Raw genomic sequence first — 57,671 nt, forward strand, 5'->3', positions numbered from 1 at the left:
CGACCTCGGCCCACTCGGTGTCGGTGAGGTAGCGGTCGCCGGGTGCGGTGCGGACGGGGCAGTGCCAGACGTGCTGGGGTGGTTTCTTGCCGTCCAGCTCGCGGGTGCGCAGGTCGACGTGGGTGTCGAGGCGCTTGGCGAGCTGGGTGTAGGTGGCTGCCGGGTCGCGGCCGGGGTCGGGGGCGCCGGCCTTGTCCCAGGCGGCGATGTGAGGGTTGGTGTGTTCGTCGCGGCGGCCGGGGCCGAAGAGGTAGGCGATCAGTCCGCGGGTGTCGGAGCCGGTGGAGACGTCAGGAACTATGCGCGGTGCCTTCCGTCAGGAGCTGGTCGATCAGTCGGTAGCTGCTCTCGGCTGCTTGCTCGACGCGGTCCAGCACCGCCTCGGCGCGCTCGGGCACGGTTCCTCGGTGGATGGCTGCGGTGATCTGGTTGAGGTTGCCGCCGATGCGGTTCAGCGCGACCGTGTGTGCCTCGACGGCCTCGATCAGCGGGCGGAGAGGATCGTCCTCCGGGCTGCCGACCAGCCCCGCCTTGCCCAGGGCGACGGCGAGGGCGGCGTCACCGACGCCCTCCTCGCGCATCTCGCCGCACGCCCCTCCAAGGAGTGGCTGTTCGCGATGGAGGAGGGGGAGCCGCTCAACTACCGGCGCTGGAAGACCGAGTGGAACTGCGCCCGCAGGGCGCTCCAGGCGGAGGAGAGCAAGGCGGCCAAGCGCGGGGGCCGCAAGGCCGTCGAGCTGCCGCACATGGTCACCCATGACCTGCGGCACTTCTACGCCTCCGCGCTCATCGCCGGCGGCGCGAGCGTCAAGCAGGTGCAGCTCGTCCTCGGGCACGCGTCCGCCGTCATCACGCTGCGGATCTACGCGCACCTCTGGCCCGGGGAAGAAGACCGCACCCGGGCCGTCATGGACGCCGTGCTCGGCGGCCTGCGGACCGGGTGCGGACTGGTAGGCAGTCAAACTCGCGAAAGTGCAGGTCAGACGGCCTAGAGGGAGATCAAGCCTTCTTGGTCTCCCAGAAGATCTTGTCGATCTGGGCGATGTAGTCCAGGGCCTTCTGGCCCGTCGCCGGGTCCGTGGAGGCCTTGGCGGCGGAGAGGGCCTTGACGGCCTCGTTGACGAGCGTGTGCAGCTCGGGGTAGCTCTCGAAGTGCGGCGGCTTGAAGTAGTCGCTCCAGAGCACGTCCAGGTGGTGCTTGGCCAGCTCGGCGCGCTGCTCCTTGATCACCGTGGCACGGATCTGGAAGTGCAGGTCGTCGTTGGCGGCCATCTTCTCCTGGATGGCCTTCACCGACTCCGCCTCGATGCGGGCCTGGGCGGGGTCGTACACACCGCAGGGCAGGTCGCAGTGGGCGCTGACCTTGACCTTGGGGGCAAACAGGCGGGAAAGCATGGAGCGTTCCTTCCTCGTGATCGTCTTCTCAGGTGGGACATTACTCCCTGAGGGACGGGTTTTCCCGAGTGCCCCCCAGGGCTTAGGACAAAAGTCCGGGGTCAGACTGAGACTGTGGGGATACGGACCGGGGAGGTGCCGGGGATGCCGGAGCTGTCGCAGGACACCGAGCGGGGCCGAGCGCTGCCGCCCTTCGGCCTTGCCGAGGTCACGGGCCCCTCCATGGTGCCCACGCTCCACCACGGGGACCGCCTGCTGCTGCGGTACGGCGTTCCCGTCCGGCCGGGACAGATCGTCGTCCTGCGCCACCCCTTCCAGCAGGACCTGCTGGTCGTCAAGCGTGCGGTCGAGCGGCGCGAGGGCGGCTGGTGGGTGCTCGGCGACAACCCGTACGCGGGCGGGGACAGCACCGACTACGGGGTCGTGCCCGAGGAGCTGATCCTCGGGCGGGCCTGGCTGCGCTACCGGCCGCCCGCCGGCCGGCGCTCGCCGCTGGCGGTCGTGCGCTGGGCGTTCTCCGCGGCCAGACCGCTGTTCTCGGACCGGTCGGCGGCCAGGCGCTTCCGGGCGCGGTAGGCGGCGACGTTCGCGCGGGTGGCGCAGCGGTCGGAGCAGTAGCGGCGGGAGCGGTTGGTGGAGGTGTCCAGGTAGGCGTTCCGGCAGGGGGCGGCCTGGCACAGGCCCAGCCGGTCGACGCCGTACTCGGTGAGATGGAACGCCAGTCCCATCGCGGCGATGGCCGCGTAGCCCGCGGTCGCGTTCGACGGGTGATCGGCCAGGTGCATGTGCCACAGCGGGCGGCCGTCGTCGTCGCGGAAGTCGTGGCCGGAGATCTGCGGGCTGACCGGGAACTCCAGCAGCAGGGAGTTCAGCAGGTCCACGGCCAGCGTCTCGTCCCCCTCGTCCGCCGCCTCGAACACCGAGCGCAGCCGGGCGCGGACCGAGCGGAAACGCGTGACATCGGCGTCGGTGGCGCGGCGGGCCGCCGACGCGTTCACGTCGAAGAGGTCGCGTACGGCCTCCACCGAGGTCAGGGAGTCCTTGCCCTGGCCCGGCTCCTCGCTGTTGACGAGGCGTACGGCGTAGTCCGAGTAACGGGCCAGTTCCACTTGTAGTCCTTACTGGGGCGCTCTATGGTCGTGTCTGCGGTCGGGTAATGGCCGGACGCACTTCCAGGGTATTACGCGTGCGCGGAAGGGGATGGGGAATCGTGACCACCATAGGTACGGGCACGGACTGGGCCGCCTGGCAGGAGAGCTGGGACCGGCAGCAGGAGTGGTACATGCCCGACCGCGAGGAGCGGTTCCGCGTCATGCTCGACATGGTGGAGGCGTTCGCCGGCAGCGCCCCGCGCGTGCTCGACCTCGCCTGCGGTACGGGCACGATCACCGCGCGGCTGCTGGCGCGGTTCCCGGAGGCGACCAGCACCGGGGTCGACCTCGACCCGGCGCTGCTCGCCATCGCGCGCGGTACGTTCGCGGGCGACGACCGGGTGACCTTCGTCGAGGCCGACCTCAAGCACGCCGACTGGCCGGCGGCGCTGCCGTACGACGCCTACGACGCCGTGCTCACCGCCACCGCCCTGCACTGGCTGCACACCGAGCCGCTCACCGTGCTGTACGGGCAGCTCGCGGGGCTGGTACGGGAGGGCGGGGTGTTCATGAACGCCGATCACATGGCCGACGAGTCCACGCCCCGGATCAACGCCGCCGAACGTGCCCAGCGGCACGCGCGGATGGACCGGGCCAAGCGGGACGGGGCCCTCGACTGGGCCGAGTGGTGGCAGCTCGCCGCCCAGGACCCGGTCCTCGCCGGCCCCACCGCCCGCCGCTTCGAGATCTACGGCGAACACGCCGACGGCGACACCCCGTCCGCCGCCTGGCACGCCTCCGCCCTCCGCGAGCAGGGCTTCGGCGAGGCCCGGCCGGTGTGGTGCTCGCCCTCGGACTCCCTGGTGCTCGCGCTGAAGTGACGCAACGAAGAGGGGCGGTACGGGATGACCCGTACCACCCCTCGGTGTGTCCGTGACGGCTACAGCACCTTCGACAGGAACGACTGGGTGCGTTCGTGCTGCGGGTTGGTGAGGACGTCCCGGGGGTGGCCGGACTCGACGACCACGCCGCCGTCCATGAAGACCAGGCTGTCGCCGACCTCGCGGGCGAAGCCCATCTCGTGGGTGACGACGACCATCGTCATGCCGGACTCGGCGAGGTCGCGCATGACGTCGAGGACGTCACCGACCAGCTCCGGGTCGAGCGCCGACGTGGGCTCGTCGAAGAGCATCAGCTTGGGCTCCATGGCGAGGGCCCGGGCGATCGCCACGCGCTGCTGCTGGCCGCCGGAGAGCTGGGAGGGGTAGTTGCCCGCCTTGTCGCCGAGGCCCACCCGCTCCAAGAGCTGCATCGCCTGCTCCTGCGCCGCCCGCCTGGAGACGCCCTTGACCTGCACGGGCGCCTCGGCGACGTTCTCCGCGGCCGTCATGTGCGGGAAGAGGTTGAAGCGCTGGAAGACCATGCCGATGTCCCGGCGCTTCAGCGCGACCTCGCTGTCCCGCAGCTCGTACAGCTTGTCGCCCTTCTGGCGGTAGCCGACCAGCTCGCCGTCGACGTACAGGCGCCCGGCGTTGACCTTCTCCAGGTGGTTGATGCACCTCAGGAAGGTCGACTTGCCGGAGCCGGAGGGGCCGATGAGGCAGAACACCTCGCCCGGCTTCACCTCCAGGTCGATGCCCTTGAGGACCTCCACCGCGCCGAAGGACTTGTGCACGCCCTCGGACTTCACCATCGGCACGACCGCCTTCGGCGGGGTGTCGCTCTTGCTCAGCTTGTCGCTCATGCCGCGCCTCCCTTCGGACGGCCCAGGGAGAACATGTTCGCCTTCACCTTCTGCCAGGGAGTGTCCGGCAGTTGTCGGCTGGAGCCGCGGGCGTAGTAGCGCTCGATGTAGTACTGGCCGACGCTCAGGATGGAGGTCATGATCAGGTACCACGCGGCGGCGAGGAAGTACATCTCCACCGGAGCGCCCGAGTTCTGTCCGATGTCCTGGGCATAGCGGAAGAGTTCGGGATACTGGACGGCCGCCACGAGCGAGGTCGTCTTCAGCATGTTGATCACTTCGTTGCCCGTGGGCGGCACGATCACGCGCATCGCCTGCGGGATCACGACCCGGCGCAGCGTCTTGGCGTGGCTCATGCCCAGCGCGTGGGACGCCTCGGTCTGGCCCTCGTCCACCGCGAGCAGGCCGGCGCGGCAGATCTCCGCCATGTACGCGGCCTCGTTGAGGCCGAGGCCGAGCAGCGCCGTCAGCAGCGGCGTCATGAAGTCCGACCAGTAGTTCTTGTAGATCGGACCCAGGTTGATGTACTCGAAGACGAGTCCCAGGTTGAACCACAGGAACAGCTGCACCAGCACGGGGGTGCCGCGGAAGAACCAGATGTAGAACCAGGCGATCGACGAGGTCACCGGGTTCTTCGACAGCCGCATCACCGCGAGGACGATGCCGCCCACGATGCCGATCACCATCGACAGGACCGTCAGCAGCAGGGTCTTGCCGACGCCGGTCAGGATGCGGTCGTCGAAGAAGTAGTCCGGGATCGCATGCCAGTTGATCTTGCCCTGGCTGAAGGCGTACACGATCGCCGCGAGCAGCGCGATGGCGATGACGGCGGACACGTAGCGCCCGTAGTGCTTGACCGGGATGGCCTTGATGGCCTCCGGCGCGGCCGGGGGAGCGCCCTTGCCCCCGGCCGTCTTCTCGATGTCAGTCACAGGTATTGCCTCTCGGTGGCCGCTGAGGTTCCGCGGATCACTTGCCGCCGTTGATCGCGGCTTCCTTGACGGCGCCGTCCTGCGCGCCCCACTTCTGGAGGATCTTCGCGTACTCGCCGTTCTTGATGATCGCGTTCAGCGCGGCCTTGAGGGCGTCACGCAGCTGCGTGTCCTTCTTGGCGACCGCGATGCCGTACGGGGCCGCCTCGACCTGGTCGCCCACGACCTCGAAGTCCTTGCCGCCGCCGGAGGTCTTCACCGCGTAGGCGGCGACCGGGAAGTCGGAGGAGGCGGCGTCCACACCACCGGAGCGCAGCCGGGTCTGGGACTGCTGGTCGTCGTCGAACGGCTCGATGCCGATCTTCTTGCCGGCCGGACACTTCTTGGTCTCCTGCTTGGCCAGGTCCTCGGAGACCGTGCCGCGCTGGACGGCGAGCTTCTTGCCGCACAGGTCCGACCAGTCGGTGATGCCCTTGGTCTCGCCCTTGCGCGTGTAGATGGAGACGCCCGCCGTCAGGTAGTCGACGAAGTCGACGCCCTCGCCGACCTTCTTGCCCGTGTCGGGGTCGACGCCCTCCTGGCGGTTCTTGTTGTCGGTCATCGCGGACATGGCCATGTTGAACCGGCCCGAGCGCAGACCGGTGAGCAGTCCGTCGAACGTGCCGTCCTCGAAGCTGAACTTCACACCGAGCTGGTCGCCGAGGGCGGTGGCGAGGTCCGGGTCGATGCCGACGACCTTGCCGGAGGAGTCCTTGAACTCGACCGGCGCGTAGTGGATGTCGGAACCGACCTTGATCTCGCCCTTGTTCCGGATGTCGGAGGGGAGCAGATCGGCGAGGGGCGCGGTGGAGGAGGCGCTGCCGGAGTCCTTGCCCTTGGTCTGGTCACCGCAGCCGGTGAGGAGCAGGGTGCCCGCGACCGCGATCGCACCGGCCGCTGCGATCCGGGACCGTGCGGTCGTACGACGGGTGGAGCTTGCGGTCATCGTGGTTCCTCCGGCGGATGGGAAGAGAAGACGTACCGATGGGGTCGACGAGAACACACACCTTCGGGTGCCGCGACCTCGTGGGTTTACGGCATCCTGCCATTCGGACTACGCCATTCAGGGGCGTCACAATGTCAAAATCGGATAACGGGTGACCGAGAACCGGATCAGGTCGGTACATCCGCGCTCCATTCGCACCGGATGATCTGCGGAAATACGGTGTTCACACCGGAAGATCCGCAGGGGGTCTCACGATCCGGACGGCCGGTGTGCGGCGATTGAGGGGATTCGCCGGGCGGTTGAGGTTCCTCTGAGGTGCGGCCGCGGGCCCTCTGTGCGAGGGGTGTGCGGAGGCGGCGGAGGGCCGGGCGGCATTCCGGGGCGACATGTGACCTTGCGCCTAATGGACTCGTGGTCCGCCCGTCCGTCCGGTATGAAGGTTCTTTACACCCCTCATCCGGGGCTCAGGGCGCGTGTGCGGCGCGCCCGTCGCGTATGTGCTCGTACGTATCCGTCAATCGAGCCGTGCGCGGTGCCCGCCCACTCCTCACCCGGAGTGGTCGACCCTCAACCATGCATACCTAAGGGGTAAGACAAAGTGGCAGCGGAGATCGTCAATCCTCGCAGCGACAGCGGTGCCGGACCGGAGGGCGGGGCCGAGCCCCTGGACTCCTTCGACCCCGCGTTCGCGCTGCACCGCGGCGGCAAGATGGCCGTGCGGGCCACCGTGCCGATCCGGGACACGGAAGACCTTTCCCTCGCGTACACCCCCGGCGTCGCGCGCGTGTGCACCGCGATCGCGGAAACGCCGGAGCTGGTCAACGACTACACCTGGAAGTCCTCGGTCGTCGCCGTCGTCACCGACGGCACGGCCGTGCTCGGTCTCGGGGACATCGGTCCCGAGGCGTCCCTCCCCGTGATGGAGGGCAAGGCGATCCTGTTCAAGCAGTTCGGCGGGGTCGACGCGGTGCCGATCGCCCTCGACTGCACCGGAGTCGACGAGATCGTGGAGACCGTCGTCCGGCTCGCCCCCTCCTTCGGCGGGGTGAACCTGGAGGACATCTCCGCGCCGCGCTGCTTCGAGATCGAGCGGCGCCTGCAGGAGCGGCTGGACATCCCGGTCTTCCACGACGACCAGCACGGCACCGCCGTCGTCACGCTGGCGGCGCTGCGCAACGCGGCCCGGCTCAGCGGGCGCGAGATCGGGCAGCTCCGCGTCGTCATCTCCGGGGCCGGGGCGGCCGGGGTCGCCATCGCCCGGATGCTGATCGAGGCCGGCATCGGGGACGTGGCGGTCGCCGACCGCAAGGGCGTCGTCTCCGCCGACCGGACCGACCTGACCGACGTCAAGCGGGAGTTGGCCTCCTTCACCAACAAGGCCAAGCTCACCGGCACGCTGGAGGACGCGCTGGCCGGCGCCGACGTGTTCATCGGCGTCTCCGGCGGCACGGTCTCCGAGGAGGCGGTCGCCTCGATGGCGAAGGGCGCCTTCGTGTTCGCCATGGCCAACCCGAACCCCGAGGTGCACCCCGAGGTCGCGCACAAGTACGCGGCCGTCGTCGCCACCGGGCGCTCGGACTTCCCGAACCAGATCAACAACGTGCTCGCCTTCCCGGGCATCTTCGCCGGTGCGCTCCAGGTGCGGGCCTCCCGGATCACCGAGGGCATGAAGATCGCCGCAGCCGAGGCGCTCGCCGCCGTCGTCGGCGACGACCTCTCCGCCGACTACGTGATCCCCTCCCCGTTCGACGAGCGGGTCGCCCCCGCGGTCACGGCCGCCGTCGCTGCCGCGGCCCGCGCGGAGGGTGTCGCCCGGCGCTGACGCCCGCGCGCGAGCGTCCGCCGGTAACGGCCCCGCCCCTCGTGGGGCGGGGCCGTTACCGCGTCCCGAGGGCTCGCTCTGCCGGACCGGGTGGGTCGCCGCGCGCAAGAGGGTGTGTGTCACACCGTCGGGCGGTTCCTTCGGGGCGGGGCGGAATCTATCGTCGACGGCATGTTCGCCGCCTATGCCGCCCGGATCGACCGTGATCAGCCGCTCTCGGGCCTGGAGTTGGGGGAGCGCCCGGCCCCCGAGGCCCGGCCGGGCTGGAGCACCGTCGACGTCCGTGCCGCCTCCCTCAACCATCACGACCTCTGGTCCCTGCGGGGCGTCGGGCTCCCCGAGGACCGGCTGCCGATGATCCTCGGCTGTGATGCCGCCGGGATCGACGAGGACGGCAACGAGGTCGTCCTGCACTCCGTCATCGGCCAGAGCGGCTACGGGGTCGGCCCCCGCGAGCCCCGCTCCATCCTCACCGAGCGCTATCAGGGCACCTTCGCCGAGCAGGTCGCCGTCCCCACCTGGAACGTGCTGCCCAAGCCGAAGGAGCTCTCCTTCGCCGAGGCCGCCTGCCTGCCCACCGCCTGGCTGACCGCGTACCGGATGCTGTTCACCAACGCCGGGGTGCGGCCCGGTGACTCGGTGCTGGTCCAGGGCGCCGGCGGGGGCGTCGCCACGGCCGCCATCGTGCTCGGCCGGGCCGCCGGGCTGCGGGTCTTCGCCACCAGCCGGGACGAGGCCAAGCGGAAGCGGGCACTGGAGCTCGGCGCCGTCGAGGCCGTGGAGCCGGGGGCGCGGCTGCCGCAGCGGGTGGACGCCGTCATCGAGACCGTGGGCGCCGCGACCTGGTCGCACTCCATCAAGTCCCTGCGTCCCGGCGGCACCGTCGTGATCTCCGGCGCCACCAGCGGCGACCGCCCCTCGCACGCCGAGCTGACCCGGATCTTCTTCCTCGAACTCAAGGTCGTGGGTTCCACCATGGGCACCAAGGACGAGCTGGAGGACCTGCTCGCCTTCTGCGCCACGACCGGGGTGCGCCCCGTCATCGACGAGATCCTCCCGCTGGACCGTGCCCGCGAGGGCTTCGAACGGCTGGAGTCCGGCGAGCACTTCGGGAAGATCGTGCTGAGCAACTCCTGAACTCCGCGAAAGAACGGGCGGGTCCGGACGCCGGGCCCGCCTTTTCGCGTACCACCTTGTCAACTTGGGTTGACATCACGCGTCGTGTCAACCTAGGTTGACATCATGACGGATGCAACGGATCTCGCCCAGCGGGCCGGTGACCGCGATCCGCGAGTCGGGCTGCGGGCCGTGGCCGCGCTGCGCAGGCTGCTGGAGCAGCTGGAGGCGGTGCAGGTGCGCGGGGCGCGCAATCAGGGCTGGTCGTGGCAGGAGATCGCCGCCGAGCTGGGTGTCAGCAGGCAGGCCGTGCACAAGAAGTACGGGAGGCAGTGATGTTCGAACGCTTCACCAAGGACGCCCGTGAGGTCGTCCAGGGCGCGGTCGCCCACGCGGAACGAGCGGGCGTACGGTCCGTCGGCGCCGAACATCTGCTGCTCGCCCTCCTCGACCGCGAGGGCAGCCGGGCCTCCTTCGCCTTCGCCGCGCTCGGCCTCGCCGAACGCAGGGACTCCTTGCGCGAGGCGCTGGCCGAGGCGCGGCGCCGGGCGGGCCTGACCCGCGCGGACGCGGACGCCCTCGCCGGACTCGGGATCGACCTCTCGGAGATCGTCTCCAGGACCGAGGAGGCGCACGGCGCCGGCGCCCTGTCCGGAGACCGCCGCGACACGGGCGGCCGGCCGGGCCGGCGGACCTTCGAGCGGGACGCCAAGGACGTGCTGGAGGGGGCGCTGCGCGCCGCCGTCGGCCGCCGTGACCGGCGCATCGGCGACGAGCACCTCCTGCTCGCCCTCACCGTGCGCCCCGGAGTCCCCGCCGAGGTGCTCGCCGACCACGGCGTGACGCAGGAGTCGCTGCGACGGGTCCTGTACGGCGAGGGGACCGCGCAGGCGGGCTGACCGGAGCCCTCTGCCGACGGGCTCAGACCTTCGGGCCGTCGAGTATCGCGCCGATATGGGCCGCCGCCGTCGACAGATGGCGGCGGACGTCCTGGAGCTGGGTCTCGGTGACGCCGTGGTCGCGGGCCGCGTCCCGGACGCCGTCCCGGAAGCGGTCCAGCAGTCGGTCCAGGTCGCGGGCGGGGTCGCCGGTGAGCGGCTCATGGGTCCAGGCCGGCTGGTACTCCATCGGGAAGTCCGGCGGGGTCTCGGAGTAGTCCGGGCCGGGCTTGGCCTTGGCACTCCCGGTGCCCGCCGTGCCGGTCCGCCGGGCGTCCTCCTTGCCGAAGTCGCCGAAGTTGCCGAACTCCCGCGCCAGTTCGGCCAGACCCTCGCGGACGCCGGTCGGCCAGTCGCCACGGGTGAAGTGGTCCTGCACCCGCTCCTGGACCCGGCCCGCGAGACGGCGCATCTCCTCCTGGGCCCGGGCGTTGGCCCGCGACTGAGCCTCCTGGGCCTGGCGCCGGGCCTGCTGGGCCTCCTCGCGTGCGCGGCGGCTCTCGTCCTTGGCGCGCCGGGCCTGCTCCTTCCACTCCTGCTTGGCGCGGCGCATCTCCTCCTTGGCGGTCCGCCACGCCTCGGAGTCGCTCCGGGTGCCCGGTTCGTCAGAGGGGCCGGTGGCGCCCGCCCTGCCCGCGCGGGTACGGGAGGCGGCCGCGCGCATCTCGCGCCGGAGGTCGCCCGCGGCGCCCCGGACGTCTGCCTTGATCTCGGCGGCGAGCTCCGCGACGGACTCGCCGATCTCCATTTCCAGGTCGGCCAGTTCACCGCTGCGCTCGGCCAGCTCGGCGCGGCCCGCGGCGGTGATCGAGTAGACCTTGCGGCCGCCCTCGGTGGTGTGGGTGACCAGGCCCTCGGCCTCCAGCTTCGCCAGGCGCGGGTAGACCGTGCCGGCCGAGGGGGCGTACAGGCCCTGGAAGCGCTCTTCGAGGAGCCGGATCACCTCGTAGCCGTGGCGCGGGGCCTCGTCGAGCAGCTTGAGGAGGTACAGGCGGAGGCGGCCGTGGGCGAAGACGGGGGGCATGTCAGAGCACCTTCTTGTCGGTCGTGCCGTCCGCGGGGGAGGTGGAGGAGGGTACGGGGCCGGATTCCCCGGCGGTGTCCTCGTCCTCCTCGGCCGGGCGGCGCAGCAGGGCGATCGAGCCGGAGACGGTGGTGGCCCGCAGCTTGCCGCTGCCCGACCCGAGGCGGCCGGTGATCTTGTGGGCGCCCCACTGGCCCTGGACACGCAGGCCGTCGAAGGCGTTGGAGATCGAGCCGCTCGCGGTGTTCGCCTCCACGTCGGTGTCGCCGGGGTGCGGGAGCCGTATGGCGATCTCGCCGGAGACGCTGGTCAGCCGAACGTCGGTGGGGCCCTCCGGGTCCAGGTCGATGATCATGGAGCCGCTGACCGAGTCGGCGCGGACGGAGGGACCCGCGCCCTCGACCACCGTCAGGTCGCCGGAGACCGACTTGAACCGCAGGTCCCCGCTGACGGCCTGGGCCTCCACGCTGCCCGAGACGGTGTCCGCCCGCACCGGGCCGGAGACGCCGACCAGGGTGGTGTCGCCGGTGACACCCTTGACGACGGACGGCCCCCGCACCCCGGAGACGACCGCGGCGGCGCCCACCACGCCCACCTCGACGCGGGTGCCGGCGGGGACGGCGAGGGTGACCACCGCGCTGCGGCGCCAGCCCTCGCGGTCCAGCCACTTCAGGAAGCCCTTCCAGGGCAGGTCCTCGTACGCCACCGTCAGGGTGCCGTGCCGGTGCGTGACGATCAGGGGCGGGCCCTCGATGTCCGAGATCTCCAGCCGGGCGGAACTCTCCTCGGTGCCCACGACGTTCACCGTGCCGTTGACCACGCGGACGTTCAGCTCGGTCACGGGGGCGTCGAAGCTCAGCTTCTGGGGTTCGGCGACGGTCCACTCGGACACGGGTCCTCCTCGGGCGTGACGCGGACAGTGGGGCGGCAAGCAGGCGGAGCGGGGCGACACGTGACAGGCGGGCACGCCCGGCCATCGCGCCATATCGCGTCTCCTGTCATTCACGATATATCGTGGTCGGCGGAAGTCAAGACACCTTTTCGGGGGACAGGGGCCAGCCTCGTCCGGGCATGGCTGTGCGGACCCTGCCCCCATGGGCGGGCCCGCAGGCGAAGTGGGCGAGGGCGGCCGGTGCCTCCGGGTGAGTGCCCCGAGCGGCTACTCGTCGTCCTCGTCGTCCAGCCGCGCCAGCCACGTGGCCAGGCGTTCCACCGGCACCTCGAAGTCGGGGTTCAGGTCGACGAACGTACGCAGTTGCTCGGCGAGCCACTCGAAGGTGACCTCTTCCTCGCCGCGCCGCTTCTCCAGTTCTTCGATGCCTCGGTCGGTGAAGTACATGGATGACGCTCCGTCGGTCTGTGCAGGGGTAGGGCCGGTCCCGGGCGGGAAGAACCCTCATTCGCGGAGGTGACCGCGAGGGGAGAGGGTGCCGCCTGTTCCGGCTGGGGAGCCGGAAGAGGACAGGAAAAGCATAGGCAGCCGCCGGGCGAGGTGGGCAGCCGGTGCCGAGGGGTGCCGGTCGGGGCCGGTGACGGGGGACGAGCGGGGAGAGGACGGGGGTCCGATGAACGGGGACTCGACGCGGGTGGCGCGGATCGAGCTGCCGGACGGTACGCCGGTGTGGGCGCGGATCTCGGGCGCGGAGGAGCTGTCGTACACCGACACCGGTTTCCACGAGCGGGTGGAGGCCAGTGTGGAGAGCCTGCACTCGCTCATCACCGGGGTCGCGCGCTCGCTCTCCGGCCCGCTGAGCGCGGTACGGCCCGACGAGGTCAGCGTGGAGTTCGGCATCGAGCTGACCGCGAAGGCCGGCAAGGTCGTCGGCCTCCTCGCGGACGGGGAGGCGAAGGCGGCGCTGACGGTCACCCTGACGTGGAACGGGGGGCCGCCCGAGCCGGGGACGGGTCCGGTGCCGGCTGGACGCGGGCCGGAGGCCGGCCCCCAGCAAGGCGGGACCGGTCCGGGCGCCGGACCCGGGCCGAGCGGACCGGCACCGGGAGCCGGACCGGCGCCCACCGCGCCGGGAGCGGGGTCCGGCCCTCTCGCACGGGCGCCGCTCCCCGGTTCGCAGCCGGCCTCGGCGCCGGACGCGGAGTCCGCGGGGGGCGGCCCCCTGACGGAGGCACGAGTCGCCGGCCCCACTCTCACTCCCGCCCCCGAACCCTCCCCGGCCCCCCGGCCCGGAGCGTTGTTCGGCGTGTGGGGGCATCCGGGATGAGCACGGGGTACGGCGGGGGCGCACCGGAGGGGGACGGTGCTGCGGAGCTTGCGCTGCGTGACCTCGTTCTGGGGGCCACCGTGCGCATTCATCGCGCGGGGTCCGGGTATGCCCCAGGCGAACCCGTCAGCTTCCTCGGCAGTGGTTTCTTCGTCGCGCCGAACTGGGTTCTGACCTGCGCACACGTGGTTCACGCCGGGGAGGGGGGCGAGGTCACCGTGGTGTACCGGAACAGCCCCTACGACGACCCGCGCCCGGTGCCCGGACGGGTGGCCGCGATGCTCCCGGAGCAGACCGGGCGCCCGGTGCCGGGGAGCTGGCCCGCGCCCGACCTCGCCCTGGTCCGGCTGCGCGAACCGGTCGGCCACACCTGTGTGTACGTGTCCGAGCGCCCCAACCCGCACTTCGGCGGCACCAAGGTGTTCTACGCGGGCTGGACCGCCCCGCGGGGCAGGCTCCAGATCCTGGACGGCTCGCTCACCGTGCAGGGCACCATCAGCGCCTGGTCGCCCGAGGAGCAGGTCCGGCTCGGGCAGAACGACCTGCCCTCCGGCGTCTCCGGCGGGCCCGTGGTCGACCCCGTACGCGGCGAGGTCGTCGGCGTGCTCAAGTCCCGCGCCGACCACGGGGGCGGGGGCACCTCCATCGGTGTCGAGCGGCTGCGCACCCTGCGGCTTCCCGCCGACGGCGAGGACGTCTACCAGTCCGTCTTCCACGCCCACGACCGCTACCACCGAGACCGCCAGCAGAGCGCCGACTCGCCCGACCCCACCTGGGCCGACATCCAGGGCGAACTCGGCGCCCGCCCCGGCCGCACCCTCACCCCGCAGCAGCGGAGCGAGCTGCTCGGACTGCTCGCCGACCTGCCCCCGCCGGTCAGCACCCGCGGCCTGCTCGACGTGCTCCGCGCGCTGCCCGACTTCCGCGTCCCGTCGCTCCTGCCCGCCCCGCGCGGCTGGCGGGACGGGCTCGGGCTGCTCTACGAACACGCCCGGCAGGACGGCGCGCTGAAGCTGGTCCTCGACTACGCGATGGGCGTCCTCGCCGCCGAACGGCCGCCCGCGCCCAGCGCCCTGGCCGCCGAACGCGCCCTGTGGGAGTGGGTGCGGCACACGGCGACCGGCCTGGACAGCGGCTACCGGCACGCCCTGGCCCAGCGGCGCACCGAGCTGCTCGGCCGGGCCCAACTCGACCTTCAGCGGGTCGCGTCCAGTGGCGGCGGCCGGGACGCGGCCGTGCTGGAGCCGGTGCGCCCGCCGCTCACCGCGCCACCCGAGCCCTCCGTACTGCTGGTGGTGCTGCGCCGGGGCTGGGAGCCGGACCACTGCGACTGGTCGGTCTCGGTCGGCGGTGGCCCCGACCAGGAGCCGGCCCGGCTGTACGAGGGCGAACGCGCCCCGCTGGCCGGGCTGGCCGGCCACGTGACCGCGCCCCTCGCCGAGGCGTTCCGGCAGTGCGACGAGCCCGGCCGGCCCGCCACCCTGTACGCCGCCCTGCCGCATCTGCACCTCAGCCTGCCGGTGGACGACTGGCGTCTCACCCCGGACGGCCCCCCGCTCGGCGCCGAACGCCCCGTCCTGGTGCGCTGCTCGGACCGCGACCAGCTCCCCGACGAGACCCCGGCCTGGGAGGCGTACGAGGACCCGGACACCGAGCGCCGGGACCGCTGGCGACGGCTGCGTCCGCGACCGGCGCACGCCGAGGTGCTGGACTGCGACGACGGCGTGCGCAGGCCCGTACCGGACACGGCGGCGCTGCGCGGGCTCGGGCCGCAGACCGTGCCGGTGCTGTGCCGTCCCGGCGACCCTCGGTCGGCCGACGGGCCGGCCGCGCTCGGCCGGGTGCTGCGGGCCGGGTTCGGGGTGGTGCTGTGGCGGCGGCGGCCGGACGGCGTGTGCGGCGAGTTCCACCGGGGCGTGAAGACGGCCGTGGACGACGGCGAGGGCGCCCTCGCCCTGCCCGGCGTGCTGCACGCCCTGCGCGAGCAGGTGCACGCCGGGCTCACCGAGTCGTACTGGGCGCACGGCACGACCCTGCTGTACGACGACCCGCACCGCCCCCTGCCCGGCACCGGCGACCTGCTGGAGGCCCCGTGATCCGGGGCGCCGGCTCCTTTCTGATCCCCTTACCAGGCGTCCGGCGGATCGATACCGTGAGGGACGTCCCACGGCTGCCCCCGGCGACGAGCGACGAGGACCGGACATGACGGAATCCAGCGAGTGGCTCATCTACCGAGGCGCCGGGGAACCCCACGACGGCATGAGCCGGCTGCCCCCGCCCCCGCCCTGGCGCGACTTCTCCGCACGCGGTGCCGAGACCGCCCAGGAGGCGGACGGTGACGGCTCCCGCGACCGCAGGCTCGGCGCGCACCGGCACCTGGCCGAGCTGCACCGGCCCGGCGCCGAGGAGCTGGAGATGATCAACGCGGCGCTGTACCTGCGCCGCCCGCTCCTGGTCACCGGCAGCCCCGGCGCGGGCAAGAGCACACTCGCGCACTCGGTGGCGTACGAGCTGGGGCTGGGCGAGGTGCTGCGCTGGTCCATCGTGAGCCGTTCGGCCCTCCAGGACGGGCTCTACCACTACGACGCCATCGCCCGCCTCCAGGACGTGCAGATCGCGGCCCAGGGCGGGTACGGCAGCGCGGCCGGCAGCCCCGGTTCCGTCGAGGCCATCGGCGGCTACATCCGGCTCGGCCCGCTCGGCACCGCCCTGCTGCCCTCCGACACCCCGCGCGTGCTGCTCATCGACGAACTCGACAAGAGCGACATCGACCTGCCCAACGACCTGCTGAACGTCCTGGAGGAGGGCGAGTTCGAGATACCCGAGCTGCGCCGCCTGGCGGACCGGCTGCCCGACGGGGAGGCCGAGGTGCTTACCGCCGACGGCACCAAGGTCCGGGTGCGCGACGGCCGGGTGCGCTGCACGTCCTTCCCCTTCGTGGTGCTCACCAGCAACGGCGAACGGGACTTCCCCGCCCCGCTGATGCGCCGCTGCATCCACCTGGAGCTGGGCCGCCCCGACCACAACCGGCTCGCCACGTTCGTCCGCGCCCACCTCGGGGACGAGGCCGCGCGGGCCGGTGACGATCTCATCGCCCGCTTCCTGGAGCGCTCGCGCAGTGAACTGCTCGCCACCGACCAGCTGCTGAACGCCCTCTACCTCACCGACGCGGCCGCCCCGCCGAGCCGGGAGCGCCTGGCCGACCTGCTCATCCAGCGACTCGACCGCCCGAGGTGAGGAGCCGATGCCCGACGCACCGGCACGACACGGCCCCGACGCCCCCGACCCGCTCGCCGCACTCGTGCTCCAGTTGCGGGAAGCCGGCCTCGAACCGGACGTGGAGGGGCTGAGCGACGCCCTGTGGCTGGCCCGGTGGACGGGCGAGCGCGAGCCGGCCGGCGCGAGCGGGCGGGCCCGTGAGGTCCCCCCGCCCCCGCCCGTGTCCCCGCCCAAGCCCCAACTCCCGCCCGCGCCGAAGGAACCCGAGGTCCTGACCCCCGGCCCGGACCGGAGCGTCCCCCTCTACCCGGCGCCCCGCGACGGCCAGATTCGTGTCGGGCCCGGCACCCGGCTGACCGCACTCCCGGTCGGCGTCCCCGCCGCCCCCGCACTGCCTTCCCCCCTCGAACTCCAGCGCGCGCTGCGGCCCTTGCAGGCGTACCACAGTGCCGCGCCCCCGCTCCGCCGCGAGCTGGACGAGACCGCGACCGCCGAACTCAGCGCCCAGGCGGGAGGGTTGATCCTCCCCGTGTACCGCGAGGTGCGGCGCGGGGACGCCCGGCTGCAACTCGTGCTGGACGCCGCGCCCTCGATGCGGGTGTGGGACCGCCTCTTCGCCGAACTGGCAGAGATCTTCGCTCAGTTGGGCGCCTTCGGCGACATCCGGATCGCCCACCTGCACACCGGTCCCGACGGCGAGGCCACGGTCAGCGCCAGCGCCGATCCGCGCGGGGCTCCGCAGCACACCGTGGACCGGCTCAGCGACCCCACCGGGCGCCGGATCACCCTGCTGGTCAGCGACTGCGCGGGTCCGCTGTGGCGGTCCGGGGGCGCGCACCGGCTGCTGCACCGGCTGGCCCGGCTCGCCCCCGTCGCCGTGCTCCAGCCGCTCCCGCAGCGCCTGTGGAGCCGTACCCGGCTGCCGGTCACGTACGGCGAACTGACCCGAGGCGACACCCCCGGCGGTACCGCGCTGCGCGTCCGTACCCCCGACGGCGCGCCCCTCGTACCGCCGCCCGGCGTGCTGCCCGTACCGGTGCTGCCGCCCGAACCCGTGGCGCTCGGGGCGTGGGCGCGGCTGCTCGCCGGAGCCGGTGCCGGGCCGGTGTCCGGCGCGGTCGGCTGGGTGCGGGCCGACCAGCCGCCCGCACCGCAGGCGCGCGGCGGACGCCGGCCGACGCCCGTCGAGCGGGTCAGCCGGTTCCGCTCCGCCGCCTCACCGGCCGCCGGCCGCCTCGCCGTCTACCTCGCCGCCGCCCCGCTCTGCCTGCCGGTGATGCGGCTGGTGCAGCGCACCATGCTGCCCGGCTCGGGCCCCGCCGAACTCGCCGAGGTGCTGCTCGGCGGCCTTGTCCGGCGGGCGGGGGAGGACCACGGGCCGGACGCCGGGCAGTGGTACGAGATGGAGCCGGAGGTGCGGGAGGCGCTGCTGTCCACGCTCGGCCGGGACGAGGCCCTGCTCGTCCTCAAGCACTGCTCCGAGTACATCGAGCAGCGCTTCGGCAAGGGCGGCGCCAACTTCCCGGCCCTCGCCCTCGCCCAGCTCGGCGGCACCGGCCACCCGGCGCGCGGGGAGGAGGACCCGGGGGGCCGCCTGTTCGGCGCGTACCCCGGTGACAACGGCGACGCCACCCTCGTCCCCCAGCCCTTCGCCGAGGTCGCCGCGCGGGTGCTGGAGCGCTTCATGCCGCTGCCGGAGCAGTTCCGGCTCTACGGCACCCGCCCCGGCACCGCCGCCGGCCCCCGGCCCCCGCACCCGGCGGTGGTCCGGGCCCGCACGCTCCTGGCCCGCTTCGACGCCGACGGCATGGTGCAGGACGTGATCGACGCCGTACAGCTGCTGCGCGGTGCCACCGAGAACGAGCGCCCCGCCGGGGCGGACCCGGGACTGTGGGCCGAGTACGCGTACGCCGCGCTGCGGCTGTGGGAGGTGCAGGGGGGCTCGGCGCTGCTGGCCGAGGCGGAGGCCGCCGCCGAGCGGGCCGTGGCCCACCCGCACGCGCAGCGGGAGCGGGCCGCGCTGGCCCGGGTGCTGCGGGCGGCCGCCACCGACCGCAGACGGCGCGGCGACCGGCCCGCCGCGCTGGACCTGCTGCGCCGTGCCGACCGGGAGTACGCCGTCGCCTGCGCCGCCCCCGACCTGGAGCCCGCGCAGGCGCTCCGGCTCACGCTGGAGCGGGTCGGCGCGCTGGAGGCGCAGTGGCGGCTCGGCGGGGACAGCGCGCTGCTCCAGGGCGCGGTCGGCATGCTGGAGGCGTTCGCCGACGTCTGGCCCGACCGCGGGCACCGCCCGCCCGAACTGCCCCTGGCCCACGGCAGACTCCTGCTCCGCCTGGCCGACGCCACCCACGACCCGGTACAGGCGCGGGGTTACGCGGCCCAGGCGGCCGGCTCGCTCCGCGACGCGCTGGCGGCCGGCGAGGGTGATGGCCGTGAACTCGTGCTGATCCGGCTGGATCTGGCCGACGCCCTCCTCCGCTCCGGCGGTGACCTCACCGAGGCCCGGGAACACGTCGACGCCGCGCTCGCCACGACCACCGGACGAGCCCTGCGCGCCCGACTCCACGTCAGGGCGGGCCGGATCGGGGTCGCCCGGTACGCCGAGACGGGCGATCCCCGTGAACTCCGCGACGCGGCGGAGGCGTTCGCACGGGCCGCCGCCGACACCTCCAGGGAGGCCGCCGACTACCCCGACGTCCTCGCCGAGTGGGGCGAGGTGCTGCTGCGCCGGGCCGACGCCGAGAGCGGAGAGCGGGCCTGGGAGGCCCTCGCCCACGCGATCCGCGTCCTGCGGGACTGCCGACGCGAGACCCACACCGGCAGCCCGCACACCGCGCACCGCCTGCTCATGCTGGGCCGCGCCCTGATCCGGCGCTACCGGCTGCGCGGCGACCGGGTGGACCTGCGCGAGGCGGAGCACCTCTTCGGGCTGGCGGCGGCCGAGGCGGACGATCCGCTGCTGGCCGCGCGCTGCTCGCTGGAGCTGGGACAGGCGCAGTACGAGGCGTACCGGAGCCTGGCCCGGCCGACCCGGCTGGACGACGCGGTGGACGCCTTCCGGGCGGCGGCCGAGTCGGCGCGGGAGGCGGAGGCGGCGGCCGAGTCGGACCGCGACCGCCGGATCGCCGTCGAACTGGGCGCGCAGGCGCACCACTGGCGGGGTATGTCCTATGAGGCGGCCACCCGGCCGCGCGCGGCCCGCGAGGCGTACCGCGCGGCCCGCGCCGAGTGGGCGCGGCTGCCCGAGGACAGCCTCGGCACCGGCGCCCCGACCGCCGAGGACACCGCCGGCCGGCTCGCCGGACTCGGCTGACCGGCACCGAGACACACCGAGGCACACCACGGGAGGCAGCGATGACGAGCGCGGGGGACGAGACACCCGTACCGGAGCACGGCGAGCCACTGCCGGACCTCCTCACACTCGACCTGGAGGAACTGCGCACCCTGGACCACCCCGTACTGCGCGAGGTCCTGGACACCCTCACCGAACGGGCGGGAAGACCCGCCGAGATGCTCTGGGGCTTCAACAACTGCCTCTGATCCGCTCGCTCCTGGTCACCCGACGGCGGAAACCGGCAACTTCCGCCGCCTCGCGTTTGGCGCCGGGCCGCGACCGGGAACGCCCCCGCACACACGGGCGAACGAGCCGCGCCCGCATCGCGGTACGGGGGTACGGGATGTCCGGGACGACCGCCGCCCCGACGCGGGCGCGACCGCGCCCCTTCCGCCAGTTCATCGTCAAGGCGCACGGCCGCTGCAACCTCGCCTGCCGCTACTGCTACCTCTACGAGGGCCCCGACCGCACCTGGCGCACCCGCCCCGCCGCCGCCCCCGCCGAGGTGCTCGACCGCACCGCCGACCGCATCGCCCGGCACGCCCGCGACCACGCCCTGCCCGCGCTCTCCCTCGTCCTGCACGGCGGCGAACCCCTGCTGGCCGGCGCCGGCACGCTGGCGCGCTTCACCGACACCGTCCGCGCCCGTGTGCCCGAGGGCTGCGCCGTGCACGCCACCGTGCAGACCAACGCCACCCTGCTCACCCACGACCGGGTGGCCCTCCTGGCCCGGCACGGCATCCGCGTGGGCATCAGCCTCGACGGCGGCAACGCCACCCTCAACCACCGGCGCGTCGACCACGCCGGGCGCCCCTCCTGGCCCGCCGCGGCGCGCGGCGCCCGCCTGGTCGCCGACCACTTCCCCGAGGCGTACGCGGGCGTCCTCACCGTGGTCGACCCCACCACGGACCCCGTCGCGACCTACGAGTCCCTGCTCACGCTCCGCCCGCCCGCGCTCGACCTGCTGCTGCCCCACGGCAACTGGTCGGCCCCGCCCCCGCACGAGGGCGAGTACGGCGACTGGCTGTGCCGCGTCTTCGACCGGTGGTGGTCGGCCGGGCGGCGCGAGACGCGGGTACGGCTCTTCGAGGAGTGCCTCGCCCTGCTGCTCGGCCTGCCCGCCGCCACCGAGTCCCTGGGACTCGCCCCCTTCGACGCCGTCGTCATCGAGACCGACGGCTCCATCGAGCAGGTCGACTCGCTGAAGTCGGCGTACGACGGCGCCGCCGAGACCGGGCTCGACGTGTTCCGGCACGACTTCGACCAGGCCCTCGCCCACCCCGGCGTCGCCGCCCGGCAGAGCGGGCTCGCGGGGCTGGCCGGGCGCTGCCGGGCCTGTCCGCTGGTCCCGGTGTGCGGGGGCGGCCACTATGCGCACCGCTACCGCGCCGGGCACGGCTTCGACAACCCGTCGGTGTACTGCGCCGACCTCCAGCGCTTCATCCGGCATGTGGCGGCGCGGCTCGCCGAGGAAGGAGGCACCTCGTGACGGAACCGCTGGACCGCGCCCTCGCCGAGCTCAGCCGCACCGGGGGCGGCCCCGACACCCTCGCCCTCCTCGTCCGCGACCAGGACACCCGGCGCATGCTGCTGCTGCGCGCCGTCCTGGACGCCGCCGAGGGCGCCGGCCCCGCCGACTGCCCGCCCGCCGCCAGGCGCCGGCTGCGCGAGGACTGGGCCCTGCTGACCGAGGCCGACCGCGCCGCCGACGGTCCCCGCTCACCCGCCCGGACCCGGCTCACCTACCCCTTCACCGGCCCCTGGGCCCGCCGCTGCCTGACCGCGCTCACCACACCCGGCGGCGCGGCCGGAATCCCGTGGGAGACGGCCTACTTCAGCGCCCTCGCCGCAGCCGCCGCAGCCCGCGCGGGCCTGCCGTTCAGCACCTCGCTCACCGCCCGCGACGGCCTGCTCTGCCTGCCCTCCCTCGGCGTCCTGCGCACCGGGCGGGCCGACTCCACCGCCATCGAGGTGCGGCACAGGAACGGCCGCCTGACCCTGCGCAGACACGGCGCCTCCGACGTGCACGTCCGGCTGGAGCAGGGCGTCGGCGCCTGGTCCGGCGCGCCCGCCTGGACCCCGGCCCACGCCCTGCCCGGCCTGCTGCCCGGCGCCGCCCCCGTACCGCTGGACGACCTCGACCCGTACCGCACCCCGCCCCGCGAACCCGGACGGTTCGCGTTCAGCGGGGCCGGCGGGCCCGATCACGCCGAGCGCAAGCGCTGGCTGCAGGCATGGTCCGGCACGGCACAGGCGCTGCGCACCGGCGGCGAACAGCGGCTCACCGAGACCATCGCTCTGCTGCGCTGCCTGGTCCCGCTCGCGCCCCCGCCCGGCTCCGACGGCCGGGGCAGCTCCAGCGGCACCCGGCGCGAGGCGTTCGGCGCGCTGCTCAGCACCACCCCCGCCACCCCGACCGCGCTGGCCGCGACCCTCGTCCACGAGATGCAGCACACCAAACTCGCCGCCCTCGGTGAGCTGGTGGAACTGCACCGCGCCGGACCCGAAGCCCGCTACTTCGCCCCCTGGCGCCCCGACCCCCGCCCCTACGACGGGCTGCTGCACGGCACCTACGCCCATCTCGCGCTGGCCGACCACTTCCAGCGCACCGCGCTCGCCGAACCCGCCCGCCGCGAGGCCGCCTGGGCCGAACACGCCCGCTACCACGCCCAGGTCGCCGCCGCCCTTCCGGCGCTCGTCGCCTCGCCCGACCTCACCCCCGCCGGACGCCGCTTCGTCGACGGCATGGCCGCCGCCCACGAACGGCTCTCCGCCCGCCCCGCACCCCGGGGGCACACGGCGCGCGCGCAGGCGTACGTCAAGGCGGTGCGCGCCCTCTGGGCGCAGCGACAGCCCCCCACGCCGCCGATCCCGAACCGGTGAAATCCCGGCTTGGCACCCCCCGCTGCGCGAAGATCGGCGCACCGAGGCGTTGGTCTCCGGCGGTCGCCGTACTCCCCAGGGCCGCGCCGAGGTTCTACGATTTCCTGTCTACGTGCTGGAGGCCGCCGCATGTCTGAATCCCGTACGCCGGCACCGAGCGGGAACGGGGCCGCGAGGCAGACCGTCACCATCAGCTTCGCCGGGTTCAACCGCGCCTGGGCCGCATGGATCGGGGACCGGCTGGAGCGGCGCGGCCTCAGAGTGGTCTACCTGCGCTGGGACGCGCCCCCGGACCAGCCCCTCACCGACCTGCTGCGCGACCTCACCCTCGCCGAGGGCCGCACCCTGATCGTGGTCAGCGAGTGGTACTTCCAGCTCGGCCCGCGCACCCACGACGAGTGGAACGCGGCTCTGCGCGAGGTCGTCGGTACCGATCCGGGCCGGTTCGCCGCCGTCTCCGTCACCAACGCCCCGCTGCCCTCCGCCGTCGCCGCGCTCGCCCCCGTCGACCTCACCAACATGGGCGCCGACGAGGCCGAACGCCGCCTGACGGACCGCCTCGACCTGCCCCACGACACCCGCCCGGCCGACGACCCGGCGCGCCCCGCGCCCCGCTTCCCGGCCGCCATGCCCGACGTGTGGGGCGGGGTGCCGCGCCGCAACACCCGCTTCACCGGCCGCGAGCCGCTGCTCAACGACGCCTACCACCTGCTCCAGGGCAGCGACCCCGGCGCGGGCGTCCTCACCCTGCACGGCATGTCCGGCGTCGGCAAGACCCAGCTCGCCGCCGAGTACGTCTACCGCTTCGGCTCCGAGTACGACGTGGTGTGGTGGGTCAACGCCGAGAAACGCGTCAGCTACCGCCGCCTCCTCGCCGAACTCGCCCCCAAACTCGGCCTGTCCACCGGCGCCGAGTACGGCGAGCGGCTCCGCGCCGTCCGCGACGCGCTGCGCCGGGGCACCCCCTACTCCCGCTGGCTGCTCGTGCTGGACGGCGCCGACGAACCCGACCAGATCTGGGACCTCGTCCCCACCGGACCCGGCCACGTCCTCATCACCTCCCGCAACCCCGAGTGGGGCGAGCACAACAGCAAGCTCCTCGAAGTCCCCGTCTACGGCCGCGACGAGTCGGTCGCCTTCATCCGCCGCCGCGCGCCCCGGCTCACCGAACCCGACGCCGACCAGCTCGCCCAGGCGCTGGAGGACCTGCCGCTGCTGCTCGACCAGACCGCGGGCTGGCTCAACGACTCCGACCTCTCGGTGGAGGAGTACATCGCCCTGCTGGACGGCGGGATCGACCAGGACGTCGTCAAGGTGTCCGCGGACTTCCCGCTCGCCTTCCAGACCGCCTGGTCGATACTGCTGAACAAGCTCCGCGAGACCGTCCCCGAGTCCGTCGACCTGCTGCGGCTGTGCACCTTCTTCGCCCCCGGCTTCATCCCGGTCCGGCTGCTGAAGGAGATGAACCACGACGACCTGCCCGAGCAGCTCGCCGGGCTGCTGGACGACCCGCTGCTGTGGAACAAGGCCGTCAACCAGCTCCGCCAGTACTCCGTGGTCCGGCTGGAGTCGCACGAGGCCACGCTGGACGAGGCCGTCGCCTCGGGCGAGTCGGTCTACCTGCACCGCATGGTCCACCAGATCGTGCACAAGGACATGCCCGAGGCCGACCGGAAAGAGTTCATCGAGGTGGTCCGCCGCGCCCTCGCCGAGGCCGACCCCGGCCGCCCCACCGACACCCGCAACTGGGACGCGTACGCCGAGATCGTCCCGCACCTCAAGTACGCCGACGTGCTGCGCAGCAGGGACCGCCGGGTGCAGGGGCTGGTGCTCAACTGCCTGCGGTACATGCTGTTCGCCGGGGAGTACACGGCGGGCGTCAACCTCGGCGGCCGCGCCCTCGCCACCTGGCGCGAGCTGCTCGGCGAGTCCCACCCCCGGGTCTGGGAGGTGACCTACCACCACGCCAACCTGCTGCGCTCGGCCGGCCGCTTCCAGGAGACCGAGGCCATCGACCGGGCCGCCCGCGAGCAGCTCCTCGCCGAACGCGGCGAACACGACCTCGACCACCTCAGGATGGCCGGCGGACTCGCCGCCGACCTGCGGGAACTCGGCCAGTACGACGCGGCCCTCGAACTCGACGAATGGCTCTACCCCACCTACCGCGAACTGTTCGGCGAGCACGACTCGCGCACCCTCAACGCCCAGAACAACCTCGGCTTCACCCTGCGCCTCCTCGGGCGCTACGAGCAGGCCCGCGGCTACGACACCCGGACCCTGGAAGCCCGCCGCCAGCTCCTCAAGGGCCGCCACCCCTGGACCCTGTTCTCCGAGGTCTCCTACGCGGTCGACCTGCGCCTGCTGGGCCGCTACGCCGAGGCCGAGTCGATCCAGACCAAGAACGTCCGCGAGTACCGCATCGTCATGGGCCCGGACAACCAGAACACCCTGCGCGCCGAGCACAACCTCGCGCTGTGCCGGCTGCGCGGCGGGGACCGGGCCGGGGCGGGCGAACTGCTCACCCGCGTCCTGGAGGGGCTGGAGCGCAAGCTCGGGGACAGCCACACGCACACCCTGGCCGCCGCCGTCAGCCAGAGCTGCTTCGCCCGCGAGCACGGCGACATCGACCAGGCCCGCGAGGCCAGCGAGTCCGTCCTCGCCCGCTACGAACTGCTGCTGCCCGAGGGCCACCCCTTCATCATCGGCGCCCGCGCCAACCACGCGCTGGTGCTGCGCAGCGTCGGCGAACGCGACCACGCCCACGTCCTGATCGAGCAGAGCCTCGCCGACATGGCCGCCGCGCTGGGGGAGAGCCACCCCTACGCGCTCGGGTGCGCCGTCAACGCGGCCGCGCTGCGCAACCTCGTCGGGGACACCGAGGCCGCCGCCGACCTCAGCCAGATCACCATCCTGCGCGCCACCGACACCCTCGGCCGCACCCACCCCCTCACCCTGACCGCCCGCGTCGCCTACGCGGCCGACCTGCGCGCGCTGCGCGACCGCCAGCAGGCGGAGAAGGTCGAACAGGAGGCCCTGTCCGACCTCGCGGCCACCCTCGGCCCCCAGCACGTCCACACCGTCTCCGCCCGCTCCCGCAACCGCCCGTACTGGGACTTCGAGCCCCAGGCGAGCTGAACGCCGCCGGGCACCGCCCGGACGGCGAAGGGCCCGGCCCTCCGGATCAGATCCAGAGGGCCGGGCCCTTCAGCGTCGCTCAGTGAGCCGGGGTCACGCCTCGAAGACCTCGTTCACCAGCTGCTCCTGCTCCGCCTGGTGGCGCTTGGCGGAGCCCACCGCCGGGGAGGAGCCGTGCGCACGCGAGATGCGGCGCAGGCGCTCGCCCGCCGGGACGTCGGCACCGACGGCCAGGTCCAGGTGGTCGATCAGGTTGAGCGCGATGAACGGCCACGCACCCTGGTTCGCCGGCTCCTCCTGCACCCACAGGTACTTCTCGGCGTTCGGGTACTTGTTGACCTCGGCCTGGACCTCGGCGCCGGGCAGCGGGTACAGCCGCTCGATGCGGATGATCGCCGTGTCCGTGGCGCCGCGCTTCTGCCGGCCGGCCTCCAGGTCGTAGTAGACCTTGCCGGAGCAGAAGACGACCTTGCGGACGGCGGCCGGGTCGACCGTGTCGTCGCCGATGACCGGACGGAACTCGCCGGAGGTGAACTCCTCCGCCTTCGAGGCCGCCGCCTTCAGACGCAGCATCGACTTCGGGGTGAAGACGATCAGCGGCTTGTGGGCCGGGTTGTGGACCTGCCAGCGCAGCAGGTGGAAGTAGTTCGCCGGCGAGGTCGGCATGGCGACCGTCATGTTGTTCTGCGCGCAGAGCTGCAGGAACCGCTCCGGACGGGCCGAGGAGTGGTCCGGGCCCTGGCCCTCGTACCCGTGCGGCAGCAGCAGGACCACACCGGAGGTCTGGTTCCACTTCTGCTCGGCCGAGGAGATGAACTCGTCGACGACCGTCTGCGCGCCGTTGACGAAGTCGCCGAACTGCGCCTCCCACATCACCAGCGCGTCCGGGCGGGCCAGCGAGTAGCCGTACTCGAAGCCCATCGCCGCGTACTCGGAGAGCAGGGAGTTGTAGACGTTCAGCCGCGCCTGGTCCTCGGAGAGGTACTGCAGCGGGGTGTACTCCTCGCCGGTCTCCCGGTCGATGAGCACCGCGTGGCGCTGGCCGAAGGTACCGCGCTGGGAGTCCTGGCCCGCGAGGCGGACCGGGGTGCCCTCCAGCAGCAGCGAGCCGACGGCCAGGGTCTCGCCCATGCCCCAGTCGATCGTGCCGTCCTCGACCATCGCCGCCCGGCGCTGGAGCTGCGGCTGGAGCCGCGGGTGGACGGTGATGTTGTCCGGGACGTTGACCTGGGACTCGGCGATCCGCTTGACGACCTCCGCGGAGATCGCGGTCGGGACCGCCGCCGGGAAGCCGTCCTTGGGCGGCTGGGACTCGCCCTGCACCGGCTGCGAGGTGACCTCGCGGACCTCGGTGAAGACCTTCTCGAGCTGGCCCTGGTAGTCCTGGAGCGCCTGCTCGGCCTCCTCCAGCGTGATGTCACCGCGGCCGATGAGGGACTCGGTGTACAGCTTGCGCACCGAGCGCTTCTTGTCGATCAGGTCGTACATCAGCGGCTGGGTGAAGGCCGGGTTGTCCGACTCGTTGTGACCGCGGCGGCGGTAGCAGATGAGGTCGATCACCACGTCCTTGTTGAACGCCTGACGGAACTCGAAGGCGAGCCGCGCGACGCGGACCACGGCCTCCGGGTCGTCGCCGTTCACGTGGAAGATCGGGGCCTCGATCATGCGGGCCACGTCCGTGGCGTACATCGAGGAGCGCGAGGACTCCGGGGCGGCGGTGAAGCCGACCTGGTTGTTGATGACGATGTGGACCGTGCCGCCGGTGCGGTAGCCGCGCAGCTGCGACATGTTCAGGGTCTCGGCCACCACGCCCTGGCCCGCGAAGGCCGCGTCGCCGTGGATCGCCACCGGCAGCACGGTGAAGTCCGTGCCGCCCTTGTTGATGATGTCCTGCTTGGCGCGGGCGACGCCCTCCAGGACCGGGTCGACCGCCTCCAGGTGCGAGGGGTTGGCGACCAGCGAGACCGCGATCTGCTCGCCGTCGAGACCGGTGAAGGTGCCCTCGGCGCCCAGGTGGTACTTCACGTCACCGGAGCCGTGCATCGACTTCGGGTCGAGGTTGCCCTCGAACTCCCGGAAGATCTGCGCGTACGACTTGCCGACGATGTTGGCGAGCACGTTCAGCCGGCCGCGGTGGGCCATGCCGATGACGACCTCGTCCAGGCGCGACTCGGCGGCCGAGTCGATGACCGCGTCCAGCAGCGGGATGACGGACTCGCCGCCCTCCAGCGAGAACCGCTTCTGGCCGACGTACTTGGTCTGCAGGAACGTCTCGAACGCCTCGGCGGCGTTCAGGCGGCGCAGGATGCGCAGCTGCTCCTCGCGCTCCGGCTTGGAGTGCGGGCGCTCGACGCGGTCCTGGATCCACTTGCGCTGCTTGGGGTCCTGGATGTGCATGAACTCGATGCCGGTGGTGCGGCAGTACGAGTCGCGCAGCACGCCCAGGATGTCGCGCAGCTTCATCATCGACTTGCCGGCGAAGCCGCCGACGGCGAACTCGCGCTCCAGGTCCCACAGGGTGAGCCCGTGCTCGGTGATGTCCAGGTCGGGGTGCTTGCGCTGCTGGTACTCCAGCGGGTCGGTGTCGGCCATGACGTGGCCGCGGACCCGGTAGGAGTGGATCAGCTCGAAGACACGGGCGGCCTTGGTGACGTCGTCGTCGTGGCTGGCGTCGATGTCCTTGAGCCAGCGGACCGGCTCGTAGGGGATGCGCAGCGCCTCGAAGATGTCGTCGTAGAAGCCGTTCTCGCCGAGCAGGAGGTTCGCGACCTGGCGCAGGAACTCGCCGGAGGCGGCGCCCTGGATGACCCGGTGGTCGTAGGTCGACGTGAGCGTCATGACCTTGGAGACGCCGAGCTTGTTCAGGGTGTCCTGGCTGGTGCCCTGGAACTCAGCCGGGTAGTCCATGGAGCCGACGCCCATGATCACGGACTGGCCGGGCATCAGGCGCGGCACGGAGTGCACGGTGCCCAGGCCGCCGGGGTTGGTCAGGGAGACCGTGACACCGGTGAAGTCGTCCATCGTGAGCTTGCCCTCGCGGGCGCGGCGGACGATGTCCTCGTAGGCCTGCCAGAACTCGAAGAAGTTCAGCGTCTCGGCCTTCTTGATGGCCGCGACGACGAGCTGGCGGTCGCCGTTGGGCTTCACCAGGTCGATGGCCAGACCGAGGTTCACGTGCGGCGGCTTGACCAGGGTCGGCTTGCCGTCCTTCTCGCCGAACGAGTGGTTCATCGCCGGCATGGCCTTGATGGCCTGCACCATGGCGAACCCGATGAGGTGCGTGAAGGAGATCTTCCCGCCGCGGGCGCGCTTGAGGTGGTTGTTGATGACGATGCGGTTGTCGAACAGCAGCTTCACCGGGACCGCGCGGACCGAGGTGGCCGTGGGCAGCTCCAGCGAGGCGTTCATGTTCTTCACCACGGCCGCGGACGGACCGCGCAGCGTCACGTACTCGGGGCCCTCGGGGGCCTCCGTGGCGGGCGCGGCGGCGGCCTTCGGCTTGGCCGCGGGCGCCGCGGCCGGCTTCGCCGGTGCCTGAGCGGCCGGTGCCTGAGCGGCAGGGGCGGCCTTGGCCGCGGGTGCCTGCGCCGGGGCCTGGGCCGGCGTGGCCGGGGCCTGCGCGGGCCGCGCGGCCGGAGCCGACTGGGCCGGTGCCTGCGCCGGGGCGGGCGCGGCCGGAGCCGGTGCGGCCTGCGCCGGGGGAGCGGTGGGGGTGGTGCCCGCGGCCCCCGCGGCCGCGGTACCCGCCGGAGCCGAGGCGGCGGGCGCCCCCGGCTTGTAATCGGCGAAGAAGTCCCACCAGGCACGGTCTACCGAATTCGGGTCCTGGAGGTACTGCTGATAGATCTCGTCGACGAGCCACTCGTTCGGTCCGAACGCCGCGGCGGCGTTCTTCCCGGCTTGGTCGTCGGTGGAGACGTTCGAGTTACTGGGGGACTGTGGCGACACGGCGGTAACCGCCCTCTTCCGCTTCACAAGGTGATGGACAGCGGGAATAAAGGCTACGCCTCCCCGAGCGGGAAGGTCAGGTCGGGCCCGTTCATCGTCGTGCAAGTCACATCGCGAACCGCGTTTCGGGCCCTGAAATGGCGGGAAACAAGCGGGGTTCCGGATGCGGGTGGAGCGTCGCGGGCACGCGGAATCGGGGCCCTGAGCGTCCTCGCTCCGCGCATCGCGCCGGCCCGTGCCTGATCACACGTGTCCGACTGGCGGAACGTATGTGATCTTGATCATCCGACTGAACCCCATGGGGGCCCGGAGCGTCAACTCGACGCCGGAACCGCTCCCGGAAGGGTGACGATGATCCGGCAGCCGCGCTCGGATTCGGCCACACCGATCCGGCCGCCGTGCAGATCGACCGCCCAGCGGGCGATGGCCAGCCCCAGACCGGTGCCGCCGTCGCTGCCCGGACCGTGCGGGCGGGTGACCGCGCCCCGGTTGAACCGCTCGAACACGCGGTGCCACTCCGAGCGGGGGATGCCCGGACCCTCGTCCAGCACCTCCAGCTCCAGCGACTCCGGACGCGGGCCGCGCCGGGCCTTCACGGTGACCCGGCCGTGCGGCGGGCTGTGCTTGACCGCGTTGTCTATGAGGTTCGCCACCACCTGGTGGATGCGCTCGGGGTCGGCGTGCGCGGTCAGCTCCGGCGGGGACACGTCCAGGTGCAGATGCACGTCGGTACGGGTGTGGCTGCCGGAGCCGGAGGCGATGCCGGCGCGCGCGGAGGCGACCATGTTGGCCTCCTTGAGCACCCCGGAGAGATACGGCCACACCTCGAAGCGGCGGGCCTTCAGCGGGACAACGCCGTTGTCCAGGCGGGAGAGGTCGAGCAGGGTCTCCACCAGCCGGCCGAGCCGGTCGGTCTGGCGCAGCGCGGTGCGCATGGTCTCCGGGTCGGCCTCGGTGACGCCGTCGACGATGTTCTCCAGCACGGCGCGCAGGCCCGCGATGGGGGTGCGCAGCTCGTGCGAGACGTTCGCCACCAGCTCCTTGCGCTGGAGGTCCTGTGCCTCCAGTTCGTCCGCCATGACGTTGATCGTGACGGCCAGGTCGCCCAGTTCGTCACGGCGGCCCTCGCTCACCCGGCGGGTGTAGTCGCCGTGCGAGATGGAGCGGGCCACCGCGTTCATCTCGTCCAGCGGTGCGGTGAGCGAGTGGGCCACGAACTGGGTGATCAGCAGCGTGGCGATCATCGAGAAGACCGTGATGAAGCGCAGCTCGGTCTTGGTGTGCACCGCGATCATGGAGAGACCGGTGGTGATCAGCACCGAGATGACGACCAGCGCGCCCAGCTTGGTCTTGATCGAGAACGGGCGTACGCCACCCCAGGGTTCGTCCCCGGAGCGGCGGCGCCCCGTTTCCCGTCCGCGGCTCACGGGGTCGGCGTCTCCAGCGCGTAACCGACTCCGTGCACCGTGCGGATGCGCTCGGCGCCGATCTTCCGGCGCAGGGCCTTGATGTGGCTGTCCACGGTCCGGGTGCCGGAGGCGTCCGCCCAGTCCCAGACCTCGGCGAGCAACTGCTCGCGGGAGAGCACCGCGCGCGGGGTGTTGGCCAGGCACACCAGCAGGTCGAACTCGGTGGGCGTCAGGTGGACGTCGTCCGACTTCACCCGCACCCGGCGCTGGGCGTGGTCGATCTCCAGCTCGCCGAGGCGGAGTATCCCGGAGCGGGGCGTGGTCGCGGCCAGCGCGGCGCGCTCCATGCGGCGCAGCAGGACGTGCACCCGCGCGGCCAGCTCCCGCATGGAGAACGGCTTGGTCATGTAGTCGTCGGCACCGACCCCGAGGCCCACCAGCATGTCGGTCTCGTCGTCGCGGGCGGTGAGCATCATGACCGGCACCGGACGGGACGCCTGCACGCGGCGGCAGACCTCCAGGCCGTCGAAGCCGGGCAGCATGATGTCGAGGATCAGCAGGTCGGGCTGCCATGCCTCGGCCGTGTCGACCGCCGACGGACCGTCACCGGCGGTCTGCACGAGGAATCCCTCGGCGCGGAGCCGGGCCGCGATGGCGTCGACGATCGTGGGGTCGTCCTCGACGACCAGTACCCGGCGCTGCGCGCCCTGTGACGTCGTCGCCGCACCGGTCTGGGAGGTGTGTGTCTGCTCCATCGCCCGCCCCTGTTGCTTTCCGGAATCCGTGGGGTGATCCCATGACTGCGATTGACGCTTGAATGATCCGCGTCACGCTGCACATTACGGGGACACGCCGGGCCGTCGCTATCCAGGTCGGACGGCGAGATGGACCACGTCGGGAACGCCACGGGCAACGGGGACCTCTTCGGTACGCACCTGTCGGAACCCGGCATTCCGCAAGGTTCCTTCAAATTCCGGAGAGGGCTGCGCGGACCACGTCGCCAGCACCCCGCCCGGCCTCAACACCCTTGCGCACGCGGCGAGTCCGCGTGGCGTGTAGAGCCCTTCGTTGCCCTCCGTGACGGTCCAGCCGGGCCCGTTGTCGATGTCGAGGCACACGGCGTCGAACGTGTCGGATGTCTCATTGACGAAACGGACGAGATCCGCCTCGACGACGCGCGTGCGCGGGTCGGTCAGCGCGTCGGCGGAGATCTCGGCCAGCGGGCCGGTGCGGTGCCAGTCGATGACGGCGGGCTCGCGCTCGACGACGGTGATGCGTCCCCACCGGGGGTCGGCGGCCGCGTGCGCCAGCGAGAAGCCGACGCCGAGGCCGCCGATCAGCACCTCGGGCGCCGGGCGGTCGTCCAGCGCGTCCCGCGCCGCGTCCACCAGCAGCCGCTCCGAGCGGCCGTCGGAGGTGTCCATCAGGAAGCACCCGTTGGCGATGATCTGGAGCAGCGCCCCGCTGCGGCGCAGCGCCACCTCCCCGTACGGTCCCTCGCGCCGGTCCAGGACCACCGTGTCCGCGGCGCCGTCGTGCGTGGCAGTCATGCCGCCATCCTGCCCCGCCCGCCCGGCGAGTCCTCGTTCGCCCAGAGCGAACGGCGTTCGGGGAACATTGAACGGCTCAGCAGCATTGAGTCAGTGTTACTCAAGTTGACTGCCGAAGGGGAGATCATGGCTGCTGAGTCGGGTGAGTCCATGGAGTTCACGCTCGTTCTGCCTGTGCTGCCGCTCGACGGCGAGGTCGTGCTGCCCGGCATGGTCGTGCCGCTGGATCTGAGCGACGCCGAGATCCGGGCCGCCGTGGAGGCCGCCCAGTCCGCCGCCCGCGCGGAGTCCGGCAAGCCCAGGGTTCTGCTGGTCCCGCGCATCGACGGCACGTACGCCAGGACCGGCGTGCTCGGCACCGTCGAGCAGGTCGGCAGACTCGCCGACGGCGACCCCGGCGCCCTGGTCAAGGGCCGCCACCGGGTGCGCATCGGCGCCGGTACCACCGGCCCCGGTGCGGCGCTGTGGGTCGAGGGCGCCCGGGTCGAGGAGACCGTGCCCGAGCCGCTGCCCGGCCAGGTGACCGACCTGGTCAAGGAGTACAAGGCGCTGGCCACCACCTGGCTGCGCAAGCGCGGCGCCTGGCAGGTCGTGGACCGGGTCCAGGCCATCGACGACGTCTCCGCGCTCGCCGACAACTCCGGTTACTCGCCGTTCCTCACCACCGACCAGAAGACCGAGCTGCTGGAGACCACCGACCCGGTGGCCCGCCTGAAGCTCGCCACCCAGCAGCTCCGCGACCACCTCGCCGAGCAGGACGTGGCGGAGACCATCGCCAAGGACGTCCAGGAGGGCGTCGACAAGCAGCAGCGCGAGTTCCTGCTGCGCCGCCAGCTCGAAGCGGTCCGCAAGGAGCTGCGCGAGCTGAACGGCGACGGCCCGGACGCGGCCGAGGAGTCCGACGACTACCGGGCCCGCGTGGAGGCCGCCGACCTGCCCGGGCACGTCCGTGAGGCCGCGCTCAAGGAAGTGGAGAAGCTGGAGCGCTCCTCCGACCAGTCGCCCGAGGGCTCCTGGATCCGCACCTGGCTGGACACCGTCCTGGAGATGCCGTGGAACGAGCGGACCGAGGACGCGTACGACATCCAGGGCGCCAAGGAGATCCTGGACGCCGAGCACGCCGGTCTGGACGACGTGAAGGCGCGCATCACCGAGTACCTCGCGGTGCGCAAGCGGCGCGGTGAGCGCGGCCTCGGTGTCATCGGCGGACGGCGCGGCGGTGCCGTGCTGGCGCTGGTGGGCCCGCCTGGTGTGGGAAAGACCAGCCTGGGCGAGTCCGTGGCGCACGCCATGGGCCGCAAGTTCGTCCGCGTCGCGCTCGGCGGTGTCCGGGACGAGGCGGAGATCCGGGGCCACCGGCGCACCTACGTCGGCGCGCTGCCCGGCCGTATCGTCCGCGCGGTCAAGGAGGCCGGGTCGATGAACCCGGTCGTGCTGCTCGACGAGATCGACAAGGTCGGCTCGGACTTCCGGGGCGACCCGGCGGCCGCCCTGCTGGAAGTGCTGGACCCGGCGCAGAACCACACCTTCCGGGACCACTACCTGGAGGTCGAGCTCGACCTGTCCGACGTGGTCTTCCTCGCCACCGCCAATGTGCTGGAGGCGATTCCCGAAGCGCTGGCCGACCGGATGGAGATCGTCCGGCTCGACGGCTACACCGAGGACGAGAAGGTCGTCATCGCCCGCGACCACCTGCTCCCGCGCCAGCTGGAGCGGGCCGGTCTCACCGGCGACGAGGTCACGCTGGAGGAGGGCGCGCTGCGCAAGCTCGCCGGGGAGTACACCCGCGAGGCGGGCGTGCGCACCCTGGAGCGGACCGTGGCGCGGCTGCTGCGCAAGGTCGCGGCCCAGCACGAGCTGGGCGAGCGGGAACTGCCGTTCACCGTCCGCGAGGAGGACCTGCGCGCTCTGGTGGGCCGTCCGCACCACGTGCCCGAGTCCGCGCAGGACCCGGCCGAGCGCCGTACCGCCGTCCCCGGTGTGGCGACCGGGCTCGCGGTCACCGGCGCCGGCGGCGACGTGCTGTACGTCGAGGCGTCGCTCGCCGACCCGGAGACGGGAGCGGCGGGGCTGACCCTGACCGGGCAGCTCGGTGACGTGATGAAGGAGTCGGCGCAGATCGCGCTGAGCTTCCTGCGCAGCCGCGGCGCCGAGCTGGAGCTGCCGGTGGCCGACCTGAAGGACCGGGGAGTGCACATCCACTTCCCGGCGGGCGCGGTCCCCAAGGACGGCCCGAGCGCGGGCGTCACCATGACCACCGCGCTGGCCTCCCTGCTCTCCGGCCGGCTGGTCCGCACGGACGTGGCGATGACCGGTGAGGTCTCGCTGACCGGGCGGGTGCTGCCGATCGGCGGGGTGAAGCAGAAGCTGCTCGCCGCGCACCGCGCCGGGGTGACCACCGTGATCATCCCCAAGCGCAACGAGGCCGACCTGGACGACGTCCCGGCCGAGGTGCTGGAGAAGCTCGACGTGCACGCGGTGACCGATGTCCGCCAGGTGCTGGAGCTGGCCCTCGCGCCCGCCGCCACCGCGGCGGAGGTGCCGGTCGCGGCCTGAGCGGGGCGAAGGCCCGAGTCCCCTCCTTCCGAGGGGGCCCGGGCCTTTCGCGTACGCGGGCGGCTCAGCCGTTGGCCAGCGCCTGCACCCGGTCCAGGGCGCCGTTGAACTTGTCGTGGTCGCCGACCGTCGGGCCGGAGGAGGTGTACTGCCACATCGTCTGCACGCCCCAGCCGGCGGGCAGCGTGCCCGGGGCGGTGGCGTACCGGGCGATCCACAGCGGGTAGACCGCGCCGAAGGCGGCGGTGTTGCCCGTGCACTGGGTCCACCAGCTCGTCGCCGTGTAGATCACCGCGTCCCGGCCGGTGCGCGCCCGGTAGGTGTTCAGGAAGTCCGCGATCCAGTTGGTCATCGCCGCCCCGGCCATGCCGTAGCAGGCGTCGCCGTACGGGTTCCACTCGATGTCCAGCACGCCGGGCAGCGTCCGCCCGTCCCGCGACCAGCCGCCGCCGTGGTCCACGAAGTAGTTCGCCTGCACCGCGCCGCTCGTGGTGTCCGGGGTGGCGAAGTGGTACGCGCCCCGGATCATGCCCACGTTGTACGAGCCGTTGTACTGCTGGGCGAAGGACGGGTTGGTGTAGTAGGTGCCCTCCGTGGCCTTCGTGTAGGCCCAGCGGACCCCGCTGTTCCACAGCGTGGTCCAGTCGACGTTGCCCTGGTGTCCGGAGACGTCGACGCCCTCGGTCTGGGTGGCCCTGGTGCCGGCCGGGACGCCGGAGCGGCCGTCGTGGGAGAGGACGCCCATGCCGAGGTAGGCGTCGCCGCGGTGGGGCGCGGCCTGGGCGGGAGCGGCGCAGAGGGCGCCGAGGACGAGGCTGAGCGCGCCGAGCAGAGCCGCGACCAGGACGGCGGACGGGCGCGGGCGGGCGGGACCGGGTCTGTGCACGGGCATGGCGTGGCCTTTCGCGGTGAAAGTGGGGGACCTGAAATGACCGACGAGCCTGTTGCGCCGGGCGCCGCGAGGGGCCCGTCCAAGAAGCTACGCACGTAGACGCGGGGGTGGGAAGGGGGTCCGGATGCCGCCGTTGGTCTACGCCTGCGAAATACTGACGGAGCTGCGGCGATGACGGGGTCCGGCAGAAAATTTCAGACGGCGAAACCGGGCAGGGGTACAGAGGTGCACGAGGACGGGAACAACGGCACGGGCGAGGGCACCGCACCCGTGGCGCCGCGCTGTGCCGACCAGGAATTCCTGGCGCTGGAGCGTGAACTGACCGTGCTGCTGCGCCGGGCGCGCGCCAATCAGGGGGAGATGGCCCGCGAGGTCCACCCCGACCTGGAACCGGCCGCGTACGGACTGCTGATCCGGCTCGACGAGCAGGGCGGCCAGCGGGCCACCGATCTGGCCGCCTACGTCGGCGTCGGCAAGGCCACCATGTCCCGTCAGCTGCGCGCCCTGGAGGACCTCGGCCTGATCGCGCGTGAGCCCGATCCGGCCGACGGCCGCGCCTGGCTGGTCACCCTCACCGAGGAGGGCCGGGGCCGGGTGGGCCAGGTCCGCGAGGCCCGCCGCGCCCGCTACGTCAGCCAGCTCGCCCACTGGGACCGCCGGGAGGTCGCCGAACTGGCCCGGCTGCTGCACGAGTTGAACGGCATCGCGGAGAAGTAGCCGGGGGCCGGGCGAACGTTCACAGCTCCACGTGGACGACCGTCGCGTCGTCGTGCGTCTTGCTGCGGCCGAGGAACGCCCGCTCCTCGCGGTCCGCGAGCTCCAGCTCCCGCACCCGGTCCACCAGGGCACGGGCGCCCTCCTTGGCGACCAGGTCGAACAGGGCCGTCCAGTCGCCCTCGTGGAACTTCTCCGTCCAGCGGGCCGCGCCGTCGGTCAGCGCGACCAGCGAACGCACCCCGGCACGCGGTACCGAGCCGGTGACCGCGTACCGGACCACCTCCGGGTCGGCGGCGGCCGTGTAGAAGCCGCCCTCTCTGTTGCGCAGCTCGGCGTCCACCCGTGCCACGTCGGCCAGCGCCCCGCGCGGCAGCCGGGCCAGCCGGTCGTCCACCACCGGGGTCACCGTGCCGTCCGGGGCACGCAGCAGCAGCGCGGAGTCCGACAGCACCAGGTACTCGACCGTCTCCGCCGACCAGCGGACCAGCACCACCGTCGCCTGGGGCGTACGCGGGTGAGAAAGGTCACAGCTGGTCAGATGGGCCTTCGATGTTTGGGCGATCGCCCGGCCGAGAATCTCCGCCAGCGTCAGATCTCGGTGGGAAACGGTCAGTTCGGTCAGCGCGCCGCCCAGCCGGGCGGTGAACCAGGGCACCGGGTGCGAGCAGCCCGGCGTGTACGGGGGCGGTGTCACCCCGTCCAGCAAGATCACGCAACCGCCCTGACCGCAGGCGGGTAGTCCGACCCCCGCGAAGTCCTCGTTGGGCCGGTCGGCGGTGCCGGGTTCCGAGACGAGATCAGTACGCACTCCGCCAGTCTGCACGAACCCTTCACGAGCGGGGGCAACGGCCCAAGGCGCACCCCGGCCGGCGCGACCGCCCGGCCCGGACGCCGGAATTGGCGGCAATTGGCACGGTCCGGGAATGCGTGGCGGCGAATATTGCCAAAGCCTGCCCCGCGCGTCCAACCGGCCCGCCGCACAGGGGTGTCCGGCGCGCCGTCGCGACTTGCCCGCCAACTCCCCTCCGATGTTCACTCCTTCGGGTGGCGGGTCAGGTGATGCGCGGCCACTGCCCACCGGCGCTGGGAGGGTCGGGAACCATGAACCGGGTGTACGCACCACTTGGCACCGAGACGACGGGGCGCCGCCCGGCCCTTCCGTAGACGAGTTCAGGATTGCGAGCACCGGTGCAGAAGAAGCGGCCTCGGCGCGCAGGCAGGCAGACGGCCCCCCAGGGGACCGCCGAGCAGAACCCCGTGGGCGCTGGACGCCCCACCCATGTGCGCAACCGGCTGATCATCGCCGTGGCCGTGGTGGCCGCCGCCATCGCCGCGGCAGGCGCCCCGGCCCTGCTCACCGCCTCCGGGGACCTCCATGAGTCCCAGAAGCTGGTGACGCTGGCGGACGAGACGCAGGACGCCCTCGCGCTCGCCCACTCGCTGGCCGACGAGCGGGACGAGGTCACCTCCTACGTGGCCGCCGGACGCCCCAAGACGAAGGCGCCCTCCGAACAGCGCGGCACCCGCGTGGACCGCCAGGTCGAGGACCTCCGCGCGGACACCGACCTGCCGTCCCGGCTGCGCACCGCGCTGGACGGCATCGCCACCGTCCGCCGCGCCGCCCTGACCGGCAAGACCGACGCGCTGCGCACCCACCAGGCGTACTCGGCCACCATCACCGAGCTGCACCGGCTCGCCGAGGAACTGGCCGACCGCACGCCGCCGCGCGCGGGCTCCGGCGCCTACGCGCTGGCCGGTCTGGACACCGCCGTCCAGCAGTCCGCCGCCGCGCGCGGCCTGCTGCTGGCCGCGCTGAGCGTGCCCTCCACGCCCAGCACCTCGATCAGCCCGGTCACCGGCCTGCCCGTCACCACCAACGGCAGCTCCGAGGCCGACACCGCCCGCCGCGACGCGCTCACCACCGCCGCCCAGCGGGCCCGGCTGCGCGCCGACGCCGGCCTCGCCGCCTTCCGCGAGACCGCGCCCAAGGCCACCGTCGCCTCCTACGACTCCACGGTCACCGGCCCCGAGGTCAACTCCGCCGACAAGTACCTGGACTTCCTCACCGCCCAGCCCACCTTCGGCGACCGGCAGCTCGCCGTCAGCGCCAAGAAGCTGGACGCCGCGCTCTCCGCCCGCGTCGACCTGATGCGCGGCGCGGAGTCCGCCCTCTACGAGCGCCAGGGACAGAACCTCGCCGCCCTCCGGGACGACGACGTCACCGGGCTGGAGATCCGCATCGCGGTACTCGGCGCCCTGATGCTGGTCGCCGTCGGTGTCGCCACCGCCATGGCCCGCACCCTGACCCGCCCGCTCTCCGTGCTGCGCCGGGGCTCGGCCCGCCTGGCCGGCGCCGAGGACCCGGCCGGGCAGGAGCCGATCGCCTTCACCGGGCGCAACGACGAGTTCGCCCAGGTCGTCCGCTCCGTGAACGCCCTGCACGCGCACGCCGTCGCCCTCCACGAGCGGGTCGCCACCCTGGAGGCCGACCGCAAGCACCTGGTCGGCCAGCGCCAGAAGATGGCCGACGCCCGCGAGGAGCTGCGCGCCGAACTCAGCGACTCCAGCGCCCAGTTGGAGCGGCTGCGGGAGAGCATCGGCGGCACCTTCGTCAACCTCGCGCTGCGCACCCTCGGGCTGGTCGAGCGCCAGCTCTCCGTCATCGAGGGGCTGGAGGAGCGCGAGCAGGACCCGGAGCGCCTGGCCACCCTGTTCAAGCTGGACCACTTCGCCACCGTGATGCGGCGCCACAGCGAGAACCTCCTGGTCCTCTCCGGCACCGAGCACGTCCAGCCCGCGCACGGACCGGTCCCGCTGGTCGACGTGGTCCGCGCGGCCGTCAGCGAGATCGAGCGGTACGAGCGCGTCCGGATCGCCGCGCTGCCCCCGCACGCCCACGTGGCCGGCTTCGCCGCCGACGACCTCTCCCACCTGCTGGCCGAACTGATGGAGAACGCCAGCTCGTTCTCCCCGCCCGACCTCCCCGTGGAGGTCTCCGCCTGGCTGCTGGAGTCCGGCGAGGTCATGCTCTCGGTGCAGGACGAGGGCATCGGCATGGCCGCCGAGCGCATGGAGCGGCTCAACGGCCGCCTCGCCGACTTCGACCCCGAGTCGCCGTACGAGCAGGAGGGCGAGGACGGCCTCGGTCTCGGCCTGTACGTCGTCGCCCGGCTCGCCCACCGGCACGGCATCCGCGTCCAGCTGCGCGAGCAGAAGCAGGGCGGGGTCGCGGCCGTCGTGGTGCTGCCGCAGTCGCTGCTCGCGGAGACTCCGGCCGCAGCCGTCCCGCACCACGCCACCCGTACCGACGCCACGCAGAGCTTCTCCCTGCCCGGCGCCGACGCCGAGGCCAACTCCAACGTGCTGCGCGGCCGCCCCAAGGGCACCGATCCGCTCGTCGCCCTCGCCGAGAAGGCCGTGGCCAACAGCGAGAGCACCGAGAAGGCCGACGCCCCCGACGCGGTGATCCCGCGCCAGGCCACCCGTGCACTGCCGCCCGAGCCGGCGCCCGCCGCACCGCCGGAGACGGCCCCCGAGACCACGATGGAGCTGCTGCTCCCGCCGGCCGCCCCCGCCGACGGGAACACGGCCACCGCCCCCGAACCCGCAGCCCCCCTCCCCGCCGAGGCCACGCACGACCGTGCCCCGGACGAGACGGAGGAGAAGCTGACGAGCAAGGGCCTGCCCAAGCGCACCCCGAAGATCACCGCGCCCGAGGCCCCGGTCCGCCCGCGCGCCACCGGCGTCGACGCCGAGGCACTGCGCCGCAGGCTCGGCGGCTTCCGCCAGGGCGCGCAGGCCGGGTACCGCGACGTCGAAGCGGAGATCGCCGAGCACACCGCGCAGAACCAGCGGCCCGCCACCAGCGCGAACGCCGAAGAGTCCACGGGGGGACACGCCGAGGAGGCAAGCAGTTGACCACGCCCAGTACCTACGGACTGAGCAGTGAAGCCCGCAACCTGCATTGGCTGCTGACCAACCTGGTCGAGGAAGTACCCGGAATCCAGTCGGTCGCGGTCGTCTCCTCCGACGGCCTGCTCCTGCTGTCGTCCGACCCGAACCGCGCCGAGGCGGACCGGCAGAACCGGCCGGCCACCAAGGGCCCCCGCGGCTCGGCCGCCGACCTCGCCACCATCGTCTCCGGCATCGGCAGCCTCACCGTGGGCGCCGCCAAGCTGATGGACTACGGCTCGATCAAGCACACCATGGTCGCCATGGACGAGGGCAGCCTCTTCGTCATGTCGATCAGCGACGGCTCGCTGCTCGGCGTGCACGGCTCCGCCGAGTGCGACATGAGCGTGATCGCGTACCACATGGCGCTCTTCGTCGGCCGGGCCGGGCATGTGCTCACCCCGGAACTCCGCAGCGAGCTGCGGAAATCCATGGAGTCCGAACCGAGCGGGAGCGTCCGATGAGCGCCATCGCCAAGAAGACGCAGCTCCCCACCCGCGGCGGCGACCGCAAGGCCGCCCGGGTGCGCCCCTACTCGCTCACCGGCGGCCGCACCCGCTTCGGCCACGTCCTCCTGGTGGAGACGTTCGTGGCCAGCACCGCGGCGCTGGACGCCCCGGAGGAGCGCAGGGAACTGGCGAACGGCACCGCACCGCGCGTGATGCCGGAGATGGTCGCCATCGTCGAACTGTGCCGCCGTATGCGCACGGTGGCCGAGATCGCCGCGCTGCTGAGAATGCCGCTCGGCGTGGTCCGGGTGCTCCTGAGCGACCTCGCGGACCAGGGAAAGATCCGTGTTTACGGCACCGGGACCGGTCACGGCACCGGCCGTCCGGACCGCGCGCTGCTGGAAAGGGTGCTGAGTGGACTCCGCCGTCTCTGACGCGACCGCCCCCGTCGGGAACGCTCCCCTCGTGGACGGCCTGGCCGAGCCCGTCGAGGAACTGAAGTCGTGGCAGCAGGACCGCAGCCGGGCACCCGTCGCCACGAAGATCGTGGTGGCGGGCGGCTTCGGCGTCGGCAAGACCACCCTGGTCACCGCGGTCTCGGAGATCACCCCGCTCCAGACCGAGGCGCTGATGACCCAGGCGAGTGAGGAGACCGACGACCTCACCGCCACGCCGGGCAAGACCTCCACGACCGTGGCCATGGACTTCGGCCGCATCACGCTCGACGACGACCTGGTGCTCTACCTGTTCGGCACGCCGGGCCAGCAGCGGTTCTGGTTCATGTGGGACGACCTGGTGCGCGGCGCGATAGGCGCCGTGGTCCTGGCCGACACCCGCCGGCTCAAGGACTGCTTCCCGGCGCTGGACTACTTCGAGAGCTGCGGCCTGCCCTATGTGGTCGCGGTCAACCACTTCGACGGCAGTGAGATGTTCGGGCCGGAGGACGTGCGGGAAGCACTGACCATACCGGCGCACATCCCTGTCATGATCATGGACGCGCGGCGCCGGATCTCAGCGATCGAGACCCTCCTGGCCCTGGTGGGCCACGCGCTCGACGCAACCCCCGAGTAGCCAAAAGCCCCCGTAGGAGACACCCCCGCATGCGGAAGATACTCGTCGTCGGAGCCGGCCAGTCCGGTCTCCAGCTCGCCCTCGGCCTCCAGTCGCACGGCTACGAGGTCACCCTGATGTCCAACCGGACGGCGGACGAGATCCGTTCCGGCCGGGTCATGTCGACGCAGTGCATGTTCGACACCGCCCTCCAGCACGAGCGTGACCTCCAGCTCAACTTCTGGGAGTCCCAGGCCCCCAGGATCGAGGGGCTCGGCGTCTCGGTCGCCGCCCCCGGCTCCTTCGACCCCGGCCCCTCCCAGCGGGCCATCGACTGGGTCGGCAAGCTGGACGGCTACGCCCAGTCGGTGGACCAGCGGGTCAAGATGGCCGGCTGGATGGAGACCTTCGCCCAGCGCGGCGGCCAGCTCGTCATCCACGGCGCGGCCGTCGGCGACCTCGACTACTTCTCCCGCACCTACGACCTGGTGCTGGTCTCGGCCGGCAAGGGCGAGCTGGTGTCGATGTTCGCCCGCGACCCCGAGCGCTCCCCGTACACCGAGCCGCAGCGCGCGCTCGCGGTGGCGTACGTGCACGGGCTCGGCCCGCGGCCGGAGCACCCGGAGTTCGACGCGGTCCGCTGCAACCTGGTGCCGGGCGTCGGCGAGATGTTCGTGATGCCGACCCTGACCACCTCCGGCCGCGCCGACATCCTGTTCTGGGAGGGCATACCCGGCGGCCCGCTCGATGTGTTCAACGGCGTCAAGGACCCCGCCGAGCACCTCTCCCTCACCCTGGAGCTGATGGAGAAGTTCCTGCCCTGGGAGTACGCCCGCGCCACCAAGGTCGAACTCACCGACGCCGGCGGCACCCTGGCGGGCCGCTACGCGCCGACCGTGCGCAACCCCATCGGCCGGCTGCCCGGCGGCGGCCTGGTCCTCGGCGTGGCCGACGTGGTCGTGGCCAACGACCCGATCACCGGCCAGGGCTCCAACTCGGCGTCCAAGTGCGCGGCCGCCTACCTCGCCTCCATCCTGGAGCGCGGCGACCAGCCCTTCGACGAGGAGTGGATGAAGGCCACCTTCGACCGCTACTGGGCGACCGCCCAGCACGTCACCAAGTGGACCAACGCCATGCTCGCCCCGCCGCCGGAGCACATCCTCAACCTCATCGGCGCCGCCGGCCAGCTCCAGCCGGTCGCCGACCGCTTCGCCAACGGCTTCAACGACCCGGCCGACTTCGAGAACTTCTTCTACGACCCCGCGAAGACGGAGGCGTACGTCGGCTCGGTGGCCGCCGGCGCCTGACGTACTCTCAACGACCCTCCCGGCCCCGTGCCCGCCTCTCACAGGCGGCGCGGGGCCGCGTCGGGTCGTACGGCGCCCAGCACCGGGTTGGCCGCGAGCGGGGAGACCTTGATGTTGTCGCCCGGACGGGGAGCCTGGACCACCTTGCCGCCGCCCAGGTAGAGGGCGACATGCGTGGCCTCGGGGAAGTAGATCACCAGGTCGCCGGGGCGCAGCGAGTTCAGCGGGACGTGGGGGAGCCGGGCCCACTGCTCCTGGCTGGTGCGGGGGATGGGGGTGCCCGCGCGGGCCCAGGCGCGGGAGGTCAGGCCCGAGCAGTCGAAGGAGGCGGGGCCCTCGGCGCCCCAGCGGTACGGCTTGCCGACCTGGTCCAGGGCGTAGCGGACCGCCTGGCCGCCCTCCGCCGAGGCCGGCCGGTCGTCCTCGCCGAGGGCGCCGGAGTCGGTGAGGCCCCGCTGCGCCGCGGCCACCCCGTCCTGCTCCAGCCGGGTCACCTCCTCTCGCTGCTCCGGGGAAAGCGAGGCGAGGAGCCGCTCCACGTCCGACAGCCGCCTGGTCACGTCGTCGCGCTGCTTCTTCTGCTGCCCGGCCAGGGTGAGCTGGGTGTCCAGCGCCTTGCGCGCCGACTTCGCGAGCGCGTCCGCGCGCTTCTCGGCGCCGGTCAGCCGGTCCAGGGCGGCGGCGCGTTCACCGGCGACGCGGCCGATGACATGGCCCTCGTCGAGCGCCTGCTGCGGGTCGCGGGCGAGGAGCAGGCGGACGTAGACGGAGAAGTTCGAGCTGTTCTGGTACTGCTCGCGGGCGAGCCGTCCGGCATCGCCCTGGCTGCCCTTCAACGCCAGTCTGGCCTCGGCCAGTTCACCGTCCAGCCGCTTCACCTCGGCGCGCTGGGCGGTGAGCTTCTCGGCGGTGGCGTTGTAGGTCTCGGTGGCCTGCTCGGTCTGCCGGTACAGCCGCTGAAGATCCGTCAGCAGCTGGGCCACCGGCCGCTGCGGCTCCGGCGCGGCCAGGGCGGGCGCGGGAGCGAGGGCGACCTGGGCCGCCATCGCGGCCGTACAGGCCAGGCGCAGCACGGTTCCTGACACGACATCACCTCCGGTACGCGGGGCGGCGGACCTCCCGCCTGCCTCCGTACCGCGAGCTTGTGCCGCGCTTCGCCGGGTCCGCGCGCCGAACGTGCGCGGACCGGCGCAACCATGTCACCCGGTCGGGTCGTCCGGCTTGCCCTGCGGCGTGTTGTCCCGCCTCGGCCTGGACCAGGGCCAGCGGAGCCGGTCGGCGTCGCCGAGGCCCTCCGGGTCGTGCACGTACTTCCACCCCCGCACCAGCCCCAGCCTCCTGGTGTGCCCGCGGGGAGTGCGCCGGTACACCAGCACGGTGGGCGGCCCGCCGGCCGCGTCCGGGACCGGGATGCGGTACGTCTTCGGGGGGTGGCCGGTCGGGCCGAGCAGCACGGGCAGCACCCGGCCGTCCATCGGTCCGCCCTCGAAGGGGGTGTCCTGACTCTTCACGCCCTCAAGTCTCGGTCATCCCCGGTGATCGCGGCGACGACGGCCGCCGTCTGCGGGTCGCGTCCGGCGGTCACCACCAGGACGGCGGTGAACTGCTCGACGAGCCAGTCCCGCAGCTCGTCCCTCGGCGGCCGCTTGTCCTCGTCCAGCCACATCAGCGAGGACGCCTCGACCGCCGCGACCCACATCCGCACCGTCATCCGCAGCCGGGGCCCGGGCTCGGTCACCCCGAGGTGGCTGTAGAGGTGCTCGGCGGCGGCCCGGCGCACCCCGTCCACGATGGCCGTGGTCCGGGAGGTCTCCACCACGCTGCCGCCCTGGAGCAGGGCGCTGAACCCGGTGTCGTGCTCGTCCACGAAGGCCAGGTAGCGGTCGAGGACCCGGGCGAGCCGGGCCGCCGCCGGCCCCTCGCGGGGTTCGTCGAAGCAGAGCCGCAGCGCCTCGGCGGCCGAGGTCAGCGCGGCCTCGTACAGCTGTTGCTTGCCGCCGGGGAAGTAGCGGTAGACCAGCGGGCGGGAGACCCCGGCCGCCTCCGCCACGTCGTCCAGCGAGACGTCCTCGGGGGCGCGGTGCGCGAAGAGGGCCAGCGCCGATTCCAGGAGCTGGCTGCGGCGCTGTTCCACGCTGAGCCGTCGGTAGGCGGGGGTGGCGGCCTCGGGGGTCATGACTGGCAGCGTAATCGCTCCCCTCGCGGCCGCCCTGCCCGGTGGCATCGCTACGCCAGCAGCCCCGACGCCTTCCACAGCCGGCGCCCGGCGCCGCGCAGGACGCCGATCTCGTCCAGGAACTCGGTGAGCCGGCCGGCGCCGGTCTGCATCACCTCGCGCCGGTGTCCACTGGCCTTCACCTGGGCCAGCGCCTCGCGCTTGTCGAGGCCGACGTTGGTGTACACGTCCGGGTTGATGAAGGCGATGGAGAAGATCCGCGCGAACTCGCCGGAGGTGACGCGGGTGAACTCCCGCGACCACTTCGGCGCCGTCACCATTTGGCGGCGCAGTTCCTCGCGGGCGTACCGGACGTGCCGGGCCTCCTCCACCACGTGGATGCGCGTGACGCCCCGGATCAGGGGCTGCACCCGCTCGTCGGGGAAGGTGAGCCGCTGCATCCAGTCCAGCACCTCCTCGCCGAGCAGGGTGGCGGTGAAGGAGCCGGGGGTGGTGGAGATGGTCTTGAACAGGCGCCCGAGGTTCTGGTGGGCCCGGCTCACCGGGTACCAGGGGGTGCCGCCGCGGGTGACCACGCGGGCGAACATCTTGGAGTGCCGGCACTCGTCCTCGATCTCGGTGAGCGCGTACCGGACGTGGGCGCTGGTGGCCGGCTTGTCGTAGATGTGCCGGACCAGCAGCTGCATCAGGATCAGCTCGAACCAGATGCCCAGCGAGGCGAGCGCGGCCGCCTCGTGCCGGGACAGGTCGATGCGCTGCTCCTCGCTCATCCTGTGCCACAGCGGAGTGCCGTACAGCGACACCAGCTCCGGGGGCCAGAACCACTTGCCCTCCTCGAAGGGGGCGTCCCAGTCCAGCTCCTTGTCCGGGTCGAAGGAGTGCTTGGCGGAGGAGACGAGCAGTCGCTCGGCCACCTGCTCCCGGTCCTTGAGCGCGCCCAGCGCGTCGCGCAGTCCGTCGAGCGCGTCCGCTTCCGTCACGGTCGTCATGGCCTTTGGTCACCTCGTCCAGCCGGGGGTACGTCGTCGTCCGCCTCTTATGAGACTGCGTGTCAGCAAGGGCGTCAATCCCCCGCACAGGACTTTTACCGACGACGGGTCACCCCGGGATCAGGAACCGAGCACCGCCCGCATCACATCCCGGGCGATCGGCGCCGCGTCCCCGCCCCCGCTGATCTCCCCCCGGTCGGCCGAGGCGTCCTCCACCACCACAGCGACCGCCACCGCCGGCTCCGGCGCGCCGTCCGCCTGCGCCCAGGAGACGAACCAGGCGTAGGGCAGCCCGGTGTTGCCGACCCCGTGCTGGGCGGTGCCCGTCTTGCCGCCGACCGTGGCACCCCGGATCGCCCCGTTGCCCCCGGTGCCGCGCTCCACCGCGTCCCGCATCAGCTCCTTCAGCCGGGACGCCGTCGACGCCCGCATCACCTGCGTCAGTGGATGGGTGCCGCCGCCCGCGACCGTCTCGCCCCCGGCGCGGGTGGTGCGCTCCACGAGGTACGGCGCCCGCGCCTGCCCGCCGTTCGCCACCGCCGCCGACACCATCGCCATCTGGAGCGGGGTGGCCCGCGTGTTGTACTGCCCGATGGCGGACAGCCCGAGCTGCGCCTTGTCCACCACCGTGTCGAAGGTGGACTCCGCCACCGCGAACGGGACCCGCAGCCCCGTGTCGTTGAAGCCGAAGGCCCCCGCCGTCGCCGCCATGTCCCTGAGCCCCACGTCCACACCCAGCTTGGCGAACACCGTGTTGCAGGACCACGCGAACGCCTCCCGCAGCGAGGCGTCCCGGCAGCCGTCGGCCTCGTTGGTCAACCGTGTCGTGGTGCCCGGCAGCCGGTACGGGTCCGGGGAGTCGGTCGGCGCGTCCAGGTCCGCGACCACCCCGGCGTCCAGCGCGGCCGCCGCCGTCACCACCTTGAACGTCGAGCCGGGCGGATACGTCTGCCGCACCGCCCGGTTCAGCATCGGCTTGTCCGGATCGGCGTTCAGCCGCTCCCACGCCGCCGACGCGCCCGCACCGTTCCCCGACAGCCGCGCCGGGTCGTACGACGGGGTCGACACCAGCGCCAGCACCTTGCCCGTGGCCGGCTCGATCGCGGCCACCGCCCCCTTGCGGCCGCCCAGCCCCCGGTACGCGGCCCGCTGGGCCTTCGCGTTCAGCGTGGTGACGACGTTCCCGCCGGGCGCCGCCCCGCTCGCCGTGTCGTGCCACACCGGGAACCCCGAGAGCAGCGGGTCGGTGCCGGACAGCAGCCGGTCCTCCGCGTGCTCCAGGAAGGTCGAGCCGAAGCGCTGCGAGGCGAAGCCGGTCACCGGTGCGTACAGCGGGCCGTCCAGGTAGGTGCGTTCGTAGCGGAGCTGCTCGCCGGTGTCGCGGGAGCCGGTCACCGGCGCACCGCCGACCAGGATGTTCCCGCGCGGCTGCTGGTAACGGGCGATGTCCGAGCGCCGGTTGGCCGGATTGTCGCCGTACGCGCCCGCCTCGACCACCTGCACCCGGGCCGCGTTGGCCAGCAGCGCCAGCAGGAGGAGGCCGCAGAAGGCCAGGGCGTGCCGGATGTACGGGGCCATCGGGCGGGTGCCGCCGTAGTCGCCCGGTCCGCTCACGGGGCCTCCTCGCCGTCGTACTGGCTGCGCGCCGAGTCGCTCACCCGGATCAGCAGGGCCACGATCGCCCAGTTGGTGACCACCGAGGAGCCGCCCTGGGCGAGGAACGGCATCGCCATGCCGGTCAGCGGGATGAGCCCGGTCACCCCGCCCGCGATCACGAACACCTGGAGCGCCAGGATCGACGCCAGCCCCACCGCCAGCAGCCGTCCGAACGGCTCCCGCAGGGCGAGGGCGGCCCTGAATCCCCGCTCCACCAGCAGGGCGTACAGCAGGAAGATCGCCGCCAGCCCGGCGAGGCCCAGTTCCTCACCGGCCGTCGCCAGGATGAAGTCCGACTTGGTGGCGAAGCCGATCAGCGTGGAGTGGCCGAGCCCCAGCCCGGTGCCGGTCGTCCCGCCCGCCGCGAAGGCGAACAGCGACTGGGCGAGCTGGTTGGGTCCCTCGCCCGCGTCGATGGTGGCGAAGGGGTGCAGCCAGTCCTCGATCCGGCCGTGCACGTGCGGCTCCAGATGCCCCACCGCCCACGCGCCGAGCACCGCCAGCACCAGCCCCACCGCGATCCACCCGGTCCGCCCGGTCGCCACGTACAGCAGCACCACGAACAGGCCGAAGAAGAGCAGTGAGGTGCCGAGGTCCCGCTCCAGCACCAGCACCCCGACGCTCAGCAGCCAGATCGTCACGATCGGCCCGAGCACCCGCCCGGTCGGGAACTGCAGCCGCCAGATCCGGCGCCCGGTGTACGCCAGCGCGCTGCGGTTCGCCGCCAGGTACGCGGCGAAGAACACCGCGAGGAGCACCTTGGCGAACTCGCCCGGCTGGATGGAGAACCCCGCGATCCTGATCCAGATCCGGGCGCCGTTGACCGCCGGGAACAGGATCGGCAGCAGCAACAGCACCAGGGCCGCCGCCACACACACGTACGAATACCGCTGTAGTACCCGGTGGTCGCGCAGCACCAGCACGACCACGATGAACAGCCCCACCCCGAGCGTCGACCACACCAGCTGCGCCGGGGCCGCCCGGTCGGCCGGGGTCTGGAGGTCGAGCCGGTAGATCAGCACCAGCCCGAGCCCGTTCAGCAGCACCGCGATGGGCAGCGGCAACGGATCGGCGTACGGCGCCCGCAGCCGCACCGCGATGTGCGCGAGCAGCGCGAGACCACCGAGCCCGGCCCCGTACCCCGCCGCGCCGGGCGGTACGGAACCGGTACGGGCCAGGCCGACCGCGCAGTAGCCGTACACCGACAGGAGCACGGCCAGCACGATCAGGGACAGCTCGACCCCGCGCCGCCGGGGCAGCCGGGGGCGCGGGGCGGCGGCGCGGGAGGCGGGCGGCGCGGTCCCGGCCTGGGTCATCGGCGGGAGTTCCGCTGGCGGGGGATCAGCACCAGCGGGGGGCGGGCCCGACATTGCCGATGTAGCGGGCCGAGGCCCAGGCCCAGGTGCCGTCGGTCAGCAGGTACCAGAGCGGGTTGTCGCCGACCCGGTCGCCGTTCACCTTGCAGTAGATGGACACGTGTTCGCCCTGCTCCGCGAAGCGGACGCGGCGGGTGCCGCGGTCCGGGCGGTCGTGCAGCCAGATGCCGCCCTTGGCGGTCACCACGCCCTCGTACCGGCGGGGGTCGCGGTCGCCGCGCCCGCCCGCGTGCCCGTCGGGGCCGCCCTCCTGCTGAGCGGCCGGCGCACCCCCGGTCGGGCCGTCCGCGGCACCGGCGGGCACCGCCCCGCCGAGCAGCACGCCCGTCACGGCTGCCAGAGCCAGGCCGTGGAAGAGGACGGAACGCAGGGACATGGAAGACCTCCGAAACGGGACGGAACTGACTAACCGCCACATTAGGAGTTCACGGGTGCGGTGGCGCGCCGCAGTGGGCCATCGGGGAGGGGCGCTTGCTCCCTTCGGGGCGCGCTGGTCCCATGGGTGGGGGGTGATGGCGCGATGAGCGGACTCAGGGTGGTGCCGAGCCGGGGGCGGCTCTACGTGTGCGACGCGGGCGGCGGTGGCGTCGCCTGGTACGACCGGGGGAGCGGCCGGGTCAGCCTGCTCGTCGCCGAGCGCGAGCGGGACGTGCTCGACGCGCTGAAGCCCTTCCTCACCGGCCCGGTGACCCTCGGTCCGCCCCCGGTCCCGGACGCCGCCGAACTCGCCCGGCTGACCCTGCCCCCGGACGACGACCTCGCCCCGAACCGCCCCGGCGAGGCCCTGCTGGTCGCCCTCGACCGCGAGCCCGCCCCCAGGTTCCGTGCCGACCCGCGCCGCCGCGCCCTCCTCGCGGAACAGGCCGTCGGCGCGGCCCTGGACCGGCTGGAGGGGGCGGGCTGCCGCACCCTGCACTCCGTACCGCTCCCCGGCGGCGGCCGCATCCCGCACCTGCTCGCCGGCCCCGCCGGCCTCTTCGCCGTCGGCGCGCTGTACGCCCGCGGGCGGCGGGTGCGGCTCTCCGGCCCGCTGGTCGCGGTCGGCCGCCGCCCACCCGAACCGCTCCCGCGCCGGCTGCGCGCCGACGCCGGGCGGGCCGCGTACGCCCTGACGGCGGGGGTGCGCCCGGTGCTGGTCCTGGTCGACCCGGCCGAGGTGAGCGTCGCGGGGGACGTGGGGGGTCTGCGGGTGCTGCGGGAGACGGAGCTGCCGGGGCTCGCCCGCCCGGGCGCCGTACTGCGGCCCTCCGAGGTGGAGGCGCTGTACGCGCGGGCACGGGACCGGCGGACCTGGGCCCGGCTGTGACCGCGGCAGGACCCAGGTACGCCGGTGCCGGGACCGGCTGTGCCTACGGCAGCCGTGCCGCCCGTTTCGGGTCCAGGAGGCCCGCGAGGAGGTCACCGTGCCGCTCCACCCTGGCCGCGACGTCCTCGGGGAGGAAGGTCAGCTCGGCCGGGTCGCGGCAGCGCTCGACCTCGTCCCAGGTGACGGGCGTGGAGACGGTGGGGGCGCTGCGGGCGCGGACGGTGTAGGGGGCGGCGGTGGTCTTGCGGGCGGCGTTCTGGCTCCAGTCGACGAACACCTTGCCCGGCCGCAGGCTCCGGGTCATCCGGTGCAGCACCAGCCCCGGCATCGCCCGTTCCGCCTCCACCGCGAGCGCCTTCGCGTAGTCGCTCGCCCGGGCCGGGGACCCGCCCCGTACCGACGCCAGCAGATGCAGCCCCTTGGACCCGGCGGTCTTGGCGTACGCCTCGATCCCGTCCGCCGCGAGCCGCTCGCGCAGCCACAGGGCGACCTCGCAGCAGTGGACGACCGTCGCGGGCGCGCCGGGGTCGAGGTCGAACACCACCCGGTCGGCCTCGTCCGGGGTCTGGACCAGCCACTGGTGGGTGTGGAACTCGGCCACCAGGTTCGCCGCCCACATCAGGCTCGGCAGGTCCTGGATCACCAGCATCCGGGCCGCGCCGGTCGACCGGGGCACCTCGGCGGTCGTGACCCAGTCGGGCGTACCCGGCGGCACGTTCTTGGTGAAGAACACCTCGCCCCCGGGGCCGTCCGGATACCGCAGCAGGGACACCGCCCGGTCCCGCAGATGCGGCAGCAGCACCCCGGCGGCGGTGGCGTAGTAGTGCAGCAGCTCGCCCTTGGTGAAGCCGGTCTCCGGGTACAGCACCTTCTCCAGATTGCTGAGCGAGACCCGCCGCCCCTCCACCTCCGTCACTGGCGTCATAGGATGACAATCCCAGAAATGGGACGAATGGGATAAGTCGAACCCGTACGGAAGGGACCCGGCACGTGCGATCCATCTGGAACGGCGCCATCTCCTTCGGCCTCGTCAGCATCCCGGTCAAGCTGGTGAACGCCACCGAGAGCCACGCGGTCTCCTTCCGCCAGGTCCACACCGAGGACAACGGCCGCATCCGCTACCGCAAGGTCTGCGAACTGGAGGACCGCGAGGTCACCCAGTCCGAGATCGGCAAGGCGTACGAGGGCGCCGACGGCGAGATGATCCCGATCACCGACGACGACCTCTCCCACCTCCCGCTGCCCACCGCCCGCACGATCGAGATCGTCGCCTTCGTGCCGGCCGACCGCATCGACCCGCTCCAGATGGACGCCGCGTACTACATCGCCGCCGCCGGAGCGCCGGCCGCGAAGCCCTACACCCTGCTGCGCGAGGCCCTCAAGCGCAGCCACAAGGTCGCCATCGCCAAGTTCGCGCTGCGCGGGCGCGAGCGGCTGGGGATGCTGCGCGTGGTGGACGACGTGATCGTCCTGCACGGCCTGCTCTGGCCCGACGAGGTACGCGCCCCCGAGGGGGTCGCCCCCGACGTGGACGTCACCGTCCGCGACAAGGAACTGGACCTCGCCGACGCCCTCATGGACACCCTGGGCGAGGTCGACCTCGACGACCTGCACGACGAGTACCGCGAGGCCGTCGAGGAGGTCATCGCCGCCAAGGCCGCCGGCGAGACCCCGCCCGCGGCCCCCGCCCCGGCCGGCGACGGCAAGGTCCTCGACCTCATGGCCGCGCTGGAGAAGAGCGTCCGCGAGGCCCGCGAGTCGCGGGGCGGCGCGGGGGAGGCGGAGGTGCGGAACCTGCACGGGCGGGGGACGCCGAAGGAGACGGGGGCGCGGAAGTCCACGTCCAAGACGGCGGCCAAGAAGACCGCGAGCGCGCGGAAGTCCACGTCCAAGGCGGGGGAGGCGAAGGGGGCCGCCAAGAAGACGGCGTCCAAGTCCACGTCCAAGGCGACGGAGAAGAAGCCCGCGGCGAAGAAGGCACCCGCGAAGAAGAGGGCGGCTTCGGGGAAACGGTCGGCTTGAGGGTGTGAGCGTGGGGGCGGGGGTGGGATCGGCGGCGGGTCGGCGGTGCGGGTGGGTCCGGCGGCCGAGGGCGGCATGGCGGGGGACGGCCACTCCACGGCCATGCCGCGCGGGGCGTGTCGGGGCAGGGGGCGAGCTGGGTCGGTGCTCCGGGCCGCGGTGAGCGGGGTGCCCGGTCGCCGGGACGAGGGCGTCGGCCGTGCCGCCCGAGGAGGACGGGCGTGACCGGGAGGGCGCGGTAGGCGAAGCAGCCCGGTCGGGCGCCGTCGCCGTCCAGGTCGGCGCGCGGCGCACGCGGGGGCGGCGTGAGCTGGAGGGCGGAGCCGGCCCGGGTGGCCGGGCGAGGCGTCGTCACGGACGGCCCGTACCGCGGAGTGGGGGGCATCGGGGGCGGTCCGAGGGGGTGGCCTCGTGGCGCCGTCCCATGGCCGGGATGGGCGTCGGCCGCGTACCCGGGTCGCCGCCCGCGCACGCCCGCACGTCCCGTACCTCGGATTCACCTCCCCGAACGGCGCGCCCTCAGGCACGATGAACATGTGACATACGTGGTGACCGTGGCGATGGCCCCGCCCCAGGGGGCTCCGGAACTCGACGCACTGCGCCGGGAGGGAGTGGTCTTCCTGCTGCGCAAGGGCTTCGACTCGCTGGAGGCGGTCGAGGGCCCGGACGGCATGGAGGTCGACCTGCTGGACGACGTGATCGCCGCCCATCCGGGCGGGGCCCTGCTGAAGCTGTTCGTGGACGCCCCGGCGCTGGAGTTCGCGGAGGACGCGGCGCGGGAGGTGGTGACGGAGCTGATGGAACGCACCGAGGCGCTGTCCGAGTGGCGCCTGACCCGCTGCGCGGTGGAACTGAACTCCGAGCTGCTCCAGGAGAGCCTGGATGCGGCGGACGGCCCGGACGCCCCGCCGTCCGACCCCGCGGAACGCGCGAAACGCCACGCGGCGGGCACGACCCCGGCGCCCCAGGACAGCCCGGGCCACTCGGAGAGCCAGGCGATGCGTACGAGGCTGCGCGAACTGGCGCCGACGCTCACGGCGTTCACCCTGGACGCGTTCGGCCATGACGAGTCGGCACCGGAGTGCGAGGTGGGCAGAGAGGCGGCGGAGATAGCGGCGGGCGCCGTGGTCTACGCGATCGACCTCCTGGTGGACGAACTCTTCACCGACCTGGCCGCCTTGGAGGACGACGGCCCCACGGTCGCCCGCAGCAACGCGACGTTCATGATCCTGGACGACCTGCCCCCGCACCTGGCGGACGCCTACACGGTCCTCTTCACCCGTCGCCTCACCGTCACCGCGATCACCCTGACGGGCCGCCTCACCCGCCCCCCGTTCGACCACCCCACCTGCCTGGCCGAGGAACTCCTCCTCAAGTCGCTCCTGAACCAGGCGGAGGTGACGGCCGACCTCTACAGCCTGCTGTCGGACGAGGTCACCCAGGCCCTGGAAACCTTCGCCACCACCCTCCACCCCCCGACCCCGCCCCACCCGGCGACCCCGGAGGACCCGGACACCTGGTTCACCCCGTACACACCGGCGTCGCCGGTCCATCCGTACGCGGCGAACGAGAACGAGGAGACGGTGGTGGAGTTGCCGGAGTGAGGATCCGGCACGAGTAGTTGAGGGTTGAAGTGTCACAACTCGGTCACCTTCTTCACGAGTTCCTCACGTGGGGCGTGCGGGCATAGATAGGTTCACCCCCCACGTACTCGCTTGGGGGGACCCGCCATGACCTACTACCAGCCTCAGCCGCCGTTCCAGCCTCCGCCCGGCCGGCCGCAGGCCCGCCTCGCCCCGAAGTGGGCCCGCAAGCGCTTCGTCCTCCCCGCCCTGGGCCTCGCCTTCATCCTGGGCATAGGCAGCGCCGGCGCCGACGCCCAGAACCCGAACACCACGAAGTCGGCGGCCAACACCAAGGCCCTCCCGACGCCCACGGCCACGATCACCGCGACAGCCACGGCAACGGAGACCGCGAAGCCGGAGCCCGCGCCGACGGTGACCGAGACGGTCAAGGTCAAGGTCCGGGTGACGGTCACCGCGCGTGCGGCCGCGGCGGGTTCGGGGGGCTCGACATCGGGCGGATCGTCGTCCGGCGGGGGCTCCGGCTCGTCCGGCGGCGGGTCTGGCTCGTCCGGCGGCGGGTCTGGCTCGTCCGGTGGCTCCAGTTCGTCAGGAGGCTCCAGCTCGGGGGGCGGCGGGGCGACGGCGCTGTGCAACGACGGGTCGTATTCGTATGCGGCGCACCATCAGGGGGCTTGCTCGCATCATGGCGGGGTTGCTGTGTTTTATCGGTAGTCAGGCGCCTGGGGTGGTGGGGTTGCGCGGACGGGCTACTGGGGCAATGCGCCTGGAGTTGCCGTGCATCCTCACGCTCATTTCCAATGCCGGCTCACTCGACTCGCTCGCGGCAGCGCGAACACCGAGACCCCGGCCTCAGCGTTGCCGCTGGGCCAGGGTCTTCGGTTGGCTCGTCCAAGGTGCCGCGGCAGGAGTCGGTCCTGCGCACACGGCTCCGGAGGGCAGCATTGCGGGGTCCGACGTTTGCCCAGGCCACGGGCCTACCGGCGATAGATAGCGCGCGATCCGTCCGCAGGTAGTCCATGGGTGGCCTGGGTGCTACTCCGCGCCACGCGAGGGGAGCGAGAGCCCTGTGGTACGGAGCATGGGCCCACTAGAGTGTCCACCACTTCAGCACAAAATCTACGCAGGGGGCAGGGTGGTCGTGTCGGTGCCGGTGTCGGATAGAGCTATCCCTGACCCCGAACTTCCGGCGGAAGTCCGCGAAGCGCTCACCAGTGTTCCGTGTCAGTCGCTGCCGTCTAGAGACGGCCAGCGTGCCCCAGGCCCCACGCCGAGGGAGTTGACTCGCCGCGCGAAGCAGCAGGAGGCGATACGGAACAAGAAGATGGGTCCGCTGGGGCCCATCGGGTTCGGGATCATATCGGCCGTCTGTGCCTATATGGGTGTCGCGGTAGTGATCAAGGTTAGCGTCTCAGGCATTGTCTTCTGGGTCGGAGTCGCCTTTCTAGTGGCCGCCCTGCTTACGCTGATCATGTGCGTCGAGGAGGTTCGGGAACGGCGGGCAGATGCCAAGACAGTTGTGATTGCTCGTCAACATGCGGGTAAGTACATATGTCCCTGCGATCTAGAGCAGGAGGACCGAGCCCTGCTTCTGCGCGCCGCAACAGCAGTAGACCGTATCCTGACATCCACTGCTCATAGAATGGACGTAGTCGACCAGGCGCGCAATAACGTTGAGCTTCGTGAAATCCTTTGGAAAGTTGCAAAGGACGCCGAAAAGGTCAACCAGTTGGCCTTGAAGCATTGGGGAGCTTCGACCGTAAGCGCCGGGGCAGCTGTGGAATCCGTCCTCTCCTCTCAGGCAGCTGCATTGGAAACCAGCCGCAGACACGTCACGGCACGCATTGCGGCGCTTGAGCAGTACGCCAAGCACGTTAAGGCCATTGATGACTTGATCGCTCAGCAAGACCAGCTCGAACGACTCGGCAGCGCCAATGACGAATATCTGGACCTTATTGCTCAGACGAGCGGGGACGCTACCGCTACGCAGCGCGTCCAACTCGCCAGCGAAGAGGCGGTTGTGATGGCTGACCCACTTGCGGACGCGGTCCGGCGAGCGCGGGATGCGGCAGAGATTGCTCTGCCAGACAAAGCTTGAGCTGCCACCCACTGAGGTTCGTGCCCTTCTCAGGCTGATGCCGAGCCGGAGTGCTCACCGCTCAAGCTTGGCGACGGTGGCATCGCCCGCCCTGGAGGGCCTTTGGCCTCGTTGACAAGACGCTAGTCAGAGTCGCTATGGCGTCTAGTTGTCGACGACCTGTCCGCAGCTAGTCCGCACCGAGTGGCGCTGGCTCAGGCGCTCACCAGCCTGATCCGGTGCCGGTGCAAGCACGCAGGGGGTCCATGTTGACTGACGGGGCATCAGTATATCAACCCGTCACAGGTGGCTACCGTTTCCTGAGGGGGGCGTGGTTTGGCAGGAGAACCACCTGTCTAAGCAAATGTCAACTCCAGATACGCCGTCGATCAAAGAACTGATGGACGACATGACGCGAGGTCGACTCGCCATACCGGACTTTCAGTGAAGCTTTGTTTGGGACCCAGCGGACACGCAAAAGCTTCTGGTCTCCATTATCGCCCGTCACCCAGCCGGGCCCCTTCTTTTCTGGGAGCAAAAGACGCCGCAGATCAAACGGCGCCCGTTCGAAGGATTCGACGTTCAGCTCAGAGACTCAGCCACTCTAGTGTTGGACGGGCAGCAGCGACTCACGTCCATATTTCAAGCGCTCACCGGCACCGGTCAGCAAAGATTCTTCGTCGATCTTGCTCTTCTGGGCTCCCTTGACTCCGGTGCCTCGGGGCTTCTCGATGCAAGCCGTCTTGATGATGTAATCGTCTATCGAGAAGTCAACGCTAGGTCTGGGCGTAAGCGCCCGCCGGCTGATGCTGTGGAGGAG

General features: G+C 72.4%; 47 protein-coding genes and 5 pseudogenes (2 of these 52 only partly in view). 28 read left to right on the top strand and 24 right to left on the bottom strand.

What is annotated here, in order from left to right; translation table 11 throughout:
* Positions 1-301: pseudogene (locus tag EV284_RS09500) on the bottom strand (mobilization protein) (it extends 1,395 nt beyond the left edge of the window).
* Positions 291-566, bottom strand: a pseudogene (locus tag EV284_RS09505) (hypothetical protein); the annotation flags it as partial. The pseudogenes EV284_RS09505 and EV284_RS09500, both read right to left, overlap by 11 nt.
* On the opposite strand from EV284_RS09505, the pseudogene EV284_RS09510 reads away from it, so the two are divergent.
* Positions 558-992: pseudogene (locus EV284_RS09510) on the top strand (site-specific integrase); the annotation flags it as partial. The pseudogenes EV284_RS09505 and EV284_RS09510 sit on opposite strands and share 9 nt — an antisense overlap.
* Positions 993-999: 7 nt before the next feature.
* Here the strand turns inward: EV284_RS09510 and sodN are convergent.
* Positions 1,000-1,395, bottom strand: a complete 396-nt coding sequence (gene sodN, locus EV284_RS09515) for a superoxide dismutase, Ni (RefSeq protein WP_031181160.1) — start codon at positions 1,393-1,395, stop codon at positions 1,000-1,002.
* A 144-nt stretch (positions 1,396-1,539) separates the two neighbouring features.
* Between sodN and sodX the strand changes: the two genes are divergently transcribed.
* Complete coding sequence (gene sodX, locus EV284_RS09520; RefSeq protein ID WP_130332239.1) at positions 1,540-1,971, top strand: nickel-type superoxide dismutase maturation protease; 432 nt, start codon at positions 1,540-1,542, stop codon at positions 1,969-1,971.
* Here sodX and EV284_RS09525 read toward each other — a convergent pair.
* Positions 1,857-2,504, bottom strand: a complete 648-nt coding sequence (locus tag EV284_RS09525) for a CGNR zinc finger domain-containing protein (RefSeq protein ID WP_130332241.1) — start codon at positions 2,502-2,504, stop codon at positions 1,857-1,859. The genes sodX and EV284_RS09525 overlap by 115 nt on opposite strands.
* 101 nt (positions 2,505-2,605) lie before the next feature.
* Here EV284_RS09525 and EV284_RS09530 point away from each other — a divergent pair, with 101 nt between their 5' ends.
* Positions 2,606-3,367: a class I SAM-dependent methyltransferase gene (locus EV284_RS09530; RefSeq protein WP_242625632.1), complete on the top strand. Its 762-nt coding sequence runs from the start codon at positions 2,606-2,608 to the stop codon at positions 3,365-3,367.
* 59 nt (positions 3,368-3,426) lie between these two features.
* On the opposite strand, the gene EV284_RS09535 is transcribed toward EV284_RS09530, so the two are convergent.
* The 3 genes from EV284_RS09535 to EV284_RS09545 are packed head-to-tail and all read right to left on the bottom strand — an operon-like array spanning position 3,427 to position 6,147.
* On the bottom strand, positions 3,427-4,230 hold the full coding sequence (locus tag EV284_RS09535) for an amino acid ABC transporter ATP-binding protein (protein ID WP_278045814.1): 804 nt from the start codon (positions 4,228-4,230) through the stop codon (positions 3,427-3,429).
* Positions 4,227-5,162 (bottom strand): amino acid ABC transporter permease, encoded by a 936-nt coding sequence (locus tag EV284_RS09540; protein WP_130332245.1) that lies wholly within the window; start codon positions 5,160-5,162, stop codon positions 4,227-4,229. Before EV284_RS09540 ends, EV284_RS09535 begins: the two co-directional genes overlap by 4 nt.
* Positions 5,163-5,199: 37 nt before the next feature.
* Positions 5,200-6,147, bottom strand: coding sequence for an ABC transporter substrate-binding protein (locus EV284_RS09545; protein WP_130332247.1), 948 nt, complete (start codon positions 6,145-6,147; stop codon positions 5,200-5,202).
* Between the two features lie 598 nt (positions 6,148-6,745).
* Between EV284_RS09545 and EV284_RS09550 the strand changes: the two genes are divergently transcribed.
* The 4 genes from EV284_RS09550 (at position 6,746) to EV284_RS09565 (ending at position 9,984) form a co-directional block, all read left to right on the top strand.
* A complete protein-coding gene (locus EV284_RS09550; protein WP_130332249.1) occupies positions 6,746-7,969 on the top strand; it encodes an NADP-dependent malic enzyme in 1,224 nt (407 codons plus the stop codon).
* A 171-nt stretch (positions 7,970-8,140) separates the two neighbouring features.
* Positions 8,141-9,106, top strand: a complete 966-nt coding sequence (locus EV284_RS09555) for a zinc-binding dehydrogenase (protein ID WP_130332251.1) — start codon at positions 8,141-8,143, stop codon at positions 9,104-9,106.
* 105 nt (positions 9,107-9,211) lie between these two features.
* The gene (locus EV284_RS09560) at positions 9,212-9,421 is read left to right on the top strand and encodes an HTH domain-containing protein (protein WP_030807538.1); all 210 of its coding nucleotides are present in this window, start codon (positions 9,212-9,214) and stop codon (positions 9,419-9,421) included.
* Entirely contained in the window at positions 9,421-9,984 is a 564-nt protein-coding gene (locus EV284_RS09565) for a Clp protease N-terminal domain-containing protein (protein ID WP_130332253.1), read from the top strand. The genes EV284_RS09560 and EV284_RS09565 overlap by 1 nt, the downstream gene beginning before the upstream one ends.
* A gap of 22 nt (positions 9,985-10,006) precedes the next feature.
* Here the strand turns inward: EV284_RS09565 and EV284_RS09570 are convergent, their stop codons facing one another.
* The 3 genes from EV284_RS09570 to EV284_RS09580 all read right to left on the bottom strand — a co-directional run bounded on the left by EV284_RS09570 (position 10,007) and on the right by EV284_RS09580 (position 12,386).
* Entirely contained in the window at positions 10,007-11,047 is a 1,041-nt protein-coding gene (locus tag EV284_RS09570) for a PadR family transcriptional regulator (protein ID WP_130332255.1), read from the bottom strand.
* Position 11,048: 1 nt separating this feature from the next.
* Positions 11,049-11,939, bottom strand: a complete 891-nt coding sequence (locus EV284_RS09575) for a DUF4097 family beta strand repeat-containing protein (protein ID WP_130332257.1) — start codon at positions 11,937-11,939, stop codon at positions 11,049-11,051.
* Positions 11,940-12,206: 267 nt separating this feature from the next.
* Positions 12,207-12,386: a DUF6104 family protein gene (locus tag EV284_RS09580; protein WP_003992906.1), complete on the bottom strand. Its 180-nt coding sequence runs from the start codon at positions 12,384-12,386 to the stop codon at positions 12,207-12,209.
* 226 nt (positions 12,387-12,612) lie between these two features.
* Here EV284_RS09580 and EV284_RS09585 point away from each other — a divergent pair.
* From EV284_RS09585 to fxsT, 8 genes and pseudogenes are all read left to right on the top strand, one after another.
* Positions 12,613-12,942: pseudogene (locus EV284_RS09585) on the top strand (CU044_2847 family protein); the annotation flags it as partial.
* A 320-nt stretch (positions 12,943-13,262) separates the two neighbouring features.
* Complete coding sequence (locus EV284_RS09590; RefSeq protein ID WP_130332259.1) at positions 13,263-15,362, top strand: trypsin-like peptidase domain-containing protein; 2,100 nt, start codon at positions 13,263-13,265, stop codon at positions 15,360-15,362.
* A gap of 106 nt (positions 15,363-15,468) precedes the next feature.
* Positions 15,469-16,503 carry a MoxR family ATPase gene (locus tag EV284_RS09595; protein ID WP_130332261.1) on the top strand — a complete coding sequence of 345 codons (1,035 nt, stop codon included), beginning with the start codon at positions 15,469-15,471 and terminating at the stop codon, positions 16,501-16,503.
* 7 nt (positions 16,504-16,510) lie between these two features.
* On the top strand, positions 16,511-19,798 hold the full coding sequence (locus EV284_RS09600) for an SAV_2336 N-terminal domain-related protein (RefSeq protein ID WP_130332263.1): 3,288 nt from the start codon (positions 16,511-16,513) through the stop codon (positions 19,796-19,798).
* 41 nt (positions 19,799-19,839) lie between these two features.
* Positions 19,840-20,025 (top strand): FxSxx-COOH cyclophane-containing RiPP peptide, encoded by a 186-nt coding sequence (gene fxsA / locus EV284_RS09605; RefSeq protein ID WP_130332265.1) that lies wholly within the window; start codon positions 19,840-19,842, stop codon positions 20,023-20,025.
* A 137-nt stretch (positions 20,026-20,162) separates the two neighbouring features.
* Complete coding sequence (locus EV284_RS09610) at positions 20,163-21,308, top strand: FxsB family cyclophane-forming radical SAM/SPASM peptide maturase (RefSeq protein ID WP_130332267.1); 1,146 nt, start codon at positions 20,163-20,165, stop codon at positions 21,306-21,308.
* Positions 21,305-22,702, top strand: a complete 1,398-nt coding sequence (locus EV284_RS09615) for an HEXXH motif-containing putative peptide modification protein (RefSeq protein WP_130332269.1) — start codon at positions 21,305-21,307, stop codon at positions 22,700-22,702. Before EV284_RS09610 ends, EV284_RS09615 begins: the two co-directional genes overlap by 4 nt.
* Positions 22,703-22,831: 129 nt before the next feature.
* Positions 22,832-25,837: an FxSxx-COOH system tetratricopeptide repeat protein gene (gene fxsT / locus EV284_RS09620; protein ID WP_130332271.1), complete on the top strand. Its 3,006-nt coding sequence runs from the start codon at positions 22,832-22,834 to the stop codon at positions 25,835-25,837.
* Between the two features lie 93 nt (positions 25,838-25,930).
* On the opposite strand, the gene EV284_RS09625 is transcribed toward fxsT, so the two are convergent.
* The 4 genes from EV284_RS09625 to EV284_RS09645 form a co-directional block, all read right to left on the bottom strand.
* Positions 25,931-29,785 (bottom strand): multifunctional oxoglutarate decarboxylase/oxoglutarate dehydrogenase thiamine pyrophosphate-binding subunit/dihydrolipoyllysine-residue succinyltransferase subunit, encoded by a 3,855-nt coding sequence (locus EV284_RS09625; protein ID WP_130332273.1) that lies wholly within the window; start codon positions 29,783-29,785, stop codon positions 25,931-25,933.
* Positions 29,786-30,099: 314 nt separating this feature from the next.
* Complete coding sequence (locus EV284_RS09635) at positions 30,100-31,212, bottom strand: HAMP domain-containing sensor histidine kinase (RefSeq protein WP_130332277.1); 1,113 nt, start codon at positions 31,210-31,212, stop codon at positions 30,100-30,102.
* Positions 31,209-31,949 carry a response regulator transcription factor gene (locus EV284_RS09640; protein ID WP_030816749.1) on the bottom strand — a complete coding sequence of 247 codons (741 nt, stop codon included), beginning with the start codon at positions 31,947-31,949 and terminating at the stop codon, positions 31,209-31,211. The genes EV284_RS09635 and EV284_RS09640 overlap by 4 nt, the downstream gene beginning before the upstream one ends.
* A 108-nt stretch (positions 31,950-32,057) precedes the next feature.
* Complete coding sequence (locus tag EV284_RS09645) at positions 32,058-32,744, bottom strand: spermidine synthase (RefSeq protein WP_130332279.1); 687 nt, start codon at positions 32,742-32,744, stop codon at positions 32,058-32,060.
* 126 nt (positions 32,745-32,870) lie between these two features.
* Between EV284_RS09645 and lon the strand changes: the two genes are divergently transcribed.
* Complete coding sequence (gene lon, locus EV284_RS09650; RefSeq protein WP_130332281.1) at positions 32,871-35,300, top strand: endopeptidase La; 2,430 nt, start codon at positions 32,871-32,873, stop codon at positions 35,298-35,300.
* Between the two features lie 64 nt (positions 35,301-35,364).
* Here lon and EV284_RS09655 read toward each other — a convergent pair whose 3' ends face one another.
* Positions 35,365-36,192, bottom strand: coding sequence for a lysozyme (locus EV284_RS09655; RefSeq protein ID WP_130332283.1), 828 nt, complete (start codon positions 36,190-36,192; stop codon positions 35,365-35,367).
* A gap of 225 nt (positions 36,193-36,417) precedes the next feature.
* Between EV284_RS09655 and EV284_RS09660 the strand changes: the two genes are divergently transcribed.
* Positions 36,418-36,909 (top strand): MarR family transcriptional regulator, encoded by a 492-nt coding sequence (locus tag EV284_RS09660; RefSeq protein ID WP_130332285.1) that lies wholly within the window; start codon positions 36,418-36,420, stop codon positions 36,907-36,909.
* A gap of 19 nt (positions 36,910-36,928) precedes the next feature.
* On the opposite strand, the gene EV284_RS09665 is transcribed toward EV284_RS09660, so the two are convergent.
* Entirely contained in the window at positions 36,929-37,717 is a 789-nt protein-coding gene (locus EV284_RS09665) for a protein phosphatase 2C domain-containing protein (protein WP_130332287.1), read from the bottom strand.
* A gap of 380 nt (positions 37,718-38,097) precedes the next feature.
* On the opposite strand from EV284_RS09665, the gene EV284_RS09670 reads away from it, so the two are divergent.
* Genes EV284_RS09670 through EV284_RS09690 form a run of 5 tightly spaced genes read left to right on the top strand, consistent with a single transcriptional unit; the run spans position 38,098 to position 43,666 of the window.
* Positions 38,098-40,827, top strand: a complete 2,730-nt coding sequence (locus tag EV284_RS09670) for a nitrate- and nitrite sensing domain-containing protein (RefSeq protein ID WP_207228984.1) — start codon at positions 38,098-38,100, stop codon at positions 40,825-40,827.
* Positions 40,824-41,324 carry a roadblock/LC7 domain-containing protein gene (locus EV284_RS09675; RefSeq protein ID WP_130332291.1) on the top strand — a complete coding sequence of 167 codons (501 nt, stop codon included), beginning with the start codon at positions 40,824-40,826 and terminating at the stop codon, positions 41,322-41,324. Before EV284_RS09670 ends, EV284_RS09675 begins: the two co-directional genes overlap by 4 nt.
* On the top strand, positions 41,321-41,743 hold the full coding sequence (locus EV284_RS09680) for a DUF742 domain-containing protein (protein WP_130332293.1): 423 nt from the start codon (positions 41,321-41,323) through the stop codon (positions 41,741-41,743). The genes EV284_RS09675 and EV284_RS09680 overlap by 4 nt, the downstream gene beginning before the upstream one ends.
* The gene (locus EV284_RS09685; protein ID WP_130332295.1) at positions 41,724-42,380 is read left to right on the top strand and encodes an ATP/GTP-binding protein; all 657 of its coding nucleotides are present in this window, start codon (positions 41,724-41,726) and stop codon (positions 42,378-42,380) included. Before EV284_RS09680 ends, EV284_RS09685 begins: the two co-directional genes overlap by 20 nt.
* Before the next feature lie 29 nt (positions 42,381-42,409).
* Complete coding sequence (locus EV284_RS09690; protein ID WP_130332297.1) at positions 42,410-43,666, top strand: styrene monooxygenase/indole monooxygenase family protein; 1,257 nt, start codon at positions 42,410-42,412, stop codon at positions 43,664-43,666.
* 38 nt (positions 43,667-43,704) lie between these two features.
* Here the strand turns inward: EV284_RS09690 and EV284_RS09695 are convergent, their stop codons facing one another.
* From EV284_RS09695 to EV284_RS09725, 7 genes are all read right to left on the bottom strand, one after another.
* Positions 43,705-44,751, bottom strand: coding sequence for a C40 family peptidase (locus EV284_RS09695; protein ID WP_130332299.1), 1,047 nt, complete (start codon positions 44,749-44,751; stop codon positions 43,705-43,707).
* Between the two features lie 114 nt (positions 44,752-44,865).
* Positions 44,866-45,177, bottom strand: coding sequence for a hypothetical protein (locus EV284_RS09700; protein ID WP_130332301.1), 312 nt, complete (start codon positions 45,175-45,177; stop codon positions 44,866-44,868).
* Positions 45,174-45,842 (bottom strand): TetR/AcrR family transcriptional regulator, encoded by a 669-nt coding sequence (locus EV284_RS09705; protein WP_130332303.1) that lies wholly within the window; start codon positions 45,840-45,842, stop codon positions 45,174-45,176. Before EV284_RS09705 ends, EV284_RS09700 begins: the two co-directional genes overlap by 4 nt.
* A 50-nt stretch (positions 45,843-45,892) precedes the next feature.
* Positions 45,893-46,831, bottom strand: coding sequence for a diiron oxygenase (locus EV284_RS09710; protein WP_130332305.1), 939 nt, complete (start codon positions 46,829-46,831; stop codon positions 45,893-45,895).
* Between the two features lie 120 nt (positions 46,832-46,951).
* A complete protein-coding gene (locus EV284_RS09715) occupies positions 46,952-48,409 on the bottom strand; it encodes a penicillin-binding transpeptidase domain-containing protein (RefSeq protein ID WP_130333001.1) in 1,458 nt (485 codons plus the stop codon).
* Between the two features lie 32 nt (positions 48,410-48,441).
* The gene (locus tag EV284_RS09720) at positions 48,442-49,803 is read right to left on the bottom strand and encodes an FtsW/RodA/SpoVE family cell cycle protein (RefSeq protein ID WP_130332307.1); all 1,362 of its coding nucleotides are present in this window, start codon (positions 49,801-49,803) and stop codon (positions 48,442-48,444) included.
* A gap of 25 nt (positions 49,804-49,828) precedes the next feature.
* Positions 49,829-50,239 (bottom strand): SH3 domain-containing protein, encoded by a 411-nt coding sequence (locus EV284_RS09725; RefSeq protein WP_207228985.1) that lies wholly within the window; start codon positions 50,237-50,239, stop codon positions 49,829-49,831.
* A 144-nt stretch (positions 50,240-50,383) separates the two neighbouring features.
* On the opposite strand from EV284_RS09725, the gene EV284_RS09730 reads away from it, so the two are divergent.
* Positions 50,384-51,169: an NERD domain-containing protein gene (locus tag EV284_RS09730; RefSeq protein WP_130332311.1), complete on the top strand. Its 786-nt coding sequence runs from the start codon at positions 50,384-50,386 to the stop codon at positions 51,167-51,169.
* 43 nt (positions 51,170-51,212) lie between these two features.
* Here EV284_RS09730 and ligD read toward each other — a convergent pair whose 3' ends face one another.
* The gene (gene ligD, locus EV284_RS09735; protein ID WP_130332313.1) at positions 51,213-52,094 is read right to left on the bottom strand and encodes a non-homologous end-joining DNA ligase; all 882 of its coding nucleotides are present in this window, start codon (positions 52,092-52,094) and stop codon (positions 51,213-51,215) included.
* Between the two features lie 65 nt (positions 52,095-52,159).
* Here ligD and EV284_RS09740 point away from each other — a divergent pair, with 65 nt between their 5' ends.
* The 5 genes and pseudogenes from EV284_RS09740 to EV284_RS32645 all read left to right on the top strand — a co-directional run.
* Positions 52,160-53,191: a Ku protein gene (locus EV284_RS09740; protein WP_130332315.1), complete on the top strand. Its 1,032-nt coding sequence runs from the start codon at positions 52,160-52,162 to the stop codon at positions 53,189-53,191.
* A 536-nt stretch (positions 53,192-53,727) separates the two neighbouring features.
* Positions 53,728-54,795 carry a hypothetical protein gene (locus EV284_RS09745; RefSeq protein ID WP_130332317.1) on the top strand — a complete coding sequence of 356 codons (1,068 nt, stop codon included), beginning with the start codon at positions 53,728-53,730 and terminating at the stop codon, positions 54,793-54,795.
* 126 nt (positions 54,796-54,921) lie between these two features.
* Entirely contained in the window at positions 54,922-55,488 is a 567-nt protein-coding gene (locus tag EV284_RS09750) for a DUF3761 domain-containing protein (RefSeq protein WP_130332319.1), read from the top strand.
* Positions 55,489-55,909: 421 nt separating this feature from the next.
* Positions 55,910-56,872, top strand: a complete 963-nt coding sequence (locus tag EV284_RS09755; RefSeq protein ID WP_130332321.1) for a hypothetical protein — start codon at positions 55,910-55,912, stop codon at positions 56,870-56,872.
* A gap of 442 nt (positions 56,873-57,314) precedes the next feature.
* Positions 57,315-57,671, top strand: a pseudogene (locus EV284_RS32645) (DUF262 domain-containing protein); its annotated part runs 267 nt beyond the window's last position; the annotation flags it as partial.

It is taken from the genome of Streptomyces sp. BK022, assembly GCF_004217355.1.
GTDB lineage: Bacteria > Actinomycetota > Actinomycetes > Streptomycetales > Streptomycetaceae > Streptomyces > Streptomyces griseoluteus.

Bases quoted from the DNA above. Each gene is read 5' to 3' on its own strand.
- EV284_RS09595 (WP_130332261.1), top strand. From the start codon at position 15,469: ATGACGGAATCCAGCGAGTGGCTCATCTACCGAGGCGCCGGGGAACCC.
- EV284_RS09535 (WP_278045814.1), bottom strand. From the start codon at position 4,230: ATGAGCGACAAGCTGAGCAAGAGCGACACCCCGCCGAAGGCGGTCGTG.
- EV284_RS09545 (WP_130332247.1), bottom strand. From the start codon at position 6,147: ATGACCGCAAGCTCCACCCGTCGTACGACCGCACGGTCCCGGATCGCA.
- EV284_RS09645 (WP_130332279.1), bottom strand. From the start codon at position 32,744: ATGACTGCCACGCACGACGGCGCCGCGGACACGGTGGTCCTGGACCGG.
- EV284_RS09570 (WP_130332255.1), bottom strand. From the start codon at position 11,047: ATGCCCCCCGTCTTCGCCCACGGCCGCCTCCGCCTGTACCTCCTCAAG.
- sodN (WP_031181160.1), bottom strand. From the start codon at position 1,395: ATGCTTTCCCGCCTGTTTGCCCCCAAGGTCAAGGTCAGCGCCCACTGC.
- EV284_RS09705 (WP_130332303.1), bottom strand. From the start codon at position 45,842: ATGACCCCCGAGGCCGCCACCCCCGCCTACCGACGGCTCAGCGTGGAA.
- EV284_RS09715 (WP_130333001.1), bottom strand. From the start codon at position 48,409: ATGGCCCCGTACATCCGGCACGCCCTGGCCTTCTGCGGCCTCCTCCTG.
- fxsT (WP_130332271.1), top strand. From the start codon at position 22,832: ATGTCTGAATCCCGTACGCCGGCACCGAGCGGGAACGGGGCCGCGAGG.
- fxsA (WP_130332265.1), top strand. From the start codon at position 19,840: ATGACGAGCGCGGGGGACGAGACACCCGTACCGGAGCACGGCGAGCCA.
- EV284_RS09725 (WP_207228985.1), bottom strand. From the start codon at position 50,239: ATGTCCCTGCGTTCCGTCCTCTTCCACGGCCTGGCTCTGGCAGCCGTG.
- EV284_RS09580 (WP_003992906.1), bottom strand. From the start codon at position 12,386: ATGTACTTCACCGACCGAGGCATCGAAGAACTGGAGAAGCGGCGCGGC.
- EV284_RS09640 (WP_030816749.1), bottom strand. From the start codon at position 31,949: ATGGAGCAGACACACACCTCCCAGACCGGTGCGGCGACGACGTCACAG.
- EV284_RS09710 (WP_130332305.1), bottom strand. From the start codon at position 46,831: ATGACGACCGTGACGGAAGCGGACGCGCTCGACGGACTGCGCGACGCG.
- EV284_RS09590 (WP_130332259.1), top strand. From the start codon at position 13,263: ATGAGCACGGGGTACGGCGGGGGCGCACCGGAGGGGGACGGTGCTGCG.
- EV284_RS09655 (WP_130332283.1), bottom strand. From the start codon at position 36,192: ATGCCCGTGCACAGACCCGGTCCCGCCCGCCCGCGCCCGTCCGCCGTC.
- EV284_RS09610 (WP_130332267.1), top strand. From the start codon at position 20,163: ATGTCCGGGACGACCGCCGCCCCGACGCGGGCGCGACCGCGCCCCTTC.
- ligD (WP_130332313.1), bottom strand. From the start codon at position 52,094: ATGACGCCAGTGACGGAGGTGGAGGGGCGGCGGGTCTCGCTCAGCAAT.
- EV284_RS09600 (WP_130332263.1), top strand. From the start codon at position 16,511: ATGCCCGACGCACCGGCACGACACGGCCCCGACGCCCCCGACCCGCTC.
- EV284_RS09560 (WP_030807538.1), top strand. From the start codon at position 9,212: ATGACGGATGCAACGGATCTCGCCCAGCGGGCCGGTGACCGCGATCCG.
- EV284_RS09565 (WP_130332253.1), top strand. From the start codon at position 9,421: ATGTTCGAACGCTTCACCAAGGACGCCCGTGAGGTCGTCCAGGGCGCG.
- lon (WP_130332281.1), top strand. From the start codon at position 32,871: ATGGCTGCTGAGTCGGGTGAGTCCATGGAGTTCACGCTCGTTCTGCCT.
- EV284_RS09555 (WP_130332251.1), top strand. From the start codon at position 8,141: ATGTTCGCCGCCTATGCCGCCCGGATCGACCGTGATCAGCCGCTCTCG.
- sodX (WP_130332239.1), top strand. From the start codon at position 1,540: ATGCCGGAGCTGTCGCAGGACACCGAGCGGGGCCGAGCGCTGCCGCCC.
- EV284_RS09720 (WP_130332307.1), bottom strand. From the start codon at position 49,803: ATGACCCAGGCCGGGACCGCGCCGCCCGCCTCCCGCGCCGCCGCCCCG.
- EV284_RS09690 (WP_130332297.1), top strand. From the start codon at position 42,410: ATGCGGAAGATACTCGTCGTCGGAGCCGGCCAGTCCGGTCTCCAGCTC.
- EV284_RS09730 (WP_130332311.1), top strand. From the start codon at position 50,384: ATGAGCGGACTCAGGGTGGTGCCGAGCCGGGGGCGGCTCTACGTGTGC.
- EV284_RS09680 (WP_130332293.1), top strand. From the start codon at position 41,321: ATGAGCGCCATCGCCAAGAAGACGCAGCTCCCCACCCGCGGCGGCGAC.
- EV284_RS09750 (WP_130332319.1), top strand. From the start codon at position 54,922: ATGACCTACTACCAGCCTCAGCCGCCGTTCCAGCCTCCGCCCGGCCGG.